The sequence below is a fragment of the Sanguibacter sp. Z6_81 genome, assembly GCF_057180625.1.
The window spans coordinates 1-57,671 of record NZ_JBXUFV010000005.1 but is presented as its reverse complement, the minus strand read 5'-3'; the positions used below and the strand labels follow the sequence as shown (position 1 = coordinate 57,671).

At 71.0% G+C, this 57,671-nt stretch carries 47 protein-coding genes (1 of these 47 running past the window's edge); 25 read left to right on the top strand and 22 right to left on the bottom strand.

The window, feature by feature from the left end; translation table 11 throughout:
- From AC2AXK_RS12935 to AC2AXK_RS12910, 6 genes are all read right to left on the bottom strand, one after another.
- Nucleotides 1-436, bottom strand: partial view of a LacI family DNA-binding transcriptional regulator gene (locus tag AC2AXK_RS12935; protein ID WP_484345801.1) — the 5' end (the start) only. 620 nt of this gene lie to the left of the window's left edge; 436 of the gene's 1,056 nt are visible here — the first part of the coding sequence; the start codon lies at nt 434-436; its stop codon lies off the left edge, out of view.
- A gap of 49 nt (nt 437-485) precedes the next feature.
- Nucleotides 486-1,955, bottom strand: coding sequence for a GH1 family beta-glucosidase (locus AC2AXK_RS12930; RefSeq protein ID WP_484345800.1), 1,470 nt, complete (start codon nt 1,953-1,955; stop codon nt 486-488).
- Entirely contained in the window at nt 1,952-2,863 is a 912-nt protein-coding gene (locus tag AC2AXK_RS12925; protein ID WP_484345799.1) for a carbohydrate ABC transporter permease, read from the bottom strand. Before AC2AXK_RS12925 ends, AC2AXK_RS12930 begins: the two co-directional genes overlap by 4 nt.
- Nucleotides 2,860-3,873: a carbohydrate ABC transporter permease gene (locus tag AC2AXK_RS12920; protein ID WP_484345798.1), complete on the bottom strand. Its 1,014-nt coding sequence runs from the start codon at nt 3,871-3,873 to the stop codon at nt 2,860-2,862. The genes AC2AXK_RS12925 and AC2AXK_RS12920 overlap by 4 nt, the downstream gene beginning before the upstream one ends.
- 132 nt (nt 3,874-4,005) lie before the next feature.
- On the bottom strand, nt 4,006-5,322 hold the full coding sequence (locus AC2AXK_RS12915) for an ABC transporter substrate-binding protein (protein ID WP_484345797.1): 1,317 nt from the start codon (nt 5,320-5,322) through the stop codon (nt 4,006-4,008).
- A 294-nt stretch (nt 5,323-5,616) separates the two neighbouring features.
- Nucleotides 5,617-6,132, bottom strand: a complete 516-nt coding sequence (locus tag AC2AXK_RS12910; protein ID WP_484345796.1) for a DUF2505 domain-containing protein — start codon at nt 6,130-6,132, stop codon at nt 5,617-5,619.
- An 86-nt stretch (nt 6,133-6,218) separates the two neighbouring features.
- Between AC2AXK_RS12910 and AC2AXK_RS12905 the strand changes: the two genes are divergently transcribed.
- Nucleotides 6,219-7,676 carry a sensor histidine kinase gene (locus AC2AXK_RS12905; protein ID WP_484345930.1) on the top strand — a complete coding sequence of 486 codons (1,458 nt, stop codon included), beginning with the start codon at nt 6,219-6,221 and terminating at the stop codon, nt 7,674-7,676.
- Between the two features lie 102 nt (nt 7,677-7,778).
- On the opposite strand, the gene AC2AXK_RS12900 is transcribed toward AC2AXK_RS12905, so the two are convergent.
- Nucleotides 7,779-8,027 carry a WhiB family transcriptional regulator gene (locus tag AC2AXK_RS12900; protein WP_484345795.1) on the bottom strand — a complete coding sequence of 83 codons (249 nt, stop codon included), beginning with the start codon at nt 8,025-8,027 and terminating at the stop codon, nt 7,779-7,781.
- A 354-nt stretch (nt 8,028-8,381) separates the two neighbouring features.
- Here AC2AXK_RS12900 and AC2AXK_RS12895 point away from each other — a divergent pair, with 354 nt between their 5' ends.
- The gene (locus AC2AXK_RS12895; protein WP_484345794.1) at nt 8,382-8,846 is read left to right on the top strand and encodes a hypothetical protein; all 465 of its coding nucleotides are present in this window, start codon (nt 8,382-8,384) and stop codon (nt 8,844-8,846) included.
- 21 nt (nt 8,847-8,867) lie between these two features.
- Here the strand turns inward: AC2AXK_RS12895 and AC2AXK_RS12890 are convergent, their stop codons facing one another.
- The 7 genes from AC2AXK_RS12890 to AC2AXK_RS12860 all read right to left on the bottom strand — a co-directional run bounded on the left by AC2AXK_RS12890 (nt 8,868) and on the right by AC2AXK_RS12860 (nt 22,263).
- The gene (locus AC2AXK_RS12890; RefSeq protein WP_484345793.1) at nt 8,868-12,983 is read right to left on the bottom strand and encodes an FtsK/SpoIIIE domain-containing protein; all 4,116 of its coding nucleotides are present in this window, start codon (nt 12,981-12,983) and stop codon (nt 8,868-8,870) included.
- A 101-nt stretch (nt 12,984-13,084) separates the two neighbouring features.
- Complete coding sequence (locus AC2AXK_RS12885; protein ID WP_484345792.1) at nt 13,085-15,649, bottom strand: ABC transporter permease; 2,565 nt, start codon at nt 15,647-15,649, stop codon at nt 13,085-13,087.
- Entirely contained in the window at nt 15,649-16,476 is an 828-nt protein-coding gene (locus AC2AXK_RS12880) for an ABC transporter ATP-binding protein (protein ID WP_484345791.1), read from the bottom strand. The genes AC2AXK_RS12885 and AC2AXK_RS12880 overlap by 1 nt, the downstream gene beginning before the upstream one ends.
- Before the next feature lie 193 nt (nt 16,477-16,669).
- Nucleotides 16,670-19,234, bottom strand: a complete 2,565-nt coding sequence (locus tag AC2AXK_RS12875; RefSeq protein ID WP_484345790.1) for an ABC transporter permease — start codon at nt 19,232-19,234, stop codon at nt 16,670-16,672.
- Nucleotides 19,231-20,049, bottom strand: coding sequence for an ABC transporter ATP-binding protein (locus tag AC2AXK_RS12870; RefSeq protein WP_484345789.1), 819 nt, complete (start codon nt 20,047-20,049; stop codon nt 19,231-19,233). The genes AC2AXK_RS12875 and AC2AXK_RS12870 overlap by 4 nt, the downstream gene beginning before the upstream one ends.
- A gap of 200 nt (nt 20,050-20,249) precedes the next feature.
- Nucleotides 20,250-20,984 (bottom strand): response regulator, encoded by a 735-nt coding sequence (locus AC2AXK_RS12865; RefSeq protein WP_484345788.1) that lies wholly within the window; start codon nt 20,982-20,984, stop codon nt 20,250-20,252.
- A 10-nt stretch (nt 20,985-20,994) separates the two neighbouring features.
- Nucleotides 20,995-22,263: a sensor histidine kinase gene (locus AC2AXK_RS12860; RefSeq protein WP_484345787.1), complete on the bottom strand. Its 1,269-nt coding sequence runs from the start codon at nt 22,261-22,263 to the stop codon at nt 20,995-20,997.
- A gap of 106 nt (nt 22,264-22,369) precedes the next feature.
- On the opposite strand from AC2AXK_RS12860, the gene AC2AXK_RS12855 reads away from it, so the two are divergent.
- Together AC2AXK_RS12855 and AC2AXK_RS12850 are read left to right on the top strand one after the other, a co-directional pair.
- On the top strand, nt 22,370-23,053 hold the full coding sequence (locus AC2AXK_RS12855) for a response regulator transcription factor (protein WP_484345786.1): 684 nt from the start codon (nt 22,370-22,372) through the stop codon (nt 23,051-23,053).
- A gap of 74 nt (nt 23,054-23,127) precedes the next feature.
- Nucleotides 23,128-24,444 (top strand): ATP-binding protein, encoded by a 1,317-nt coding sequence (locus AC2AXK_RS12850; RefSeq protein ID WP_484345785.1) that lies wholly within the window; start codon nt 23,128-23,130, stop codon nt 24,442-24,444.
- Between the two features lie 33 nt (nt 24,445-24,477).
- On the opposite strand, the gene AC2AXK_RS12845 is transcribed toward AC2AXK_RS12850, so the two are convergent.
- Entirely contained in the window at nt 24,478-24,978 is a 501-nt protein-coding gene (locus AC2AXK_RS12845; RefSeq protein ID WP_484345784.1) for a GtrA family protein, read from the bottom strand.
- Nucleotides 24,979-25,156: 178 nt separating this feature from the next.
- Between AC2AXK_RS12845 and AC2AXK_RS12840 the strand changes: the two genes are divergently transcribed.
- Together AC2AXK_RS12840 and purE are read left to right on the top strand one after the other, a co-directional pair.
- Nucleotides 25,157-26,284 carry a 5-(carboxyamino)imidazole ribonucleotide synthase gene (locus AC2AXK_RS12840; protein WP_484345929.1) on the top strand — a complete coding sequence of 376 codons (1,128 nt, stop codon included), beginning with the start codon at nt 25,157-25,159 and terminating at the stop codon, nt 26,282-26,284.
- A 1-nt stretch (nt 26,285) separates the two neighbouring features.
- Entirely contained in the window at nt 26,286-26,834 is a 549-nt protein-coding gene (gene purE / locus AC2AXK_RS12835) for a 5-(carboxyamino)imidazole ribonucleotide mutase (protein ID WP_484345783.1), read from the top strand.
- A 30-nt stretch (nt 26,835-26,864) separates the two neighbouring features.
- On the opposite strand, the gene AC2AXK_RS12830 is transcribed toward purE, so the two are convergent.
- The 4 genes from AC2AXK_RS12830 to AC2AXK_RS12815 all read right to left on the bottom strand — a co-directional run bounded on the left by AC2AXK_RS12830 (nt 26,865) and on the right by AC2AXK_RS12815 (nt 30,969).
- On the bottom strand, nt 26,865-28,328 hold the full coding sequence (locus AC2AXK_RS12830; RefSeq protein WP_484345782.1) for an LCP family protein: 1,464 nt from the start codon (nt 28,326-28,328) through the stop codon (nt 26,865-26,867).
- A gap of 112 nt (nt 28,329-28,440) precedes the next feature.
- Nucleotides 28,441-29,730 (bottom strand): LCP family protein, encoded by a 1,290-nt coding sequence (locus AC2AXK_RS12825; protein WP_484345781.1) that lies wholly within the window; start codon nt 29,728-29,730, stop codon nt 28,441-28,443.
- Between the two features lie 83 nt (nt 29,731-29,813).
- Nucleotides 29,814-30,209, bottom strand: coding sequence for a DUF2304 family protein (locus tag AC2AXK_RS12820; protein ID WP_484345780.1), 396 nt, complete (start codon nt 30,207-30,209; stop codon nt 29,814-29,816).
- Between the two features lie 37 nt (nt 30,210-30,246).
- On the bottom strand, nt 30,247-30,969 hold the full coding sequence (locus AC2AXK_RS12815) for a glycosyltransferase family 2 protein (protein WP_484345779.1): 723 nt from the start codon (nt 30,967-30,969) through the stop codon (nt 30,247-30,249).
- A 102-nt stretch (nt 30,970-31,071) separates the two neighbouring features.
- On the opposite strand from AC2AXK_RS12815, the gene AC2AXK_RS12810 reads away from it, so the two are divergent.
- From AC2AXK_RS12810 to AC2AXK_RS12775, 8 genes are all read left to right on the top strand, one after another.
- Nucleotides 31,072-31,665, top strand: coding sequence for an acyltransferase (locus tag AC2AXK_RS12810; protein WP_484345778.1), 594 nt, complete (start codon nt 31,072-31,074; stop codon nt 31,663-31,665).
- Nucleotides 31,662-32,777 carry a DegT/DnrJ/EryC1/StrS family aminotransferase gene (locus AC2AXK_RS12805; protein ID WP_484345777.1) on the top strand — a complete coding sequence of 372 codons (1,116 nt, stop codon included), beginning with the start codon at nt 31,662-31,664 and terminating at the stop codon, nt 32,775-32,777. Before AC2AXK_RS12810 ends, AC2AXK_RS12805 begins: the two co-directional genes overlap by 4 nt.
- Nucleotides 32,777-33,790, top strand: a complete 1,014-nt coding sequence (locus AC2AXK_RS12800) for a Gfo/Idh/MocA family protein (protein ID WP_484345776.1) — start codon at nt 32,777-32,779, stop codon at nt 33,788-33,790. Before AC2AXK_RS12805 ends, AC2AXK_RS12800 begins: the two co-directional genes overlap by 1 nt.
- Nucleotides 33,787-34,974: a glycosyltransferase family 4 protein gene (locus tag AC2AXK_RS12795; protein ID WP_484345775.1), complete on the top strand. Its 1,188-nt coding sequence runs from the start codon at nt 33,787-33,789 to the stop codon at nt 34,972-34,974. The genes AC2AXK_RS12800 and AC2AXK_RS12795 overlap by 4 nt, the downstream gene beginning before the upstream one ends.
- A 10-nt stretch (nt 34,975-34,984) precedes the next feature.
- Nucleotides 34,985-36,805, top strand: a complete 1,821-nt coding sequence (locus AC2AXK_RS12790; RefSeq protein ID WP_484345774.1) for an ABC transporter ATP-binding protein — start codon at nt 34,985-34,987, stop codon at nt 36,803-36,805.
- On the top strand, nt 36,802-38,028 hold the full coding sequence (locus tag AC2AXK_RS12785; RefSeq protein ID WP_484345773.1) for a glycosyltransferase family protein: 1,227 nt from the start codon (nt 36,802-36,804) through the stop codon (nt 38,026-38,028). Before AC2AXK_RS12790 ends, AC2AXK_RS12785 begins: the two co-directional genes overlap by 4 nt.
- Entirely contained in the window at nt 38,025-39,224 is a 1,200-nt protein-coding gene (locus tag AC2AXK_RS12780) for a glycosyltransferase (RefSeq protein ID WP_484345772.1), read from the top strand. The genes AC2AXK_RS12785 and AC2AXK_RS12780 overlap by 4 nt, the downstream gene beginning before the upstream one ends.
- Nucleotides 39,225-39,319: 95 nt before the next feature.
- Entirely contained in the window at nt 39,320-40,648 is a 1,329-nt protein-coding gene (locus AC2AXK_RS12775) for a nucleotide sugar dehydrogenase (RefSeq protein WP_484345771.1), read from the top strand.
- A 51-nt stretch (nt 40,649-40,699) separates the two neighbouring features.
- Here the strand turns inward: AC2AXK_RS12775 and rfbB are convergent, their stop codons facing one another.
- Nucleotides 40,700-41,695, bottom strand: a complete 996-nt coding sequence (gene rfbB, locus AC2AXK_RS12770) for a dTDP-glucose 4,6-dehydratase (protein ID WP_484345770.1) — start codon at nt 41,693-41,695, stop codon at nt 40,700-40,702.
- 235 nt (nt 41,696-41,930) lie between these two features.
- Between rfbB and AC2AXK_RS12765 the strand changes: the two genes are divergently transcribed.
- Entirely contained in the window at nt 41,931-42,896 is a 966-nt protein-coding gene (locus AC2AXK_RS12765) for a glycosyltransferase (protein WP_484345769.1), read from the top strand.
- A 2-nt stretch (nt 42,897-42,898) separates the two neighbouring features.
- Nucleotides 42,899-43,729 carry a glycosyltransferase gene (locus tag AC2AXK_RS12760; RefSeq protein WP_484345768.1) on the top strand — a complete coding sequence of 277 codons (831 nt, stop codon included), beginning with the start codon at nt 42,899-42,901 and terminating at the stop codon, nt 43,727-43,729.
- A gap of 18 nt (nt 43,730-43,747) precedes the next feature.
- Here AC2AXK_RS12760 and AC2AXK_RS12755 read toward each other — a convergent pair whose 3' ends face one another.
- Nucleotides 43,748-45,190, bottom strand: a complete 1,443-nt coding sequence (locus AC2AXK_RS12755) for a hypothetical protein (RefSeq protein WP_484345767.1) — start codon at nt 45,188-45,190, stop codon at nt 43,748-43,750.
- A gap of 166 nt (nt 45,191-45,356) precedes the next feature.
- Between AC2AXK_RS12755 and glf the strand changes: the two genes are divergently transcribed.
- The 8 genes from glf to AC2AXK_RS12715 all read left to right on the top strand — a co-directional run bounded on the left by glf (nt 45,357) and on the right by AC2AXK_RS12715 (nt 55,669).
- Nucleotides 45,357-46,544: a UDP-galactopyranose mutase gene (gene glf, locus AC2AXK_RS12750; RefSeq protein WP_484345766.1), complete on the top strand. Its 1,188-nt coding sequence runs from the start codon at nt 45,357-45,359 to the stop codon at nt 46,542-46,544.
- Nucleotides 46,541-47,404, top strand: coding sequence for an ABC transporter permease (locus tag AC2AXK_RS12745; protein ID WP_484345765.1), 864 nt, complete (start codon nt 46,541-46,543; stop codon nt 47,402-47,404). The genes glf and AC2AXK_RS12745 overlap by 4 nt, the downstream gene beginning before the upstream one ends.
- Nucleotides 47,405-47,407: 3 nt before the next feature.
- Nucleotides 47,408-48,184, top strand: a complete 777-nt coding sequence (locus tag AC2AXK_RS12740; RefSeq protein ID WP_484345764.1) for an ABC transporter ATP-binding protein — start codon at nt 47,408-47,410, stop codon at nt 48,182-48,184.
- Between the two features lie 37 nt (nt 48,185-48,221).
- Complete coding sequence (locus AC2AXK_RS12735) at nt 48,222-49,868, top strand: glycosyltransferase (protein WP_484345763.1); 1,647 nt, start codon at nt 48,222-48,224, stop codon at nt 49,866-49,868.
- Nucleotides 49,868-50,764, top strand: coding sequence for a glycosyltransferase family 2 protein (locus AC2AXK_RS12730; RefSeq protein WP_484345762.1), 897 nt, complete (start codon nt 49,868-49,870; stop codon nt 50,762-50,764). The genes AC2AXK_RS12735 and AC2AXK_RS12730 overlap by 1 nt, the downstream gene beginning before the upstream one ends.
- Before the next feature lie 41 nt (nt 50,765-50,805).
- Nucleotides 50,806-52,776: a DUF6541 family protein gene (locus tag AC2AXK_RS12725; protein ID WP_484345761.1), complete on the top strand. Its 1,971-nt coding sequence runs from the start codon at nt 50,806-50,808 to the stop codon at nt 52,774-52,776.
- 29 nt (nt 52,777-52,805) lie between these two features.
- Entirely contained in the window at nt 52,806-54,983 is a 2,178-nt protein-coding gene (locus AC2AXK_RS12720) for an acyltransferase family protein (RefSeq protein WP_484345760.1), read from the top strand.
- Nucleotides 54,984-55,051: 68 nt separating this feature from the next.
- A complete protein-coding gene (locus AC2AXK_RS12715) occupies nt 55,052-55,669 on the top strand; it encodes a dTDP-4-dehydrorhamnose 3,5-epimerase family protein (RefSeq protein ID WP_484345759.1) in 618 nt (205 codons plus the stop codon).
- 18 nt (nt 55,670-55,687) lie between these two features.
- On the opposite strand, the gene rfbD is transcribed toward AC2AXK_RS12715, so the two are convergent.
- On the bottom strand, nt 55,688-56,536 hold the full coding sequence (gene rfbD, locus AC2AXK_RS12710; protein ID WP_484345758.1) for a dTDP-4-dehydrorhamnose reductase: 849 nt from the start codon (nt 56,534-56,536) through the stop codon (nt 55,688-55,690).
- 123 nt (nt 56,537-56,659) lie between these two features.
- On the opposite strand from rfbD, the gene rfbA reads away from it, so the two are divergent.
- On the top strand, nt 56,660-57,520 hold the full coding sequence (gene rfbA / locus AC2AXK_RS12705) for a glucose-1-phosphate thymidylyltransferase RfbA (protein ID WP_484345757.1): 861 nt from the start codon (nt 56,660-56,662) through the stop codon (nt 57,518-57,520).
- Nucleotides 57,521-57,671 lie beyond the last annotated feature (151 nt).

The following is a 57,671-nucleotide window of genomic DNA, read 5'->3' as shown; positions in this document are numbered from 1 at the left end:
GGGACGCCTCGATCGCCGACTCCAGCTCGTCCTCGCGGTGGTGCGAGACGACGATCGCTCCGTCCACGTGACCGTTGCGCAGGTACTGCGCGATGCGGCCCGTACGTTCGCCGGGCTGGGCGAGGAGCAGCACGAGCTGCAGGTCCGTGGCCCGCAGGGCCGAGTTGATCCCACGGAGGGTCGCCGCGAAGAACGGATCGTTGAGGACGCGCTCGTCGGGTTCCGGGACCACGAGTGCGATCGAGTCGGTGCGGCGGGTGACGAGGGACCGCGCCGCCCGGTTCGGGACGTACCCGAGCCGGGCGATCGCGTCGTCCACCGCGGCCTGTGCCTCCGGGGAGACCCGTGAGCCGCCGTTGATGGCGCGTGAGGCGGTCGAGCGTGAGACGCCCGCCGCTTGCGCGACCTCCTCCAACGTCGGAGCGTGCATGCTCATGGTTCTCCTCCGGGCGACACCGGTGTCCCCCCTCGATGTGCGTTGCAGGTCAGCCGGACACGACGGAGCGAGCTGCGAGCGTGTTGCTCGCCGCCACCTGGGAGTACCAGGCGCCGCTCGCCTTGACGATCCGCTCCTGCGTCTCGTAGTCCACCCGCACGATACCGAAACGCTTGTGGTAACCCCACGCCCACTCGAAGTTGTCCAGGAGGGACCAGGCGAAGTACCCGCGGACGTCCGCTCCCTGGTCGATGGCGTCGTGCACCGCGCGCAGGTGCACGTCGTAGAACTCGAGCCGGTCCTGGTCGTCGACGAAGCCGTCCGCGTCCGCGACGTCATCGTAGGCGCATCCGTTCTCCGTCACGTACAGGCGGACACCACGGGGACCCGTGTAGTCAGCCTGCAGGCGCAGCAGCAGCCGGGTGAGGCCCTCCGGCTGCACCTCCCAGTCCATGTCCGTGACGGGCAGGCCGCGCGGGTGGGTGTAGACGCCGTCGGCGGCCGGGTAGGGCGAGGATGTCGCGCGGGGGACCGGCGCACTTCCGTGCAGCGACGACGACGGGGGTGTCGTGCTGACCGCCTCCCCGTGGTAGTAGTTCACGCCGAGCGCGTCGATCGGAGACGAGATGATCTCGAGGTCACCGTCCTGGACGAGCGCAAGGAAACCCTCGGCAAGACCCTGCGCGTCCAGGTCCTCGATGAGGTCCGCCGGGTAGGAGCCCGTGAGGATGGGGTCCGTGAACACCCGGTTGAACTGCGCGTCGATGCGGCGGGCCGCGTCCACGTCGTCCGGGTTCTGGGCGTCGACCGGGTCGGCGACCGTGAAGTTCAGCGTGATCCCGAGGTCGGCGCCCGCGTCGCGGGAGCGCAGCTCCTGGATCGCCAGACCGTGCCCGAGCATGAGGTGGTGCGCCGCAGCGAGGCCGTCCGGCCGCGACTGCCGCCCCGGCGCGTGAGCGCCCGCCGTGTAGCTGAGGAACGACGAGCACCACGGCTCGTTGAGCGTCGTCCACACGCCGACCCGGTCACCCAGGGCGTCGTGGACCGTCGCTGCGTACTCCTGGAAGAGGTAGGCGGTGTCCCGGTTGGTCCACCCGCCCTTGTCCTCGAGCGCCTGCGGGAGGTCCCAGTGGTACAGCGTGAGCCAGGGAAGGATGTCCTTCTCCAGCAGCGAGTCCACGAGCCGCGAGTAGAAGTCCAGACCTGTGTGGTTGATGCCGGCGGCCCCGCTGACGCCGTCCGGCCGGATCCTCGACCAGGAGGTCGAGAAGCGGTAGGCGCCGACGTTGAGGCTCTGCATGAGGGCGACGTCGTCCGCGTACCGGGTGTAGTGGTCGCAGGCGACCTCCCCGTCGTGACCGTCGAGGACCGCCCCGGGCACCTTGCAGAAGGTGTCCCAGATGGAGTCGCGCCGCCCGTCGACGTGACCGGCGCCCTCGATCTGGAACGCGGCCGTGGCCGCGCCCCAGAGGAAGCCGTCGGGGAAGACGAGGGATCCGTGTGCGTTGTCGGAACTCATCCCTTGACAGCTCCTTGCATGATTCCTGCGACGAGCTGCTTGCCGGCAAGCACGAAGAGCAGGATGAGCGGGAGGGTCGTCAGCAGGACGGCGGCCATGATGAGCGAGTAGTCCGACCGGAACCCGCCGCGCAGCAGCGAGACGACCATCGGGAGGGTCGGATTCTGCCCGTTGAGGATGATGAACGGCCAGAAGAAGGCCGTCCAGCTCCCGACGAACGTGAAGAGCGCGAGCATCGCTGCGGCGGGACGTGCCGCTGGCAGGGCGATGTGCCAGAAGGTGCGGATCATCGACGCGCCGTCGACCCGGGCCGCCTCGATGAGCTCGTAGGGGAGTGCTCCCTCGAGGTACTGCGTCATCCAGAACACGCCGAATGCGGTGACCATCCCGGGCACGATGACGGCGATGATCTTGCCGGACCAGCCGATCTCCGACATGACGATGAAGAGCGGGACGATGCCGAGCTGGGTGGGGATCGCCATCGTCGCGATGACGAAGACGAGCAGGGGCCGCCGACCGCGGAACCGGAGCTTGGCGAACGAGTAGCCCGCGAGCGTGGAGAACAGGACGACGGAGAGCGACTGCAGCGTCGAGATGATGAGCGAGTTGAAGAACCCCTTCCACAAGGGAAGGTTCGAGTCGAAGACCCGGCTGAAGTTCTCCAGCAGGTGCCCGCCCGGTATGACGTCCGGGATCGGGTGCACGGAGATCTCGGCCTGGGTCGAGGACCCCAGGAGGAACGTGTAGTAGATCGGGTACGCGGAGATGAGGACGACGACGGTGAGGATCACGTAGGTGACCCAGCCCGGGCGGCGGTTGGGTCCGGCGCCCGGGAGCTTGCGGCGTCTGGCGACGCTGCGGGCGGCACCCTTGCCAGCGGTCTGGGCGATGACGGGGATGGAGCTCATCGCGTCCTCCGGTTGCTCGAGAGGCCCTTGCGCTTCTTCGCCGGGGCGCTGCCTGATGAAGCGATCTTGCTGCTGATCGCGAAGTTGATGATGCCGATGACGATGATGATGACGAAGAGGATCCAGGCGACGGCGGCTGCCTTTCCGAAGCTCCTCTGGTTGCCCCAGCCGAGCTCGTAGAGGTACATCGTGATCGTCATGTACTGACGGTTCGCGCCGCCCTGTCCGCTCACGTCGAACAGACGGGCCTCGTCGAAGATCTGGAGCCCACCGATCGTGGCGGTGATGACGATGAAGATGATGGTCGGGCGCAGCTGCGGGACCGTCACGGACAAGAACTGCCGTACGCGGCCCGCGCCGTCGATGATCGCGGCCTCGTAGAGCTCTGAGGGGATCGCCTGCATGGCGGCGAGGAAGATGAGGGTGTTGTACCCGGTCCACCGGAAGTTGACCATCGACGCGATCGCGAGGTGGCTCGGGAACGCCTGCGCCTGCCACTTCACGGGCCCGATGCCGAAGATCTCGAGCAGCGCGTTGATGGCGCCGGAGTCCTCGGCGAACAGGCGGCCGAAGATGAGGCCGACGGCCACGGGAGCCACGACGTAGGGCAGCAGCACAGCCATACGCCAGAAGGTCCTGGCGCGGATGTTGGCGTTGAGGAGCGCGGCCAGCAGCAGTGCTGTGATGACCTGGGGTACTGAGGAGAGCAGGAAGATCGAGAAGGTGTTGCGCAGGCCCTTCCAGAAGTTCGGCTGGTCGAAGACCGCGAGGTAGTTGTCGAAGCCGACGAACTCCCCCTGTCCGCTCAGGAGCTTCCATTCGTGCACCGACACGTAGGCGGTGTAGATCAGCGGGAACAGCCCCGTGATGGCGAACAGGATGAAGAAGGGCGAGATGTAGAGGTACGGGGAGAGTTTGACATCCCATTTGCCGCGGTTCTGCGAGAACGCGATGCGCCGAGGCGTGCGGTCCGCATCACGAGAGGACTTCGGTGGGGACAGGACGGCCATGAGGTTCCTTCGGAGATGCGCGGGGGCGCTCGGTGGGCGATGGCGTGACGCAGCGGGCGCCGTCGGGAATCAGGTGATCCCGGCGGCGCCCGCTACATGGTCTTCAGGCGGACGAGCTCAGGAGGCCTGATCTCAGGAGCTGAAGCCCAGGTCCGCGTACCCGGCAACGGCCTGGTCCCAGGCAGTGGCAGGGTCCTGCTCGCCCAGGACGTCGACGCGGAGCAGGGCGTCGGTGACGAGCGAGTTGATGGCGAAGTACGCCTGGCCCTTGTAGGGGGTCTCGAGGTCGTTGACCGCCTTCGCGCGCTCGACGAAGATCGCGCCAGCGGGCGCGTCGTTGAAGAACGTGTTGACGAAGTCGGCGACCGCCGGGTCCTCCCACGCGTCGACCTGGCTCGGGAAGTTGCCGTGGGCCTGGAAGTGGCGTGTCTGCTGCTCGGGGGCCGTCAGCCACAGGGCCAGCTTGCGGGCCTCCTCGACGTTCTCGCCGCCGGACGGGACCGTGAGGAAGGACCCACCCCAGTTGCCACCGCCGCCGGGGAAGACGTCAGCGATGTCCCAGCCGTCGATGGTGGGAGCGAGCTCGGTCTGGATGGAGCCGGTGAACCACGGCGGGCAGAGCGTCGTCGCGAAGCCGTTGTTCGCGAAGCCGTTCTTCCAGTCGTCGCCCCACTGCTCGTAGCCCGCTGACAGCTCGGGCGCGACCTCGAGGATCGAGTCGTACATCGCCTTGATCTCGGTGTTGTTCTCGAGCGGCTTCGGCTCGCCCGTCTCCGGGTCTTCGTACGGTGCCCCGATCTGGCCGATCATGGCCTGGTGCACGGCGACCACGGAGTCGAACCACGCAGCGTCGCTGGCGGCTGTGAACGTCTTTCCGGCCGCGAAGTAGTCGTCCCAGGTGGCGTCCTCGCCGCCCAGCAGCTCTGCGACCGCCTCACGGTCGGTCGGCAGGCCGGCAGCCTCGAAGAGGTCGGCGCGGTAGCAGACCGCGAGCGGGCCGGTGTCGGTGCCCAGGCCGATGTGCTTGCCGTCCTCCGTCTTGCCCTGCGCGTCGGTGTGCTTCATGTAGCGTCCGTCGACCTCGCCCGAGAAGTCCTCGAAGCCGTCAGCGATCTCGCTCATCTCCGGCATCCAGTCGACCTCGATGGCTTCGATGTCAGCCAGGCCGGAACCGCCTCCGGCGATACGCGTCGTGAGGTTGGTGCGGGCATCATCGGTCGTCGCGGCCTTGTTGTGGACGACCTTGATGCCGGGGTTGGCTTCCTCGTACTCCTTGAGGATCTCGTCCGTGTAGCCGAACTCGTTGAACGTCGAGATCGTCAGGGTGATCTCGCCGTCGTCGCCGCCGCCGTTGTCGTCGTCGCTGGAGCACCCTGCGAGGGCCAGGGTGAAGAGGGAAGCGCCAGCGACGGCTGCTGTCAGCCGTCGCGTACGGGTGGTACGGATCATTTCGAGGACTCCTTTGTCAACGCTCGCGGCGACGCCGCTGGTGTTCTGGCCGGGAAGAACGCGAGCGGGCACGGAAGCGAGTCCGCTCGTTTCGCACGTGCAGCCTGCCCAAGACATTCTGGGAGCGCTCCCATGCGTTGCCATGATCCTGAGGGGGAGCGCTCCCACGTGTCAAGGGCGGCGTTCAGGAGGATTCCTGCAAGCGTTGCAGAAAACGCATCTCCGCAGGTAGAACGACTGGGCTGAGCCGGATGTTGCGCAATTGTTACCGCGGTGAGCGGTGACGGTGCTTCGTCAGTCGCGCGGGCCGCTGCGCCGCAGCCATTCGAGCGCAGCGTCCTGCTCGTCGGCGAGGGTCTGCCGGACGGCCTCGGCCGCCGCTGCCTCGACGGCAGCGCCGAACACGGGGACCGAGGACCGGACGTCACCGGAGTACGTCATGACGCAGCCCCCGTCCACGGCGGAGCACCGCACGGACCCGGTCATCCGGACCGGAGCCCCGGTGATCTCGAGGGAGACCGTGCCGAACCGGCTGCCATCGCGCCCTTCTCGCGGCTCCGCCCACGCGGACGTGTGGCGGAGCTCGAGCTCGCGGCCGACGAAGGGCCGCACCTGCGCGGGGATCTGGTCGCTCGGCAGGCTCCGTCGCACGGCCGACGTGTAGCTGCCGTCCGGCCCGGCGGTGACGTCCAGCTGCAGGAGGCGGGAACCGGCGCGCTCGGCCGTGAACCGGATGAACTCCGCGTCGTTGACGAGCCGGACCGCCTCGTCCGTACCGACCGGGAAGTGCACGTCGATGCTCATGTCCATCAGGTTCTCCTCCAAGGATCCGCTCGTGGAGCGTACCGAACGTCGGTGCCGGGTCGAGCGCGCGTAGGCTCACGCGTGTGTCGACGATGAGTGATCTGGTGATGAAGCACGGCAGCCTCGCGCCTGCCGACGTCGAGTGGCTCCACCTGCTGGTCGGGGACTGGCAGGTGATCTCCGACCTGGCGTTCGCGGACCTCGTCCTGTGGCTGCCTACCTCGGACGGTGGGTTCATCGCGGTGTCGCAGTGCCGCCCGAGCACGGGCGCGACGGTCCACTACGACGACATCGTCGGCACCTTCGCGCCGGAAGGACTGCGACCGCAGCTCGAGCGGGCCATGGTGGAGGAGCGCACGCAGAAGTCGCGCGAGCCCCGATGGTTCGGGACGTATGCGGTCCGCGAGGAAGCGGTCCCGGTCGCGCACGGCGGACGGACGATCGCGGTCGTCGCGCGTCAGACGAACCTCGGCAGCGGCCGGACGCCGAGCCGGCTCGAGCTCAACTACGTGGAGGCCGCGGACGACCTCATGGCGATGGTGGCGTGCGGCGACTTCCCGTACCCCGACTCCGCGACCGGCCCCCGGCGGGGAGCGCCGCGTGTCGGTGACGGGTTCATCCGCATGAACTCCGAGGGCGAGGTTCTCTACGCGAGCCCGAACGCCCTGAGCTGCTTCCACCGCCTCGGGGTGATCGGTGCCCTCGTCGGCGAGTCCCTCATCGAGGTGACGGCGGAACTCATCGAGCACAAGATGCCCGTCGACGAGTCCATGCCGCTCGTCGTCATGGGACGGGCGCCGTGGCGGACCGAGATCGAGTCGCGCGGGGTCTGCCTGTCCGCCCGCGCTGTCCCGCTCACCGACCGTGGTCAACGGATCGGTGCCGTGCTCCTGTGCCGCGACGTCTCCGAGCTCCGGCGGCGCGAGCGCGAGCTCATCACCAAGGACGCGACGATCCGCGAGATCCACCACCGTGTGAAGAACAACCTGCAGACCGTCGCGGCGCTCCTGCGCCTGCAAGCACGTCGGATGACGGTACCGGAGGCCAAGGAGGCGCTCGAAGAGGCGATGCGTCGGGTCGCGACGATCGCGCTCGTCCACGACAGCCTGTCGCAGACGCTCGACGAGGAGGTCGAGTTCGACGACATGGTGGGACGTGCGTTGCGGTTGGCAGCGGACGTGGCGGCGGCCGGGGTGAGCGTCCGGACGGTGGCGAGCGGGTCGTTCGGGATGGTCCCTGCTCAGGACGCGACGGCGCTCGCCCTCGTCCTCACCGAGCTCGTGACGAACGCTGTCGAGCACGGCCTGAGCGAGGCGGGTGGTGGCACCGTCGAGATCCGTGCCCAGCGCGACGGTACGGCGCTGCACGTGACGGTGACCGACGACGGGGTGGGCCTGCCCGACGGCCACGGGCCCGCGGGTGGCCTCGGGACCCAGATCGTCCGGACGCTCGTGACGAACGAGCTGCAGGGATCGATCGAGTGGGGACCGGGGGAGTCGGGCGGCACCGTGGTGTCTGTGTCGATGGTCCTGCGGGGGGTCGCGGGCTGAGGCCTCCGGCGACCGGAGCTGCATGCCACGACGACGCAAGGCCCGGTCCGTGGGACCGGGCCTTGCGTCGTCGTGCAGCCACCCCGCACGGGTGGCAGGAGCTCAGTTGGCCCGGCGGGCGCGTGCTGTGCGGCGCTTGAGCGCGCGGCGCTCGTCCTCGGACAGTCCGCCCCAGACGCCAGCGTCCTGGCCGGACTCGATCGCCCACTTGAGGCACGTGTCGACCACGGGGCAGCGTCGGCAGATCGCCTTGGCCTCGTCGATCTGCAGGATGGCAGGACCGGTGTTGCCGATGGGGAAGAACAGCTCGGGGTCTTCGTCGAGGCATGCTGCGCGGTGACGCCAGTCCATGTCATCTCCTAGGCAGGGGAGGGTCACCGAGAAAAAAGGTGGGTGACCCGAACGGGTGGGGCAGGTGTGACTGCTGGTAACCAGTTCACACCCCAACGACGGGGGGCACAAGGGTTACCAGGAGGTTTCCTCCGAGTGACCCGTGAGGTGTTCGTCACATTGTGACGTAGCCGTCAGGTGCATCGCCGTCGCCGTCGCGGCCGGGCACGTGCCGCGGGCCGCGGAATCTGGCGGAAATATCTTAGCGGTTGTCCTGCGCGTCCCGCAGGAGCATCGCTGTCGCTGACGATCACCTTCCCGCGCCGCGGTTATTGTCCTCCTCCGCGGCCGACGTCGGTTATGGTCGAGACCACTATGCCTAACGACGTGCCCTCCGACCCGTCGGCGTCGTCACGGGGTGCCGCTGTGCGCCGGTGGCTCGCCGCGCCCCGTCCTCCCGTCGTGTCGTTCACGAGCGTCGGCCTCGGCGCCGAGGCCCTCGCGCTGGTCGTGATCACCGCCCTCGGTCTGCTGAGCCTCCTGGACACGGAGGCGAGCGACGTGGCCGTCACGGCTGTCCTGGCGCTGTGCACCGGCGCGGCCGCGTGGTTCCTGCTCGTGTGCGCCGGGGCGCTCGGCTCGGGACGTGCGTGGGTGCGTGGTCCCGCCGTGACCGTCCAGCTTCTGGCGCTCCTCGTGGCGTACACCCTCTTCGGCGCTGAGCAGACGGTCGCGGCCGTCGCCATCGCTGTCCTCGCTGGTCTCACGCTCGTCGGGCTGCTCACCCCCGGGGTCGCCCGGTTCATCGGACGTGACGCGCGACCCTTCGACGAGGACTGACGGGGCCGCGTCGCAGCTCCGTCAGCCGTGCGCGGCCCGTGCCACCTGGATGAGCTCCGCGTCGCGTCCCACGACGAGCACGCCTCGTCCCGGGGCGCGCACGTCCGGTTCCACGAGCCATCCGAGCTCCGTGCCGAAGATCTCCGCGCTGCCGGGTGAGCCAGGCTGCAGCAGGATCCCGCAGCGCCCGGCCCGCAGGTCCGCGAGCGGACCGCGGAACGCTGACGAGGCCGCGGTCGTCGTCGCCGATGCGACGAGCCGCACGTCGAGGTCGGTCAGGCGTGCGCGCAACGTCTCGACAGCGACGGGGTGCAGCTGACCGAGCACGTCAAGGTCGTCGACGACGACCACGAGTCCCGAGCGGTGCCGCTGGCGACCCTGGGCTGCGCCGCACACCGCCTCGACGAAGGCGGGGACGGTGGTGGCGGAGAAGCGCGGGAGGAGGTGCACGCCCGCCCAGGCGTCAACCGTCGCAGCGAGCGCTGGGTCGCGCGTGGCGACGGCCACGAGGGTGCCACGCTGGTGGGCGTCCGTGGCGATGTGGCGGATCGCGGTGGTCCGACCCGAGCCGTGCGGACCGCAGACGAGCACGTCGCGGTCGCGGGGTGGCCCCGACGCCTGCGCACCGTCCCCGCCGAGTCCCACGACGATCTTCGCCGGGTGGGCGAGCACGGCGTCCGGTGGGACGTCGCGAGGCACGGGCAGGATCGTCGTCGGTGACCGAGGGGCGGCGCGGACCGGCCTGTCGTTGCGCATCAGGTTACGGGGGTCGCCACGGGCTGCGTCCGGGCCCGGCCGGGACGACGGGTCCTCCCGTGCCACCTGGCACGCGGCAGGAGGGAACGTTCCGGAGAGCAGCACCCCGCGCCCCGGGACCCCACCCCGGCCAGCGAGAGCGCTCGGGATCCCGAGGAAGAGGTCGTCGTGCTTGTCCCGCCCGGACAGGAGAACGCGGTGCGTGAGGAGAGCCGACACGCCCGAGGGGGGCGCCGCGCTCGCCGCGACGGCGAACGCCGTCCGCGCTGCGCCCTGACGGAGTGCGGACACGAGCACGTCGGCACCCGCACCGCGCAGCAGGGCGCCGAGGCTCCGCTGGACCTCCTCGAGCCCGTCCACGACGACGAGGTGCTGCCCCGCAGCGCCCGCCAGGACGGAGAGCAGCCGCGCGATCCTGCGGGGATCCCCGGGCCCGACGATCGTCCCCACGCCGTCCGTGCCCGCCGTCCGGCCCTCGTGCAGCGCGGACGTACCCACGAGGTGCACGGTCATCCCGGCTGCGACCCCGGCACGCGCGACCGTCCGCAGGGCTGTGCTCCGGCCCGTGCCGGCTCGGCCGAGCACGAGCAGGTGACCCGACGCGCAGTTCCACGTCAACGCCCGCTGGCGCTGCCGCTCAGGCTCGTCGACGAGCCCGAGCGTCAGCGTGGTCGCGGCTCCGGAGCCCGCTGGGGTTACCGGGACGTCGGACAGCCGCAGGTCGTCCGGGAGCGCGGGCGTCCACGGGACCCGGGGTCGTGGTGCGCCGGCCTCCCGCGCCGCGGCGCCGATCGCCGCGACGAGGGCGGCGACGGTGCCGAGCTTCTCCGCACCGGCTCCGCTCCCACCAGCGGTCGCGGCGCGCCACGCGGCCGTCGGCGGGGCGAGCCAGCCGGGCGCGGGCCAGGCACCGGGGAGAGTCCCGGACGGCGGACCTGCCGCGTAGGCGGTCTGCACCAGCTCAGGCGTGTCGAGCCCCCGCCGCAGGTATGCCCGCCCGGGCAGGCCAGCGGGTATGTGGGCCGCGCCCGGCATGCCGACGACGTCTGTGGAGTCGGACTCGTCCGCGACGCGCAGCGCGACCCGCAGGGAGATGTTCGCCCGCATGTCCGCCGTGATCGCGCCGCTCGGGCGCTGCGTCGCCAGGACGAGGTGGATGCCCAGGGACCGTCCCTGGGCAGCGATGCGGACCAGGCCGGGGATGAAGTCCGGCTGGTCGTCGGCCATGGCGCGGAACTCGTCGACGACGATGAGCAGCCGGGGGAGGTTCTCCGTCCGAGCGCTCGCGGACCGGCCTCGGTACTCCTCGAGGTCGGTCGCGCCGACGGCGCGAAAGAGGTGCTCGCGTCGGCGGAGCTCTGCCCGCAGGCCCGTGAGCGCGCGCCCGGCCGCACCGGGGTCGAGGTCGGTCACCTGGCCGACGACGTGGGGGAGTGCGGCGCACGCACCGAAGCTGGCGCCGCCCTTGTAGTCGACGAGCGCGATCGCCAGCTCGTCGGGCGGGTGGCCGAGCGCGAGGCCGAGGACGAGGGTCTGGAGGAGCTCCGACTTGCCGGCGCCCGTCGTTCCCGCGACGAGCGCGTGCGGTCCGTCGTCGACGAGGTCGATGGTCACCGGTCCGCTGGCCCCGGTCCCGATCGTCGTGCGCAGCCCGCCCTGTCGCGGGGCACGCCAGGCGGCGCCGGGTTCCGCTGCGGACGGAGTGTCCGCCAGGGCGACGGTGTCGGGCAGGGACGGGTGGCCGTCCTCGGTCACCGCGCCGGGAGTCGACGCTGAGCCCTCGCGCGTCGGTGCGACGTGCGTCCACCGGCCGCGGCGCACGACGTCGCCGACCCGGCGCGCGTACGTGTCGAGCCAGCGAGGGGACACTCCGTCGAAGGCCGAGCGTCTCGGTACTCCGTCGGGCCCGGTCAGGACCGTGCCGTGCTCGCCGACGACGGCGCGGGACGGGCACCAGGAGGGGACGGGGTCGCCAGGCTCGGCGACGACGAGGAGCGCGGCCCGTTCGCCGTGCGCCGCGTGCCAGGCGCCGAGGCGGGCGGCGAGGTCGGGCGACACCGGCGCGTCCACGACGAGCACCGTCCGGCGGGCCGGTGACCTGTCCGGCGCTGGCAGCGGTGCATGCGTGAGCCGGCCCCGGGAGCCCGGCAACCACCGTGCCCATGTCCAGTCGTCCGTCCGGTCGGCCGCGACGACGACGTGGATGTCGTGGGCGCGACCCGTGGCGTGCAGCGTCACGACCATCCGGCCTGCGAGCGCGAGGGTGCAGGCCCGTGTCCCACCGATCCAGACGCAGTCGTCCGCCAGGTCCCGGGCGGGAGCCGGTATGTCCAGCCCGTGCCGACCCGGGGGTGCGTGGGGGGAGCCCCGCAGCCCAGGGTGTCCGGTCGACCGGGCGCGAGCAGCGAGCGCGACGCCCGTGAGCAGGTCCGCGGGGTGGGGCGCTGTGCTCGCCCCCGGTGAGGGCGTGCCACCCGCCCGGGCGAGGGGGGCGGACGGCGAACGTCGCAGCATGCCCGGCACCTGGCGTCGGTGCGCGACGCGTCGGACGACCAGGGGCGCGAGGACCATGAGCGGGCCCATGACGGCCATGACGAGGAACAGGGGATTGCGCAGCACGACCGCGAGGACGATCCCGGTCACGCCCGGCAGGATCGCCGTCACGATGGTCGTCGTCCCGCCCACCGCGGTGTCGCGTGCCGTCGCACCCGTCGACGCCTCCGGTGCGGCGTGCTCCGCGAGCAGCGCGGCGAGCGAGACCCGCGCGGGGTCGGGGCGCGGGCGGAGCTCGAGCGCCGTGCGCACCCCGTGCGGACCGACGACCTGGACGCGGGCCCCCTCACGCCAGCGGTGCCAGCGCCGGACGCGGTGGGGCGTCCCGGCGGCCCGGCGTCGCGACCGTACGAGGCGGTACCCGGAGGCGGCGCGGACGCGTACCGACGTCCGGCCGTCCCGGTGGCGGCGTGCGCGGACCACGAGGCCGCCGACGGCCGCCTCCTGCTCACTGACGGCCCGGAGCTCCCCGGTACGAGAACCGGTGAGGACGGCGACGTGGGCATCGGCCGCGAGAGCAGCACCGACCCGGTCGGCCGGGCACGCGACGCCGCGCAGCGTCGCGCCCGCGACGAGCGGTGGTTGCCCGACGACGTGCTCCTCGTCGAGCCGCACGTCATCGACGTAGAGGGCAGCCGTCGCGAGCTCCGGTCTCCCGGTGCACCGGGCCAGCGCGGGACGCAGTGCTGCCAGGGGACGCCCCTGCAGCAGGTGGACGTCCTGGCCGGGGTGGATCGTCACCGGGACACCGGCCGCAGGGTCGGGCGCGCTGCGGGGACCGCCGGGCGCGCTGCGGGGACCGCCGGATCCGGTCGTGGGGTGGGGCACGCGCCCGATCCTCGGTCGCCGGTGGCTCCGGGGAGGGGGGACGGCACGGGGTCTGTGGACGAGCGGCGTCTGTCCACAGGCCCGGCGCCCTCAGCTCCGCGCTACTCGACGGCCAGCGCCTCCACCGGGGAGGTCCGTGCCGCCGCACGGGCCGGCAGGACCGATGCGAGCAACCCGGCCGCGAGAGCGATCCCGGCGACGAGGAGAAGGTCCGTCCACGGCACCTCGAGGCGCACGTCGCCGACCACCCCGAGGACCACCGTCGAGCCCACCCAGCCGTACACGAGACCGAGGAGGATCCCGAGCACTGCTCCGACGCCGGCGATGACCATGCCCTCGATCGCGAGGGTGCGACGCAGCTGGCGGCGGCTCAGCCCGATCGCCCGGAGCGTCGCGGACTCACGACGGCGCTCGAGGACGGAGAGCGAGAGCGTGTTCGCCACGCCGATGAGGGCGATGAGCACGGCGACCCCCAGCAGACCGAGGATCACCCCGAGGATCCCGTCGATGAGGTTGTCCATCTCGACCCGCTCGAGCGCGGGACCGGTGACGTAGACCTGGCGCTCGGCCATCGCGTCCCGGATGTCGCTGATGACGGCTGCTGCGTCGTCGGGGTCGCTCAGGCGGATCCACGCGTCGGTGACGGTGGCGTCCGGAGCGAGCGCGGCGAACACCTGCGGGGTGACGAGGATCGCCCACCCCGGCATGTCGCTCAGCACCGGATCGAGGTGCACCTCTCCGCCGGACAGCGTCGACAGGACGACCGGCTCGTCAGCGCCGATGCCGAAGTCGGCCGCGGCGCCCGCGGCGACGAGGACCGTGCTGGGCCCGAGACCGGCGACGTACGCGCTGTTGCGGGACGCCACGGACGCGTCGGCAGCGCTCACCGCCTGGACCTGCACGAACGTCCGCTCGGACGTGCCCTGCCCGAGCTCGACCTCGTGGGACTGCACCGGGATGACGGCGTCGAGCCCGTCGACCGCCTGGAGGTCCCGGACGATCTCTGGGGTGAGGCCGGGATCTCCACGCTCGTCCCCGAGGCTCGTGACAGTGATGTCGAACGGGTACTGGGCATCGAGCGCGTCGTCGAGGGAGCTGCGTGCCGTCGCTGCGCCGACGGACATCATCGCCACGAGCGTCACGCCGATGAGCAGCGCCGTGCTCGTCGCAGCTGTCCGCCGCGGGTTGCGGCTCGTGTTCGCGGCGGCGAGTCGAGCGGCCGGGCCAGCAGCGGCGACGAGCCGACCCACGGCGGAGACGACCTTCGGCACCCAGAGCACCGCGCTCAGCAGGATGCCCACGAACGACGCGGCGCCACCGAGCACGGCGGCGACGAGGCCGATCTCGACCTGGTTCTGCTGGGCGAGCACGAGGCCGAGTGCCATGAGGGCCACCCCGCCGACGACGAGGAGCGCGGCCAGGACGAGCCTGACCCGACCCGTGCTCGTGTCCACGCCGGGTGTGTCCGCCGGTCGCAGGGCTGCCAGGGGGGCGACACGCGTCGCGGCGCGTGCAGGGACGAGGCTCGCGGTGACCGTGACGACGGTCCCGACGACCAGCGGCCAGACGATCGCCGGGAGGGAGAGCGACGGGGCGTCGGGGAGCGGGACGCTGAGGTCGACGTCGCGCAGGGCGAGGAGCGCGCCCAGCACGATCATCGAGCCGAGCACGATGCCCACGACGGAGGACGCGAGCCCGAGGAGCGTCGCCTCGAGCACGACCGACCGGCGCAGCTGGCGCTTGCCCGCACCCACGCACCGCAGGAGGGCGAGCGCCCGGGTCCGCTGGGCCACGAGCACCTGGAAGGTGTTGGAGATGACGAGCGCGGCGACGAGCAGCGCGATCGCCGCGAACGCGAGGATCGAGTAGGTCAGGACGTCCTGACCACCGGTCCGGGCCGAGAGGCTGGCGCTCGCCGCGTCGTCCCTGGTCCGGACCTCGTACTCCGGTGGGAGCGCCGCGCCGATGTCAGCGATGGCCGTCTCGACGTCGGCGCCGTCCTGCGTGCGCACGAGCATGCCCTCGTAGCCGGGCGGCCCGCCCCCGCCGAGCACGAGCTGTGCCTCGAACGTCGCGTCGGTGACCACTGCGGAGCCTCCGGCGACGAGAAATGCGCCGTTCGGGTCGTCCACGTGGCCGACGAGCGTCATGGTCGTGTCGGTCGGGACCCAGGTCTCGTCGACCTCGGACCAGAAGCCGCTCTCGTGGGTGAGGGTGTCACCGATCTCGATGCGCAGGCGCTCGGCGGTGTCCCGCGGTAGCGCGATCTCGTCGTCGGCTGACGGGAAGCGTCCGTCACCGACGACCAACGGTTGCAGGCTCGGGTCGGAACGCACCGGGTTCACCGTCTGGTAGACGGTGCGTGGTCCTACGCGCAGGTCGACGCCGGCACGGGCGAGGCCGTCGGCGGCGACCACGGATCCCAGAGCCCGGACCTCCTCGATCATGTCTGTGTCGATCGGGGACCACTGCCAGGGGTCGCGCAGCTGGGCGACGACGGTCGCGTCCCCGAAGGACGCCGTCACGGAGTCGTACGTCGCGCGCTTGATGAGGTCGCCGGCCAGCAGCGTGGCCGCGACGAACGCGGTGCCGATCGCGATGGCGATGCCGGCGGCGGTGAGCCGCCCGATGCTGCGGCGCATCTGGGCGAGGGTGAGGCGCAGCATCAGTGCGTATCACGTGCCTCGGTCGTCACGGCGGCGGTGGTCTCGAAGGTGCGCAGGGCGTCGAGTCCGGCGAGGACGGACTCGGGGGTGGGGTTGGCGATGTCGCCGGCGATGCGTCCGTCGGCGATGAGGACGACGCGGTCGGCGTAGGCGGCGGCTGCGGGGTCGTGGGTGACCATGATGATGGTGCGGCCGAGCTCGCGGACGGAGCGTCGCAGGAAGCTGAGGACCTCGGCGCCGGAGCGGGAGTCGAGGTTGCCGGTGGGTTCGTCGGCGAAGACGACCTCGGGGCGGGCGATGAGGGCGCGGGCGATGGCGACGCGTTGTTGTTGGCCGCCGGAGAGCTCGGCGGGGCGGTGGTGGAGGCGTTCGGTGAGGCCGAGGGTGCTCACGAGGGTCTGGAGCCAGGTGCGGGCGGTGTCGTCGATCTTCGTGCCGGCGAGGGTCAGGGGCAGGAGGATGTTCTGCTCGGCGGTGAACATGGGCAGGAGGTTGAAGGACTGGAAGACGAATCCGACGCGGTCGCGGCGCAGGGTGGTCAGGGCGTCGTCGTCGAGGCCGGTGACGTCGGTGTCGCCGATGAAGGCGTGGCCGGAGGTGGCGGTGTCGAGGCCGGCGAGCAGGTGCATGAGGGTGGACTTGCCGGAGCCGGAGGGGCCCATGATCGCGGTGAACTGGCCGGCGGCGAAGTCGACGTCGACGCCGTCGAGAGCGCACACGGTGCCTTCGCCCGTGCCGTAGCTCTTCGTCAGGGCCCGGGCGCGCACGGCGGGGCTCGACGAGGCCAGGGGAGCGGGGGACGGGCTCTGGTAGACGGTGGTGTCCACGGTGTCTCCAACGGGGGATCGGGTCGGCCGCTGCGCCGGGGCAGGGCTCGGGGGTGGTGCGTCGGAGGGTGACGGATCGCCCTCCGACGCACCGGCAACGCTATCGAGGTGCCGCGGTCCTGGCGTCGGGCCGCAGGTGGGTCCTGGGTGTGGCGGGGTCATCCCCCGGGGGGAGCCCCGGGGGACGTACCGGCTACTCCACGGCGAGCGCCTCGACGGGCGAGGTCCGAGCGGCCTTGCGGGCGGGCAGGACCGATGCGGCGAGCCCGGCCACGAGCGCGACGCCCATGACGACGAGCAGCGTCATCCAGGGCACCGTGAGCTGCACGGCTGCGGTTCCGGAGAGGATCACCCAGGAGCCTGCCGCGCCGTACGCGAACCCGAGCAGCACCCCGGCGAGGGCACCGACGCCGGCGATGACCATGCCCTCGATCGCGAGGGTGGTGCGCAGCTGTCGCCGGCTCAGGCCGATCGCCCGCAGCGTGGCGGACTCCCGTCGCCGCTCGATGACGGAGAGCGACAGCGTGTTCGCGACCCCGACGAGGGCGATGAGGACGGCGACGGCCAGCAGGCCGAAGATGCCCGCGAGGATCCCGTCGATGAGCTGGCTCGTCGACATCCGCTCGAGCACGGGCCCGTACGCGGAGACGGGACGGTCGTCGAGCGCGTCACGGACCCCCGAGACCACGGCCTCGGGGTCCGCGGCGTCGTCGATGCGCAGCCACACGGCACCCGTCATGGCGGCGGGGTCGAGGTCGAGCATCACGTCGGGCGTGATGAGGACGGCGTTGACCGGCAGGTCGGCGACGACCACGTCGAGCGTGACCTCTCCGGCGGGCGTCGTGAGGACGAGCGGTCCGTCGACCGCGACGTCCCAGTACTCCACGAGGGCGTCCGAGACCACCGCGGTGTCCGGTGCGAGGCCCGCGGCGTACCCCGTGTCCCGCGAGACCGCGGCGGCGTCGTCGGGCGAGATCGCGTACACGGCGACCTCGACCGGCTCGGACGTCGTCGAGGGGGCCTGCGCGTCCGTCATCGGCAGAGCGACCGCCGTCTGGACGCCCTCGACCGGGCGGACCGTCCGGACGACGTCGGGGCTCAGTCCGCTGATCGAGCCCGAGCTGTCGACGCCGGTGCTCTCCAGGGTGATGTCGAACGGGTACGTGGAGTCGAGAGCACCGTTGAGGGATGTGCGAGCCGTCGCGCCGCCCACGGCCATCATCGCCACGAGCGTGACGCCGATGAGCAGGGCGCTCGTCGTCGCCGCGGTGCGGCGAGGGTTGCGTGTCGTGTTGGCTGCCGCAAGGCCGGCGCTCGCGCTGGCGGGAGCGATGACCCGTCCCACGACGGCGACGACCTTGGGAACCCAGAGGGACGCACCGACGAGGATGCCGACGAAGGAGACCGCGCCACCGAGGACGGCGGTGACCATCCCCGTCTCGACGTCGCCACCCAGTCCGAGCACGAGGCCGAGCGCGAGGAGCGCACCGCCACCGAGGACGAGGAGCGAGGTGAGTACCGCCCGGGCCCGTCCGGACCTGGTGCCCGCCGGGGCGTCCGTGGGACGCAGTGCCGCGAGGGGCGCGACGCGCGTCGCCGCGCGTGCCGGGACGAGACCCGCGAGGACGGTGACGCCCGTCCCGACCGCGAGGGGCCACAGGACTGCCGGGAGGGACACGGTCATCGAGTCGGGGAGCGGGATCGTGAGGTCCGCTCCGCGCAGGACGAGGAGCGCACCCTGGACGAGCGCTGCCCCGAGGACGATCCCCACGGCGGACGCGAGGACGCCGAGGAGCGTGGCCTCGAGGACGACCGACCGGCGCAGCTGTCGCTTCGACGCGCCGACGCACCGCAGGAGTGCCAGGGCGCGGGTGCGCTGGGCGACGAGGACCTGGAAGGTGTTGGAGATGACGAGCGCGGCGACGAGCAGCGCGACGGCGGCGAACGCGAGGATCGAGTACGTGATCGTGTCCTGACCACCGGTGAGCCGGGCGGCTGCCTCGCGTGCCACGTCCGCCTTCGTGTCGACCGTGTACGTCGTGGGCAGGACGTCGGTGAGGGCCGCGGTGACCGCCCGCTCGTCGGCACCCGGGTCGAGGGCCACGAGGATCTCCCCGTAGATCTGAGGGCTCCCGGCCTGCGCGAGGAGGCGGTCCTCGAGCAGCTGGTTCGTCACGACGCCCGCGCCACCCAGCTGGAGGAAGGCGTGCCCCGGATCCTCGACGAGGCCGACGAGCGTCAGCGGGGTGACCACGGGGGCGGGGACCTCTGCGCCCTCGGCCGCGGGCCACGTGCGCTCGTCGACCGTCTGGCCGATCGTCACACCGAGCCGCTCGGCCACCTCGGCGGGGAGGGCGATCTCGTCGTCCGTCGCCGGCAGCCGCCCCTCCGCCACCTCGAGGGGCTGCAGGCGGGGGTCGGAGCCCGTGCCGATGATGACGGGGTGGGCCATGCTCTCGCCGACCTGGAGCTCGAGGCCCAGGAGGGCGGAACCGTCGGCGCCGTCGACACCGTCGACGGCGCTCGCGCCCGCGACGTCCGACGGCGTGAGCGCCTCGGCGTCCCACGGGTCCGTGGGCTGGACGACGAGCGAGGCGTCGGCGTACTGCGCCGTCACGGAGTCGTACGTCGCCTGGGTGAGCAGGTTGCCGACGAGGAGGGTCGCGGTGACGAAGGCGGTGCTGATGACGATGGCGATGCCCGCGGCGGAGAGCCTTCCGGCGCTGCGTCGCATCTGCGCGAGGGTGAGGCGGATCATGAGTGGGCCTCGGTCGTCTCGGCGGTGGTCTCGAAGGTGCGCAGGGCGTCGAGTCCGGCGAGGACGGACTCGGGGGTGGGGTTGGCGATGTCGCCGGCGATGCGTCCGTCGGCGATGAGGACGACGCGGTCGGCGTAGGCGGCGGCTGCGGGGTCGTGGGTGACCATGATGATGGTGCGGCCGAGCTCGCGGACGGAGCGTCGCAGGAAGCTGAGGACCTCGGCGCCGGAGCGGGAGTCGAGGTTGCCGGTGGGTTCGTCGGCGAAGACGACCTCGGGGCGGGCGATGAGGGCGCGGGCGATGGCGACGCGTTGTTGTTGGCCGCCGGAGAGCTCGGCGGGGCGGTGGTGGAGGCGTTCGGTGAGGCCGAGGGTGCTCACGAGGGTCTGGAGCCAGGTGCGGGCGGTGTCGTCGATCTTCGTGCCGGCGAGGGTCAGGGGCAGGAGGATGTTCTGCTCGGCGGTGAACATGGGCAGGAGGTTGAAGGACTGGAAGACGAATCCGACGCGGTCGCGGCGCAGGGTGGTCAGGGCGTCGTCGTCGAGGCCGGTGACGTCGGTGTCGCCGATGAAGGCGTGGCCGGAGGTGGCGGTGTCGAGGCCGGCGAGCAGGTGCATGAGGGTGGACTTGCCGGAGCCGGAGGGGCCCATGATCGCGGTGAACTGGCCGGCGGCGAAGTCGACGTCGACGCCGTCGAGAGCGCACACGGTGCCTTCGCCCGTGCCGTAGCTCTTCGTCAGGGCCCGGGCGCGCACGGCGGGGCTCGACGAGGCCAGGGGAGCGGGGGACGGGCTCTGGTAGACGGTGGTGTCCATGCGGGATCTCCAAGCGGGTGCTCTGGTGGCCGGCCGTCGCGCGGTGCGCTCGGCTGACCCAGGTCGTGCGCCCGGACGGGGAAGGGTCGTCCTGGGGGCGCAGCATCCACGCTAGAGAGATCGTCGGTGCGTGACGTCGGGCGGGAGGGGGGTCCGGTTCGCGGGGTGTCATCCCCCGGGGGGAGCGCGCCCGCGAGGGGTCACTCCCCTGGGCGGACGAGGCCCGTCTCGTACGCGGTGACCACGGCCTGGACACGGTCGCGTGCCCCGAGCTTGGACAGGATGCGGCCGACGTGCGTCTTCACCGTGGCCTCGGCGACGAAGAGGTCGCTCGCGATCTCCTGGTTCGCGCGCCCGCGGGCCATGAGGACGAGCACCTCTCGTTCGCGCTCGGTGAGGCTGTCCACCGCGCTCGCCTGCCCGGAGTCCGCGAGCTGCTCGGCGGGCAGGGGTGTGACGAGACGGTCGAGCAGGCGGCGGGTCGTCGACGGTGCGATGACCGCGTCGCCGGAGTGCACGGTGCGGATCGCCCCGAGCATCTCCTCCGGTGGTGCGTCCTTGAGCAGGAATCCGCTCGCGCCCGCCCGGATGGCCTCGAGCGCGTACTCGTCGAGGTCGAACGTCGTGAGCACGATGACGTGCGGGACGACGTCCGACGAGCTGTCCGCCCAGGCGGCCGTGAGCTGTGCGGTGGCCGCCAGCCCGTCGAGGTGGGGCATCCGGATGTCCATGAGCACGACGTCGACGGGGTGGTCGGTGAGCAGCCGGACAGCCTGCGCGCCGTCGCCCGCCTCGAGGACGACCTCGAGGTCCGGCTGGGAGTCGATGACCATCCGGAACCCGGCCCGCAGCAGCTGCTGGTCGTCGACGATCGCCACCCGGATGTGCGGGGACGCACCGTCCTCGGTCGTGGCGAAGGACGTGGGACCGGGCATGGGACAGCTCCTAGGGACGGGGTTCGGGCAGCGGGAGGACAAGCATCACACGGAAGCCGCCACCGGGACGGGGCCCCGCGGTCACGGTCCCGGCGAACATCGCGGCGCGTTCCTGCATCCCCAGCAGACCCTGTCCGGCGCCGTCGCCGCCCGCCGCGGCGCCGCGGCCGTCGTCGTCGACCTGGAGCGTCACGCTCGTCCGCTCCCACGTGAGCAGGACCGTGACGTGGGGGTCAGGGCCTGCGTGCTTGAGGACGTTCGTCAGTGCTTCCTGGCAGATGCGGTAGAGCGTGAGGCCCGTACCGGGCGGGAGGGTGCGCGCGGTCCCCATGCGGACGAGGGAGACGTTGACGTTCGACGCGCGGACCTGCGCGACGAGGGTCTCGAGGTCGGCGGCGGCGGGCTGCGGGGTGAGGTCGGCCACGACAGGCACGGAGCCCGTCGCCGTGGGCTCCGACGAGCCGGCTTCCGGATCGGTCCGCAGCACGCCGAGGAGGCGCCGCATGTCGCCGAGGGCGGCGCGGCCGGTCTCGGCGATCGTTCCCAGGGTCCTCGCGGCCGCCTCCGGCTCGCTCGTCGCGATGTACCGCCCACCGTCGGCCTGGGCGATCATCACCGAGAGCGAGTGCGCGACGATGTCATGCATCTCGCGGGCGATGCGGGCGCGTTCCGCCGCGGTCGCGATCTTCGCCTGCTGGTCACGCTCGACCTCGAGCCGCTGCGCGCGGTCGCGCAGCGCATGGATCGTCTGCCGGCGTGCGCGGAGCACGAGCCCGAACGCCCAGGCCGCCAGCATGACCGGCCCCACGAGGAACAGCGTGAAGACCGACAGGGCGATCGTGTCGATCGCGCTGACGGGGTCGGTCATCGCGATGAAGGCTCCGAGCGTCGCGCACCCGAGGAGTCCGGTGACGACCGCGGTCCGGTGCGCCCAGGCGGGCCCGTGGACGGTGACCGAGAACAGGGCGACGACGACGAGGAGGTCTGCGGGAAGGATGATCGGCACGCCGAGGAGCTGGTGGAGCAGGACGGCGGAGTACACGAGTGCCACGGACAGCACCGGCCGGGACCGGCGGAGCGCGAGGGGGAGCGCGACGAGCAGCGAGGCGCCGAGGACCCACTCCGAGCTGACGCGGGGGAACGAGTAGGACTGAGAGAGGACGTCCTGCACGAACACGGAGATCGGGACGACGACGAGCACGAGGAGCGCGGTGCCCACGCGGTCGACGAGCGCCCGGTGGTCGTCGAACCACCGCGCCAGCCTGTCGTACCAGTTCATGGGCCCCAGCGTAGGGACCGCGCGGGCGCGCTCGCGTCAGCCCGGGGAGGGACTCGCGGGGTGGTTCGATGACCCCGTGGGGGGATCCATGACCTAGCATGAGGAAATGACCCACGTACTTCTGGCAGAAGACGACCCGGCGATTGCCGAACCTTTAGCGCGTGCGCTCTCCCGTGAGGGTTACCAGGTCGTCGTGCAAGGAACGGGTCAAGGTGCGATCGACAACGCTCCTGGCGCCGACCTTGTCGTGCTCGACCTCGGCCTCCCCGACATGGACGGGCTCGAGGTGGCGCGCGCCATCCGCGGCCTCGGCCTCACCGTGCCGGTCCTCGTCCTCACTGCGCGGGCCGACGAGGTCGACCTCGTCGTGGGGCTCGACGCCGGCGCGGACGACTACGTGACGAAGCCGTTCAGGCTCGCGGAGCTGCTCGCACGCGTCCGGGCGCTGCTGCGCCGGACGCACGGTGACCCCAACGACGTCGAGGAGCTCCACGCGCAGGACGTCACGGTCGACGTCGCGGCGCACCGCGCATTCCAGGGTGAGCGGGAGCTGCACCTGACGACCAAGGAGTTCGAGCTGCTGCGCGTGCTCGTCCAGGGTGCCGGCACGGTCGTCGTGCGTGACACGCTCATGCGCGAGGTGTGGGGCTCGGAGCCCATCGGCTCGACCAAGACGCTCGACATGCACGTGTCCTGGTTGCGTCGCAAGCTCGGTGACGACGCGAACGCCCCCCGCTACATCTCGACGGTGCGCGGGCTCGGCTTCCGGTTCGAGTCCGGGGAACACTGACGTCCCTGCCGTGCCGGCTGTGCCCCTCGTCGGGAGCACGGCAGGCCTCGGCGTGACCGCTGGGAGCTGAAACCATGCGCCGCAGAGTGCTGCTCGCGACGGTCTCGGCCGTCGCCGTCGCCGTCATCCTCCTGGGCCTCCCCCTCGGCATCCTCGGTGGCCGGTTCGTCCGCGACAACGAGGTCCGCGACCTCGAGGCGCGGACCGCCGAGCTCGGACGCACCGTCGAGTCGAGGATCGCGCGGGACGAGCCCGTCGACACCGAGGTCCTCGAGCGGTTCGTGGGCGGCGGTGGGACGCGGCTGCCCGCCTACGTCTCCGTCATCACGCCCGACGGCGAGCAGATCGTCGCGGGCAAGGAGATCGACGGACGAGCCGTGGAGCGACCGATCCGGACGCAGTCCAACGCGATCATCATCATCGCCATCTCCTACTGGGACCTCGTGATCCGCAGCGCCCAGGTCGTCGTGCTCGTCATCGCAGCAGCGATCGCCGCGTTCGGTGCGGGCATCGCGATGGCCGTGTGGCAGGCGAACCGCCTGTCAGCGCCCCTCGTCTACCTCGCGGCGTCCGCCGAGCAGCTCGGATCGGGCCAGGTGCGCCCCCGGGTCGAGCCGTCGGGCGTCGAGGAGATCGACCTCGTCGCCGCGGAGCTCGCCCGGAGCTCGGACCGCATGGCCGCGCGGCTCGCTTCCGAGCGACAGTTCGCCTCCGACGCTTCCCACCAGCTCCGCACGCCACTCACGGCCCTGTCCATGCGCCTCGAGGAGATCGGCCTCATGGCCGGGGACAACGAGGAGGTCCGGGAGGAAGCACGGATCTCGCTCGAGCAGGTCGAGCGGCTCGTGCACGTCGTCGACGACCTGCTGTCCCGGTCGCGGTCGTCCGGTGGGACGACCGAGGCCGTCCACCTCGTCGAGGTCGTCCTGCAGCAGGAGGAGGAGTGGGCACCCACCTTCGCCCAGGCGGAGCGCACGCTCATGATCGACGTCCCGGACGAGATCCACGTGTTCGCGACGCCCGGCGCGCTCGCGCAGGTGCTCGCGACGCTCATCGAGAACTCCCTCAAGCACGGCGACGGCACGACGACGGTGCGTGCTCGCGGGTCGGGGTCCAAGGGGGCGGTCGTCGTGCAGGTGTGCGACGAGGGGCCGGGGGTCCCCGACGAGATCGCGCCGCGGATCTTCGAGCGCGAGGTGACGTCCGGCCGGGGGACCGGCCTGGGGCTGGGTCTCGCCCGGGACCTCGCGGCTGCCGACGGTGGCCGGCTCGAGCTCTCGCAACGACACCCCCCGATCTTCTCCCTGTTCCTCGCGGGGGTGCCGGCGACGATGCTGCCCGGCGGCGCGGAGCAGGGCGGTGCGGCGCAGGGCAGGGGTCGGCGCGGTTGAGGGGTCGCAGCAGGGTCGTCGAGGCGATCTCGCTCAGGAGGGCTCCCGAGGGCCACGGAACACCCACGAGCGGTAGGCGACGTAGCGGAACGCCGTGCCGAGCGCGAGCCCCACGACGTTGGCGGAGATGTTGTCGGCGAGCGCCGAGCGCAGGTCGAGCACGTAGTGCGAGACGGCAAGGCAGCCGACGGCGATCGCCATGCCACCGACGTTGACGAGCGCGAACCCGAGGAGTTCACGGACGCGCGTGTCGCTGCGGCGCGCGGCGAACGTCCAGTAGCGGTTGCCCAGCCACGCGACGAGGGTCGCCACGGTCACGGAGACGACCTTCGCGGTGAGCGGCTTGTCGGCGAGCAGCTCGCCGGGGCCGATCCGCAAGAGGTTGAACACCCCGGCGTCGACGACGAACGCCACAGCGCCCACCGACCCGAAGCGCAGGAGCTCGCGGACCCGCGCCGCGAGGGCGCCGCGTCGGCCCGTCGCCGGTGCCGCGGGCGGGCGGTCCCCGTCGCGCTCGGCGCACGTGCTGTCCATGGCACGAGGCTAGCGTGCGCGCACCGGTCGACTAGGCTGACTGACCGTGCCAGGACCCGTACGTGAACCCACCCGAGACGCCGTGCCGCCATCGGCTCCCGAGCCCGCGGCACGCCCGACGGCTGCCCTTTCGACGCCGCCTGTCGTCGCCGTCGTCGGGGGCGGTCAGCTCGCCCGGATGATGGCACCGGCGGCCGGCGCGCTCGGCGTGCGCCTGCAGGTCCTCGTGGAGAGCGCGGACTCCCCGGCGGCGCAGGTGCTCACCGGTGCGCGGGAGGGAGCGGCGTCGGACCATGAGGCGCTGCGCGCGATCAGCGAGGGAGCGGACGTCCTCACCTTCGAGCACGAGCACGTGCCGGGTGACGTCCTCGCAGGTCTCGAGCGGGACGGGCAGTCGGTGCAGCCGGGACCGGACGCCCTGCTGCACGCCCAGGACAAGATCATCATGCGACGTCGGCTCACCGAGCTGGGCGTCCCCTGCCCTCGTTGGGTGGACCTCCCGCGCGACGGTGCATCCGCCCGGACGGTCCTCGCAGACTTCCTCGCGACGACCTCCGACGGCACTGCCGTCGTGAAGACGGCCCGGGGCGGGTACGACGGCAAGGGCGTCCGGGTCGTGCGCGAGGCCGACGACGTCGGCGACTGGATCACCGGGGCGGAGCAGGACGGCCCGGCGCTGCTCGTCGAGGAGAAGGTGCCGTTCACCCGCGAGCTCGCCGTGCTCGTCGCTCGGCGGCCGAGCGGTGAGACCCGGACGTGGCCCGTCGTCGAGTCGGTGCAGCGGGACGGTGTGTGCTCCGAGGTCGTCGCGCCGGCGCCCGGTCTGGCTCCCGAGGACGCTGCGCGCGCGACGGAGATCGCGACCCGCATCGCCGAAGGGCTTGGCGTCACCGGCGTGCTCGCGGTGGAGATGTTCGAGGTCCGTGTCCCCGGGCAGGGGAGCGTCCTGCTCGTCAACGAGCTCGCGATGCGTCCCCACAACTCAGGCCACTGGACGATCGACGGGGCCGTCACGAGCCAGTTCGAGCAGCACCTGCGTGCGGTGCTCGACCTGCCGCTCGGCGACACGGCCCCCACAGCGGCGTGGACGGTCATGGCGAACGTGCTCGGCAGCACGCTCGACGACCTCACGGACGCGCTCCCGTCGGTCCTCGCGGCCTTCCCGGACGCGCGGGTCAACCTGTACGGCAAGGCGGTGCGGCCCGGACGCAAGCTCGGGCACGTGAACATCAGCGGGACCGACCTCGACGAGGTGCGCCGCCGCGCCCTCGCCGCGGCGGCGATCCTGCGCGGCGAGAGGGCATGAGATGAGCGAGCACGGCAGCACCACGCAGGACGCGCCCGTCGTCGGGATCGTCATGGGGTCCGACTCGGACTGGCCCGTCATGCGCGCCGCGGCCGACGTCCTCGAGGAGCTCGGCGTGAGCATCGAGGTGGACGTCGTCTCGGCGCACCGCATGCCCGTCGAGATGATCGACTACGGTCGCGACGCCTCTGCTCGCGGCCTGCGGGTGATCATCGCGGGCGCGGGCGGTGCCGCTCACCTGCCCGGGATGCTCGCAGCCGTCACACCGTTGCCGGTGGTCGGGGTCCCCGTGCCGCTCGCGTACCTCGACGGGATGGACTCGCTGCTGTCGATCGTCCAGATGCCCGCGGGGGTCCCGGTCGCGACCGTGTCGATCGGCGGAGCCCGCAACGCGGGTCTGCTGGCGGCTCGGATCCTCGGCGCCGGGACGGACCCGGCCTCCCTCGCCCTCCGGGAGCGGATGGCTCGCTTCCAGGAGGGCCTCGCCGACCAGGCACGGGCGAAGGGCGCCGCGCTGCGGGCCGGCCGGGCGGTTCCACCGGTCGCGTGATGCGGGTGACCCGCCCCGGACGGCGGGTGACTACTGGGGCATTCCCCCGACCGGCCCGGCGGGCAGGGAGCCGTCGGCGATGTCGGCCCAGAACTGTGGCGCGAGGTCGGGGTCGAGACGCACCGCGGAACCGACGTTGCCCGGGCGGTAGTCGGTGTCGCTGATGGGCGGCGTCCCGGTGATGCCTTCCGGGCCGTTGGCCTTGCGGAAGGCGAGCGCGAGCCTGCCGAGGTCGGTGATCCCCGAACCCTCGTCCACCAGCACCGCGCCGAGACCCGAGTCCACGAGGGCTCGCTGGGTCCCGGGGCTCGTGAGGATCGACGTGTCCTGCAGCTCGGTCGTCAGTGCACCGATGAGCTGGCGCTGCCGGTCCGCTCGGCCGATGTCCCCGGTCGGGTCGGAGTACCGCATCCGCGAGAAGGCCAGGGCGGTCGCGCCGTCTGCCGTGTGGCACCCGGCGGTCCAGGCAAGTCCGCTGCGCTCGTCCTGCACGTCGTAGTCGAGGCACAGCTCGACGCCGCCCACCGCGTCGACGATCTTCTCGACGCCACCGAAGCCGATCTCGACGTAGTGGTCCACGGTGAGGCCGCTCAGCTGCTCCACGGTCTGCACGAGCAGGGGCGCCCCGCCGAGGGTGTACGACGCGTTGAGCTTGTTGGCGGAGCCCCCGGGGATCTCCGTATAGGTGTCACGCGGCAGGCTGATGAGCGCCGTCGGCCCGGACTCCGGTACGTGCAGGAGCATGATCGTGTCCGTGCGCGCGCCCTCGGTCCCGTCGTCGCCCACCGCCCCGTCCGCCCGTGAGTCGGACCCCGCGAGGAGGTAGGTGGTGCCAGGAGTGTCAGCTGCGCCGGAGAGCGCGTCGGTGTGCTGGAGCTTCCCGTTCGCCCACAGCAGGAGCCCGACGGGCCAGGCGATGAGCGCGACGAGGACCAGGCACACCCCGAGCGCCACGTAGCGGCGCCAGCGCGGGCGCGCACGTCGACCAGGTGGCGGTGGGACCGGACCGAGCGTGCCCGGACGTGCAGGAGCACCCGGACGGACCTGCGGCTGACGCGCCTGCTGGCCCGCCCGGCCTCCGGGCGGGATGGACGGGACGGCCCCGTGCTCACGCTCCGCGCGGGCGGCCGTGCCGCGGTCGGGGCGGGGGGTGCCGCGAGGTGGCTGAGCGGGAGGCATCCCGCTGGCGGAGCGCGGCGCCGCGGGTGCGATCCGCGTCGCGGACGGGTCGCGGGGTTCGTTCATGGGGACGCTGCCGTACACGCTGTCGGACGAGCGTCCAGGCGGGTCCTGGGGCGCGGGCCGGTAGGAGACGGGCTTGCCGGGGTGCACGGCCGGCGGGACCGAGGACGGCCGCACGGGAGGGTCGGACGCCTTCCGCTGCTCGCTCCCCGGGCGCCGGGGCGACTGCTCCGCCCCCCGGGGTGGGACCCGGCGTGCTCCCGGGGCACCGTACGCGTCGGCGGCGGCGCGCTGGGACTCTGTATCGCCCACCTCGACGGCAGGATCGTCGCGCCGCGGTCGCGCGGGACGACCGGACTGCGGCGTGAAGCTCGGCGGTGGGACGTCGGGACGTCGCGGCGGGGTCGGTGGCATGAGCGTCCGATCAGGTGGGGCAGACGGCTGTCGTGTCTGCGGACGTGAAGGCTTCCTGCCCGGCCTTCTTCGTCTCGGTCTCCGTCGGCTCGACCGGCAGGACCGGCTCCTCGGTCCCGCCCTCGGCCTCGAGCGGCGGCTGCTGCTGGTCCGGGACGGGGGGCGGCTCGACCGGGGTGACGAGGGGCCGGTCCGCGCGCATGTTCTCCCACACCTTGTCCGCCTCCGACGTCCACACCACACGGTTGGGGTCGGACGGGGCGTCCATGACCGGGACCGTCATGAAGGTGATGTTCTCACGGGGGATGTTGCGCAGCGAGAACCCGAGGCCGACGATGTTCGAGATGTCGGAGTACTCCGGGCTGGCGGTGAGCGACGAGGTCGCACCGTTGAGGAACTGGAACAGCGCCGGGCTGTCCATGAGGACGTTCTTGTCGAGGACGGTCCGTGCCGTCGCCGCGAGCAGCTCCTGCTGGCGACCGATGCGCGTGAGGTCGGACCCGTTCATGTTGGCGCCCTCGCCCTTGCGGGCCCGGGCGAGCCCCAGCGCCTGCTGGCCGTTGAGCTCCTGCATCCCGGCCTCGAGGTAGAGGTCCGCCTCCTTGGAGACCGTCCGCTCGGGGATGCACATCGGGATCGGTCCGATGGCGTCGATCATCGTCTGGAAACCGGCGAAGTCGATGACCATGAACCCCGAGATCGGCACGTCGGTGAGGGTCTCGACGGTGTGCATGGTGCACGCGGCCGCCGAGTCCACGTTCTGGCCCTTGTCCCACCCGTAGGCGAACGCGCTGTTGAACATCGCGTCGTTCCGGGCGCGGACCGTGCCGTTGGTCGTGTTGCACTCGGGGATGTCCACGAGCGAGTCGCGGGGGATGGAGACGACATCGATCCGTTGCCGGTCGGCCGAGATGTGCATGATGATCGTCGTGTCGGACCGCATGCCGCCGTCCTCGTCCTCGCCCCCGATGCTCGCGTTGGCCCCGCTGCGGTCGTCCGAGCCCATGAGGAGGAGGTTGATCGGCAGGCCGGCGTCGGGATCCTCGGGATCAGGGGTGGGCGGTGCAGGCCGGTCGACGTCCGACAGGAGCGACGCGGCATCCACGGAGTCGATGTTGTTCTGGAGCGTGTAGTACACGGCGCCGGCGCCGGTGGCGACGAAGGCCAGCGCGCCCGTGACGACGAGTGCGAGCGCCCGCAGGACGTGGTGCGAGCGGGAAGGCCGCAGGTGAGCCGGGTGGCGGCGCTCCCGACGGCTCTCTCGGAGCTCGCTGCGGGACTGGGCGTCGGAGGTCGTCACGATCGGCAATCCTAGGTCGCCGGCCCCCAGGAGCGGGGGAAGGCCGGGGGCAGCCCGGTGGAGACATTGTGGAGACGCGGGTTTCAGCCCCGGATGGTGCGTGCCGGCGGCGAGGCCTCGTCCGCGGGAGGCGGGGTCGCCATGCGTGCCTCGGCGAGCGTGAGCTCACGGGTGAGCCGGGTGATCTGGGCCGACATGCGGGTCATCCGCCGGTGGCTCGTCGAGATGTAGCTGAGGAACGCGATGACCAGGGCGTAGAGCAGGAGGTCCGTCCCGCGCCCGACGCCGACGGCGTTGGCGAGCCGCGAGAGGACCTGCGGCATGAGGATGGAGAGGGCAGCGGCGCCCACGAACCCGACGAGGAGCAGCCGTCGGATCGCCTGGTGGCGTGCACCTGCGGTCGAGCGCGTGAGCAGGACGGCGACGAGAGCCACCCCGAGGAGCAGGATGACCTGGATCAGCAGCGAGTTGCTGCCCATAGCGTTTCTCCCGGGAAGGACGGTGTGCGCGGCGGACTTACTTGAAGACGAGGTCGACGAGGATGTTCACGGAGTTCCACAACGACTGCCCCTTGCTGCGGGAGTAGTCCGTGTAGAGCACGTGGACGGGATGCTCCGTCCACGGGAGACCGGTCCGCCCCAATTGGAGCACGATCTCGCTCGCGTGGGCCATCCGGTCCTGCGTGAGGTTCACCTGCCGGGCGGCGTCGACGCGGATGGCTCGCAGCCCGTTGTGGGCGTCGGTGAGGCGCATCCCCGTCGACTGCTTCGTGAACCACACCGCGAAGCGCAGGACGACGCGTTTGAGCAGCCCGGGCTCGGTCCGACCATCGAGGAACCGTGAGCCGAACACGACGGCCGCCTCGCCGCGCACGATGATGTCTGCCATCTCCCTCGCGTCCGCGACCTGGTGCTGGCCGTCGGCGTCGAACGTCACGAGCACCCGCGCGCGCGGCTGCCGGGACGCCCAGGACAGACCCGTCTGCAGAGCGGCACCCTGGCCGAGGTTGACGGCGTGCACGAGGACCTGTGCCCCTGCTGCCCGCGCGACCTCTCCGGAGCCGTCGGTGCTCCCGTCGTCGACGCACACGATGCGGGGGAAGAAGGGGAGCGCGCCGCGGATGACGTCACCGATCACGGACGCCTCGTTGTAGAGGGGGACGACGAGCCAGTCCTCCCCGTCCACCATGGTCGTCCCCGCGCCGTGGCCCGGAGACGGCGCGGCCGCAGGAATACCCATGCTGACATTCTCGCACCGCGTTCAGCTACGCTCGGCGGCGTACGGACCGGGACGCCTGCACGGCAGAGATGGACGCCCCGGGCAGACGCTGAGGAGTGGTGGATGACGGTGAGGATCGCTGCGTCAGCGGACGTCGACGACGACGCCAGGATCGGGGACGGTACGTCCGTCTGGCACCTGGCGCAGGTGCGCGAGGGCGCCGAGATCGGGCGGCGCTGCGTCGTCGGGCGCGGTGCGTACGTGGGCTCCGGCGTCACTGTCGGCGACGACTGCAAGATTCAGAACTATGCCCTCGTCTACGAACCGGCTGTGCTCGCGGACGGCGTGTTCGTCGGGCCCGGTGCGGTCCTCACGAACGACACCTACCCGCGTGCGATCACTCCGGACGGGTCGGTCAAGAGCGCGGCCGACTGGCAGGCCGTGGGCGTCGAGGTCGGTCACGGCGCCTCGATCGGTGCCCGTGCGGTGTGCGTCGCCCCCGTCCGCATCGGGCGCTGGGCCACCGTCGCGGCGGGAGCCGTGGTGACCCGGGACGTCCCGGACTTCGCCCTCGTCACAGGCGTTCCCGCTCGCCGCGCCGGCTGGGTCGGGCGCGCGGGGCACCCGTTGGCCGAGAGCGACGACGGCCGGTGGCACTGCCCCGCCACGGGCGCGTCCTACGAACTTGACGGCGACGAGCTGCGGGAGGTCCGGTGACCACGGACCTGCCTCTCGTCCCCGCAGCCCGGCCCATCATCGGCGATGCCGAGCGGGCAGCCGTGGACCGGGTGATGCGCAGCGGCATGATCGCCCAGGGCCCGGAGGTCGCCGCGTTCGAGTCCGAGTTCGGCGCCCAGCTCGTCGCGGGGCGCACCTGCGTCGCGGTGAGCTCCGGGACGTCGGGGTTGCACCTCGGTCTCCTCGCGGCCGGGATCGGCCCGGGGGACGAGGTCATCGTCCCGTCGTTCACGTTCGCCGCGACGGCGAACTCCGTGGCACTCACCGGTGCGACGCCGGTGTTCGCCGACATCGACCCCGTGACCTTCTGTCTCGACCCGCAGTCCGTCCGGGCGGCGGTGACCCCGCGCACCCGCGCGGTCATGCCCGTCCACCTCTACGGTCACCCGGCGCCGATGGGCGACCTCCGCGCGCTCGCGGACGAGCTGGACCTCCGGCTCTTCGAGGACGCTGCTCAGGCGCACGGCGCCGAGCTCGACGGCACGCCGGTGGGCGCGTTCGGCGACTTCGCGATGTTCAGCCTCTACCCGACGAAGAACATGACCTCCGGTGAGGGCGGGATGGTCGCGTGCGCGACCGAGGACCTCGCGCGCTCGGTGCGTCTCCTGCGCAACCAGGGCATGGAGGTGCAGTACGCGAACGAGGTCGTCGGGTTCAACTCCCGGATGACCGACCTGCACGCCGCGATCGGTCGCGTCCAGCTCACTCGCCTCCCGGGGTGGACGGAGCAGCGCAGGGCCAACGCGGCGGTGCTCGACGCCGGTCTTGCGGGACTTGACGGGGTGACCACCCCGGTGGTGGGTGCGGGGGCCTCGCACGTCTACCACCAGTACACGATCCGGGTGAGCGAGGACCGGGACGCGATCGTGCGCGCCCTGCGGGAGGAGCACGCCGTGGGGTGCGGCGTGTACTACCCCATCCCGAACCACCGGCTGCCGTCGCTCGCGCGGTTCGCGCCCGGCCTCGACCTCCCGCACACCGAGCAGGCTGCGCGCGAGGTCCTCTCGCTGCCCGTGCACCCGTCCCTCACCGCGTCGGACCTCGACCGCGTCGTGACCGCGGTGCGGACCGTCGCGACGGCGGGCGCCTGATGGCCGCGCCGCTGCGGGCCGGGCTCATCGGTCTCGGCGCCATGGGCCGCCACCACGCACGCGTCCTGCGTGAGGTCGACGGGGTCGACCTCGTGGCCGTGGCCGATCCCGGTGGAGACCCCCACGGGGTCGGCGGTGGGCTCGACGTGCTCCGTGACGTCGAGTCGCTCATCGGCGTCGGGCTCGACTGTGCGGTCGTCGCCGTCCCGACGATCGCGCACGAGCCTGTCGCGCTCGCGCTCGCCGCCGCGGGCGTCCACACGCTCATCGAGAAGCCGGTCGCGAGCACGGGCGACGCCGGGGCGCGGATCGTCGACGCGTTCGCGTCGCGCGGACTTGTCGGTGCGGTCGGTCACATCGAGCGCTTCAACCCCGCGCTCCAGGAGCTGCGACGGCGTCTGGCGGCCGGGGAGCTGGGCGAGATCTACCAGATCGTCACCCGTCGCCAGGGGCCGTTCCCGGCCCGGATCGCCGACGTCGGCGTCGTCAAGGACCTCGGGACCCATGACATCGACCTCACCGCGTGGGTGGCTCAGAGCCCGTACGCGTCGGTCACCGCGCAGGTCGCGCACCGCAGCGGACGGCAGCACGAGGACATGCTCCTGGCCACCGGGCGGCTGATGAACGGGGTCATCGTCCACCACACCGTGAACTGGCTCTCGCCGATGAAGGAGAGGGTCACGGTCGTCACCGGCGAGCGCGGAGCGTTCGTCGCGGACACGGCGAGCGCGGACCTCACCTTCCACGCCAACGGCACGATCGCGACCGAGTGGGACTCGATCGCGGCGTTCCGGGGTGTGTCGGAGGGGGATGTCGTCCGGTACGCGTTGGCCAAGCGGGAGCCGCTCAAGGTCGAGCACGAGGCGTTCCGCGACGCGGTGCTGGGGCTGCGCGACGACATCGTGACGCTCGAGGAAGGACTGGCGACGCTCGGGGTCGCAGAAGCGATGCTCCGGTCGGCTCGCACCGGCACGGCCGTGGTCCTCGATGCCTTGTCCGGCGCCCCCGCGTGACCCGGGCCGTCATCGCCGCCCGGCTCTATGCGCCCGAGCCGGCGGCGGCCTCGTTCCGGTTGCGCGCGCTCGCCCGCGCGTTGCGTGACGCAGGGGCGCAGGTCACGGTCCTCACGTCGCGGCCCCCGGTGGCGCACCGGGACGGGCGGCCGGATGACGGCTCGGACGGGTCCGACGCCGGGGTCGTCGTGCGGCGCTGGCCGGTGCTGCGGGACGCCTCTGGGTATGTCCGGGGCTACGTCCCCTACCTGTCGTTCGACATCCCTGTCTTCTTCCGCATCCTTCTCGGTCGGCGCCCCGACGTCGTCGTGAGCGAGCCCCCACCGACGACCGGTGCGGCTGTGCGCGTGGCGTGCGCCCTGCGTCGTGTGCCGTACGTGTACTACGCCGCCGACGTCCTCCAGGACGCGGCTCGGACGACGGGTGCCCCACGGCTCGTGCTGTGCGTCCTGCGGCGGCTCGAGACGTGGGTGTGGCGGGGGGCGTCCCGGATCCTGTCCGTGTCTGCGGGGGTCACCCACCGCCTCGCGGAGCTCGGCGCCGGGGATCATGTCCGCGAGGTCGGCAACGGGATCGACACCGAGGTGTTCTCGCCGGACGGCAGCACCGCGGACCTCGAGGCGGACGGCCGTCCCACGTTCGTGTACGCGGGCACGGCGTCCGAGTGGCACGGAGCGACCGTGTTCGCGCGCGCGATGCGCCGGGTGTCCGCCGTCCGTCCGGACGCGCGCCTGGTGTTCGTGGGCCAGGGCGCCGAGCGACCGCTCGTCGAGCAGGAGTGCGCGGACCTCCCGCCGGGCACCGCGGTGTTCCTGCCCCAGGCGTCCGGCGAGGAGACCGCGCGCTGGCTGCGCGGCGCCCGGGCCTCGCTCGCCAGCGTGCGTCCCGGCCAGGGCTACGACTTCTCGTTCCCGACAAAGATCTACGCGTCGCTCGCCTGCGGCACACCCGCGGTCTACGCCGGACCAGGGCCGGCCCGCGCGCTGCTCGCGGACCCGGTGCTGGGCATCGCCACCGCGCACGACGCGGACGAGGTCGCGGGGGCCATGCTGGCCATGCTCGACGCACCGGTCGACGGTCGGGAGCAGCGGGTCGCGTGGGCGCGCACGCACGCGTCGCTCGCGGGCGTGGCCGCGCGCGGAGCGCGTGTGGTGCTCGGGACCGTCCGCGGGGGGCGCGGGTAGGCTCACCGCCATGTCTGCTCTGTGGCGCACCGTGCGGGCCCTCCTGCCCCTCCTGCCGGACGGCAGCGGCCGCTTCCTCGTGATGTTCGCGCTGCTCTCGGGAGCCTCGTCGATCCTCGACGTCATCGCCCTGGGCCTCCTCGCGGTGTGTCTCGCGCCGATGATCTCGGGGACCGAGGTCACGGTGCCCGTCCTCGGGACGCTCTCCGACGCGGGCGACTTCCTCGTCGTCGTCGTCCTCGTCGGGCTCCTCATCATCGCCAAGTCCGTCTTCCAGGTCGTGCTCCAGTGGGTGGCCACCCGGCGGTTCGCGACCTTCGAGCTGGCCATCAGCCGCGAGCTCCTGCGCGGGTTCTTCGCGTCGCCCTGGACGGACCGGCTGCGTCGCAACTCCACCGACCTCGTGCGCTCGACCGACGTCGGCGTGGCCACGACCGTCTCCGGCGTGCTCATCCCGTTCGCGATGCTCGCGGGGGAGCTGTGCACGTTCGTCGCGGTCCTCACGGTGCTCATCGTCGCGGCGCCGCTCGTGGCCCTCGCGACAGTCCTGTACTTCGGTCTTGTCGGCGCGGTGCTCCTGCGCTGGGTGCTGCGCCGTTCTGTGCAGGCCGGCAGGGTCAACAGGGTCTATGCGACACGCTCGGCGCGCCTGCAGTCCGAGATGGTGCAGTCCCTCAAGGAGATCACCCTGCGCGGTCGGTCGGAGGCGGTCGCCGAGCTCGTCCTCGGCGTGCGCCAGCGCAGCGCGCGCGCTCGGGCGAACATGTCGTTCCTCTCGGTCGTCCCCCGGTACGTGCTCGAGGCGGCGCTCATCGGCGGGTTCGCGCTCGCAGCGGGGATCGGGTACGCGACCGGCGGCCAGGAGGGCGCACTGAGCTCGGTCGCACTCTTCGGTGTCGCGGGCTTCCGCATCATCCCGTCGCTCACCCGCTTCCAGGCGATCATGGCCCAGACCTCCGCCGCGCTGCCGTTCGCGCACGCAGCGATCGACGACATCGCCCGCGGCCGCCGGTACATCTCGCAGCGGCGGGTCGCGCCGCCACAGGTGCCCGTCCCGGACGGCGCCGCGGAGCTCGAGCTCGACGGCGTGACGTTCACCTACCCCGGTGCCGTCGAACCCGCTGTCCGGGACGTCACGCTCACCATCCCCTTCGGTCGGTCCGTCGCGCTCGTCGGTGCGTCGGGGTCCGGCAAGTCGACGCTCGTCGACCTCGTCCTCGGCCTGCTCGAGCCCACGAGCGGGTCTGTGCGTGTCGGGGGCGTCGCGCTCGCTGACAGCCTCGACTCGTGGCGCTCGCGGGTCGGGTACGTCCCGCAGGAGGTCTCCCTGTTCGACGCGACCGTCGCGCAGAACGTCGCGCTCGAGTGGGACGACGCCCTCGTCGATCCTGACCGGGTCCGGGCGGCGCTGGACCGGGCGCAGGCCCTCGACGTCATCGAGGCGCGCGACGGGGGGATCGACGCACCCGTGGGGGAGCGCGGGCTGGCGCTCTCCGGAGGGCAGCGGCAGCGCATCGGCATCGCCCGGGCGCTGTACACGGACCCGACGGTGCTCATCCTCGACGAGGCCACGAGCGCCCTCGACACGAGCACGGAGGCGGCGGTCACGCAGGCCATCGCCGAGCTCCGGGGGCAGCTCACGCTCGTCGTCGTCGCGCACCGGCTCTCGACCATCCGGCACAGCGACATCGTGTGCTTCCTGCGCGACGGGCACCTCGTCGCGCACGGGACGTTCGACGAGGTCGTCGCAGCGGAGCCCGACTTCGCACGGCAGGCCGCCCTGGCAGGTCTCGCCCCGCAGCCCGTCCCCCCGGCCGAGGAGGCCCCATGACGTCGACCGAGCACGCTGTCCCGGAGGGTCCGACACCCTCGAGCGGTCGGGCTGCACGCCCGACCGTCGTCGTGCTGTCGTTCTCGCCGATCGCACGCGACCCCCGCGTGCTGCGCCAGGTGCAGCTCTTCGCGCGCGTCGCCGACGTCATCACGTGCGGGTACGGACCTGCTCCGGCAGGTGTCGCCCGGCACGTCGAGGTGCCGGCGCGCCTCGCTCCCTGGCGGACGACGCGGTTCACGGCTTCCGCGCTCCTCGGGCTGCGGAGGTACGAGCGCCTGTACTTCGGGTCCGAACGGGTGCGGTTCGTCCTCGACGCGCTCCCGCCGGGGTCGATGGACGTCGTCGTGGCGAACGACGCGCTCGCGGCACCGCTCGCGCTCGCGCTGGCACCGCGCGGCGGGGTGCACAGCGACCTCCACGAGTACGCCCCGCGGCAGGGGGAGAGCCGGCGCGCGTGGCGGGTGCTCGTCGGCCCCCTCATGCGCTGGGCGTGCCGTCACGTGCGTCGGGCCGCCTCCGTGTCCACGGTCGCCGAGGGCATCGCGCAGGAGTACGAGCGCGAGTTCGGGTTCCTGCCCACCGTCGTGCCGAACGCCGCGCCGTTCCGTCCCGCTCTCGCGCCCACACCGGTGAGCACCCCGCTGCGCCTCGTGCACATCGGCATCGCCGGGCGTGCCCGCAGACTCGAGACGATGATCGACGCCGTCCGCCTCGTGGAGGAGCACGCTCCCGGCTCCGTGGCGCTCGACGTCGTCCTCGCGCCGGGGGACCCGACGTACATCGCCGAGCTCACGAGCCGCGCGCAGGCGGTCCCCGGAGGAGCTGTCCGGGTCCTGCCGCCCGTTCCGTTCGACGAGATCGTGCCGCTGCTCGCGCGGTACGACGTCGGGGTGTTCGTCTGCCCGCCCACGACGTTCAACCTCCTGCACGCGTTGCCGAACAAGCTCTTCGAGTTCGTCCAGGCGCGGCTCGCGGTGCTCATCGGGCCGTCGCCGGAGATGGCGCGCATCGTGCGCCAGCACGGTGTCGGTGTCGTCGCGGACGGCTTCACCGCGGCGGACACGGCGCGCGCGATCCGGACGCTCGGACCCGGCAGGGTCGCCGACCTCAAGGCCGCGAGCGACGCGGCGGCCGACACGTTGAGCGCGGAACGCCTGTCACAGCCGTGGCTCGATGCCGTCGAGGCGCTCCTCGCCCGGGCGGGCACGGTGTCCCGGTGACGGACGCGGCTCCGGACGGTCCGGAGGCAGCGACCGACCCACGCCCGCGGATCTTGTCGATCTCCTTGTCCCCGGTGCGCTCCGATGCCCGCGTGCTGCGCCAGCTCAGCGTCCTCGCGCGGCACGGACGTGTCACCAGCCTCGGGTTCGGTCCGGCACCCGACGGTGTCGACGAGCACCTCAGGGTGCCCGACGGGGCCGCCACCCTGCCCCAGACCCCGTCGGGCGTCGTGCGGCTGGCCGCCCGCAGGTTCCGCTCCGCGGAGCTCGCTGCGCCTGCCGTCCGCCATGCCCTCGAGCTGCTCGAGGGGCGCGAGTTCGACCTCGTGGTCGCCAACGACGCCCGCGTCCTCGGGCTCGCGCACGCCGTCGCCGCACGGGGCGACGGCGCGCCCGTCTGGGCGGACATGCACGAGTGGGCCCCGGAGGAACGCACCCACGTCCTGTCGTGGCGCCTGCTGGTGGCGCCGTTCATGACGTACCTGTGCGCTCGGTACCTGCCGCACAGCGGTGCGGTGACGACGGTCTGCGGTTCGATCGCCGACCTCTACCGGGAGACGTTCGGCGTCGAGGCTGCAGTCATGCGCAACTCCTCCCCGTGGCAGGACCTCGAGCCGAGCGACGGGCCGCACGACGTCGTCCGCCTCGTCCACAGCGGCGCCGCCATCCACGGCCGCAACCTCGAGACGATGATCGACGTCGTCCGCCTCCTCGGCCCCGGTCACTCGCTCGACCTCTACCTGCTCCCGGGCGGCGACGGCGGCGCGTACCTCTCGCGGCTGGTCGAGCGTGCCGCGGGGTGCGACCACATCCGGTTCCGTGACCCCGTCGCGCCCGGCGACCTGCCGGCCACCCTCAACGGGTACGACGTGGGCGTGTTCTGGATCCCCCCGACGCACACGAACGCTCGGTTCACCCTCCCCAACAAGTTCTTCGACTACGTCCAGGCGCGTCTCGCCGTCGCGGTCGGCCCCAGCATCGAGATGGCGCGCCTCGTCGAGCGCCACGGCCTCGGTGTGGTGAGCGACGACTTCTCCGTGGAGGCGTGCGCGGCCTCGTTGCGGTCCCTGGACGCGGCGGGCATCCGGTCCGCGAAGGCGGCAGCCGACGCTGCCAGCCGCGAGCTGTCGTTCGAGACGGACGCCGCGGTCGCGGACGGGATCGTGTCGCGGTTGCTCCGCACACCGGCTGGCTGAGCGCCGTAGCGGCCCGCGATCGGCGCTCCGCGTCGGCACGTATGCTGCGTGTCGGACGGCCGCTCCTCCGGCGGCCCGGAGGATGTGGGGTTGACGTGCGGATTGCCGTCGTAGCGCTCGGGAAGATCGGTCTACCGCTGGCGGTGCAGTTCGCCGACCGCGGCCACGACGTCGTGGGCATCGACGTCAACGCGCACCTGGTCGACCTCGTCAACGCAGGTGTCGAGCCGTTCCCGGGGGAGGCGCACCTCGCCGAGAAGCTCGCCGAGCTCGTCCCCGCCGGCAGGCTGCGCGCGACGACGAACTACGCGGAGGCCGTCCCCGGCGCTGACGCGGTCGTCCTCGTCGTCCCGCTCTTCGTCGACGAGACCACGGCCGAGCCCGACTTCGGCTGGATGGACGCCGCGACGCGGTCCCTCGCCGCGCACCTGACCCCCGGCACCCTCGTCTCGTACGAGACGACCCTGCCGGTCGGCGTCACCCGGGGCCGCTGGAAGCCGATGCTCGAGGAAGGCTCCGGGCTCACGGAAGGCACCGACTTCCACCTCGTCTTCTCGCCCGAGCGAGTCCTCACGGGACGCGTCTTCGCGGACCTGCGTCGGTATCCCAAGCTCATCGGCGCCCTGAGCGACGAGGGTGCACGCAGGGCGCGGACGTTCTACGAGGCGGTGCTCACGTTCGACGACCGCCCCGACCTCGCCCGCCCGAACGGGGTCTGGGACCTCGGGTCGGCCGAGGCGGCCGAGATGGCGAAGCTCGCCGAGACGACGTACCGCGATGTGAACATCGGCCTCGCCAACCAGTTCGGCGCCTTCGCCGAGAAGGTCGGCATCGACGTGTACTCCGTCATCGACGCCTGCAACTCCCAGCCCTACAGCCACATCCACCGCCCCGGCATCGCGGTCGGCGGCCACTGCATCCCCGTCTACCCGCGCCTCTACCTCTCGGTCGACCCCGACGCGTCCATCGTGCGCGAGGCGCGCGCCGTGAACGCGGCGATGCCCGAGCACGTCGTCGCCCGGGCGGAGCAGCTGCTGGGGTCGCTCGAGGGCCTCACCGTGGCGGTGCTCGGCGCCGCCTACCGCGGGGGCGTCAAGGAGACTGCGTTCTCCGGTGTCTTCCCGACGGTCGAGGCGCTGCGGTCACGTGGTGCGCGTCCGCTCGTGCACGACCCCCTCTACAGCGACACCGAGCTCGCAGGGCTGGGGTTCGAGGCCTATCACTGGGGGCAGCCGGCCGACGTGGCGGTCGTTCAGACGGACCACGCCGAGTACCGGGGCACGCGACCGGACCAGCTCCCCGGGCTGCGCCTGCTCGTCGACGGTCGCCGCGTGACGGATCCGGCGCTGTGGGCCGGCGTGCCGCGCGTCGTCGTCGGCGAGGGGCGGACGGCGCCTGTCGCCGTCGACGTCGCCCAGGGGTGACGTCGACGGCCCCGAGCGGATGAGCGCTCGGGGCCGTCGTGGGTGTGGTGCTCAGTGGCCGGCGGCCGCGTACTTCGCCTCGGTCGCCTGCTTCGCGGGACGCCACCAGCTCTCGTTCGCCCGGTACCAGTCGACAGTCGCCTCGAGGCCGGAGCGGAAGTCCGTGTACCGGGGCTCCCAGCCGAGCTCGCTCCGGAGCTTCGTGGAGTCGATCGCGTAACGCAGGTCGTGACCCGGGCGGTCCTTCACGTGGTCGAAGTCGTCCTTGCCGAAGCCGAAGATCTCGAGCAGCGTCTCGACCACCTCGAGGTTGTTCTTCTCGCCGTCCGCACCGATGAGGTACGTCTCGCCGATGCGGCCGGAGTCGATGATCGACCACACCGCAGAGTTGTGGTCCTCGACGTGGATCCAGTCACGGACGTTCTCACCCTTTCCATACAGGCGGGGCTTCACCCCGTCGATGAGGTTGGTGATCTGCCGCGGGATGAACTTCTCGATGTGCTGGTAGGGACCGTAGTTGTTGGAGCAGTTCGAGATCGTGGCCTGGATGCCGAACGAGCGTGCCCACGCGCGGACGAGGAGGTCGCTGCCCGCCTTCGTCGAGGAGTAGGGGCTCGACGGGTTGTAGGGCGTGTCGGCGGTGAACTTCGCCGGGTCATCGAGCTCGAGGTCCCCGTAGACCTCGTCGGTGGAGATGTGGTGGAACCGCACCCCGTGCTTGCGCACGGCCTCGAGCAGCGTGTAGGTGCCGATGATGTTGGTCTGGACGAACGGCCACGGGTTCGTCAGGGAGTTGTCGTTGTGCGACTCGGCGGCGAAGTGGACGACGAGGTCCGAGCTGCCGACCAGGCGGTCGACGAGCTCCGCGTCAGCGATGTCGCCCTCGACGAGAGTCACCTTGTCGGCCACCGCGGCGAGCGAGGTCCTGTCACCCGCGTACGTCAGCGCGTCGATGACCGTCACGTGGACGTCCGGCCGTTCGCGGACGGTCTGGTGGACGAAGTTGGAGCCGATGAAGCCGGCCCCGCCGGTGACGAGCAGACGCATGGGGATCCTCCTGGATGGGTATGTCGCCTGCAAGGGTAGCGAACGGGCGCCTTCCCGCTGGGGCCGCGCGCCCCTGCCCGGGATCGGGACCGCACCGCACCGGCCAGTATGCTGACCAGTCGGAACAGGCCGGGTGCGTCCGGCCCTGAGGAGTCGAGGTCGTCGTGCGCATCGCTGTCGTCGCTGTCCAGGGGCTGGTCGCATCGCGCGGCCTGCCCCTCGCCGGGCTGTTCGCATGAGCGGCGCGTCGCAGACGCGGGTCTCCGTCGTACTCGTCGCGTACAACCGACGAGACCTCCTGCTCGAGGCTCTCGACGCCCTTGCGGCACAGACCAGGATGCCGGACGAGGTCGTGGTGCTGGACAACGCCTCGTCCGACGACTCCGCATCCGTGGCACGGGCCCACCCGGTCGGAGCGCGCGTCGTCCGGCTCACGGAGAACACCGGTGGGGCCGGAGGGTTCGCTGGGGGGATAGCCGTCGCCCTCGACGAGTCCACGCACCCCGGTCCGACCTGGGTGTGGCTCATGGACGATGACACGATCCCCACCCCGACCGCCCTCGAAGAGCTCCTGCGTGCTGCCGAGGCCTATGACGGGGACGTGGCCCTGCTGGGAAGCCGGGTCGTCTGGCACGACGGGCGAGACCACCCGATGAACACCCCGCGGCGACGACCGCGGGTGTCCGCGGCACAGGCCACGGACGCCGCGGCTGTGGGCGCTGTCCCCGTCCGTTCGTCGTCCTTCGTCTCGATGCTCGTCGACGCTCGGGCGGTGCGGTACTTCGGCCTGCCGATCGCTGACTACTTCATCTGGAATGACGACTTCGAGTACTCGTGCCGACTGCTCCGGCGTAGCGTCGGGCTGTACGTCCCGGCCAGCGTCGTCGAGCACCGGACGAAGACGTTTGGCGCGACGGACGCCGATCCCGGCGAGCGCTTCTACTACGAGGTGCGGAACAAGATCTGGATGCTCACGCGGTCTTCGGCGCTCTCGGTCGGTGAGCGCGTCCTCTACACCGGTGCAAGCCTCCGACGGTGGGCACGAACCTTCGCGCGGTCTCGTCGGCGCGGTGTGCTCGCCCGGGCCGGGGCGCGCGGTGCGCGTGACGGCCTGCTCACGGCGCCCCGTCCGACGGTCGCGGTCCTTGCCGGGCACGGAGCGGTGAGCAGGTCCGTTGCCCGGTACGACCGGGCGCTCTGACGATGCTCGAGTTCTCCGTGCTGCTGCCCGTCTACGTGGGTGACACCCTCGAGTTCCTCGCCCGTGCCTACCGGTCGGTCACCACAGACCAGACCCTCCCGCCGTCCGACGTCGTCATCGTCCGGGACGGGCCTGTGCGTCCGGAGGTGGAGGACTTCCTCCGCGGCCTCGAGCGGGACGCGGTCGTACCGACGTCCGTCGTACGGATCGAGCACAACGCAGGGCTCGCGCGTGCCTTGACCGTCGGCCTCGAACGATGCCGCCACGACGTCGTCGCCAGGATGGACGCGGACGACATCGCGCGGCCGAACCGGTTCGCCCGCCAGATCCCGCTCGTCGAGGCGGGCGTCGACATCGTCGGCTCCGCGATCCAGGAGTTCCGCGACGAGTCGGAACCTGGGCTCGTACGCCACGCGATCACGGGCGCGGAGGAGATCCGCCGACGATCGAGGTTCGTCTCCCCGTTCAACCACCCGAGCGTCGTCTACCGCCGCAGCGCCGTGGTCGCTGCAGGAGGTTACGACGACCTCCTCCTCATGGAGGACTACTGGTTGTTTGCCCGGATGATCCTTGCGGGCGCACGCGTCGAGAACGTCGACGAACCGCTGCTCCTCTACCGGGTGGGCGCGGGTGCCTATGCGCGCCGGGGTGGCCGACGGATCCTGCTCACCGAGCTGCGCCTGCAGCGCAGGTTCCGCTCCGTCGGGTTCGTCACACGTCGGGAGCTCGTGCGCAACGTCCTCGTCCGGGGCCTGTACAGGTTGGTGCCCGAGCGGCTGCGGAAGACGGGGTACCGGCTGTTCATCGGCCGGCGCGGCGCCCCTCCGCGCTGATCGCGGCCCGGGTTCGCGCTAGGACGTGGCGCTCGGCCGGTCGTCCTCGATCGCCGAGCGCAGCGCGGCTACGATCCGCGGTACCGCCGGAGCATCCCCGAACAGCGTGCGGATGTTCTCGACCTGACGTTCTGCCAGGGGATCAGAGGCGCCGTCCAAGAAGCGCTCGGCGAGCTCACGGGCGTCACGCAGCCCGGATACGCGGTGCGCTCCCCCCATGACGACCTCTCCGATCTCGTTGAAGGGTCGGTGCCCCGGCCGCTCGAGGAAGATCAACGGCTTCGTCATGAACTGGTACTCGACGAGCATGCTCAGGCCGTCGACGATCATGACGTCAGAGGCTGCGAGCACCGGCGCGTAGTCCCCGCTCGTGACGACCGCGGTGTTCGGCAGCTCCTCCCACTCCTTGACGAAGAGCTCGGCCTCCTGCGCCGTCACGGGTGAGGTGGGGTCGTTGGTGAACGGTCGCAGCGCGGGATGCGGCATGAAGACGAACTCGATGTCGGGACGTTCCTGCGCCCACGCGAGCATCTCCGGGGCCACCACGTGCGCGAGGCCGAAGTCGGTCCAGTCGTTGCCGATCGTGTGGTGGGCGGACCAGATGACGCGTCCCCGGCGTGCTCCTGCCTGATCGATCGGCCACGACGGTGCGGCGGTCCGGAGCCTGTCAGCCTTGGGGTGACCTGTGACGACGTACTGCGAGCCGTTGAGGGATCCGTCACGTTCGGCGATCGCACGTACGAGGGGACCGGCGCAGAAGACCCGCCAGGCGGCCCGGTGGAAGTAGTTGTCGACCGCGGAGTTCGCGACGCCCTCGATGGGAGAGTTCTGGACGATGTTCATCGTCTCGTACGGGACGAGGCACAGCCGCGCGAACGCGAGGTTGCGGGTGGAGAACGCGGCAGGGACGTCGTCGTCCCACTGCGACTGCCGGAAGATGATGTCGGGGGAGAGCGCACGCACGAGGGCGAGCCGTTCCTCGTCCGTCGCCATCGTCAGCCGCAGGTGCTCGACGCCTCTCTCTTCGAGGCCGCGGTGCACCGTGTCCTCGTCCTCGAGGTCCGCCGAGCCCCGGAACCGCCGCGGGCTCGAGGCGACCGTGACATGGAAGTCCGGTTGCGAGCGCAGCTCTCGGACGAGCTCGTCGTAGGCGTCCCATGCCTCGATGTGGTGGACGAGGAACAGCACCCGGGTCACCCGTGAGGACAACGGCTGGTGCCTGATGGCGTAGTTGACGGCGTCGAGGACCGTCTGGGAGGTGGCGGAGACGGAGGCCTCGATGCGGTCGAGCCGCGCCTCCATGCCGCCGACGATGGCCCGTGTGTCGTCGTTGACGCCGCCGACCTCGAACAGCCTGTGCTGCGTCCGGTCCGCGGTCGTCGCCAGCTCCGCAACAGCCTGCTCGATCAGCTGGAGGCGATGGCGGAGCCTTCGGAAGCCGCTCGTCAGTGAACGCATCATGGGCTGAAGGTTACAGCGACCCGTGACGATCTCGTGAGGCGCCCGTCGAGAGGATGGCGCAGGAGGGGCAGCGGTGCCGAGAAGGGATGCTCCGTGCCAAGCCGGTCACGGGCGAGGTGGTGGACCGCTAACCTAGTGTGCTGGAGTTACTACAGGAGGAGTGTGCGTGGACGCGGATCTTGTCATCGTTGGATCGGGGTTCTTCGGGCTCACCGTGGCGGAGCGCATCGCCGAGCAGCACGGTCGTAAGGTCCTCGTCGTCGACCGCAGGAACCACATCGGCGGTAACGCGTACTCCGAGCTCGAGCCGGAGACCGGCATCGAGGTGCACCGCTACGGAGCCCACCTCTTCCACACCTCGAACGAGCGGGTGTGGGAGTACGTCAACAGGTTCACCGCTTTCACGGACTACGTCCACCGCGTGTACACCACCCACAAGGGCGAGGTGTACCCGATGCCGATCAACCTCGGCACGGTCAACCAGTTCTTCCGGTCCGCGCACGGCCCGCAGGCCGCGCGCGACCTCCTCCGGACGCAGGCTGCCGAGCTCGGCGGCAAGACGCCGGAGAACCTCGACGAGCAGGGCATCTCGCTCATCGGGCGGCCGCTGTACGAGGCGTTCATCCGCGACTACACCGCGAAGCAGTGGCAGACGGATCCCAAAGACCTGCCAGCGAGCATCATCTCCCGGCTGCCCGTGCGTTACACCTATGACAACCGGTACTTCAACGACACGTACGAGGGCCTGCCTGTCGACGGGTACACGCGGTGGATCGAGCGCATGGCGGACCACAAGAACATCGAGGTGCGTCTGGGCGTCGACTTCTTCGACGACAGCCAGCCGGTGAACAAGGCGAACACGGTGGGCAACGTCCCCGTCGTGTACACCGGACCTGTCGACCGGTACTTCGACAACGCCGAGGGCGACCTCTCCTGGCGGACCCTCGACTTCGAGGAGGAGGTCCTGCCGGTCGGAGACTTCCAGGGCACCTCGGTCATGAACTACGCGGACGCGGACGTGCCGTACACGCGCATCCACGAGTTCCGGCACTTCCACCCCGAGCGGGACTACCCGCAGGACAAGACCGTGATCATGCGGGAGTTCTCGCGCTTCGCCGAGAAGACCGATGAGCCGTACTACCCGATCAACACGGCGGCAGACCGCGCACGCCTCCTCGCGTACCGGGATCTGGCGGCCCGCGAGAAGGACGTCCTGTTCGGTGGCCGGCTGGGAACGTACAAGTACCTCGACATGCACATGGCGATCGGCGCGGCGCTCTCGATGGTCGACAACAAGCTCGCCCCGCACTTCGCTGCGGGCCGGGACCTGGTCAGCGGCGGCGTCGACGCGTGAGCACGGTGGTGAAGGAGGGATACGCGCGACCGGGACGTGGGGGCGGCCTCCTCGAGGTCTATCGCAGGCGGTACCTCGTCAAGCTCCTCGTCCGCAAGGAGCTTCGCGTGCGCTACCGCGGATCGTTCCTCGGGCTCCTCTGGTCGTACGTCAAGCCCGCGGTGCAGTTCGTCGTCTTCTACTTCGCGGTCGGCGTCTTCCTGAAGATGAACGAGACGGTCGAGAACTTCTCGGTCTACCTCTTCTCCGGGATCGTCGTCGTCAACTTCTTCTCCGAGGCGTTCGGGAACGCCACCCGGTCGATTGTCGGCAACGCGGCGCTGGTCAAGAAGATCTACCTTCCACGTGAGCTCTTCCCGGTGTCCTCCTTATGGGTCGCGCTCGTCCACTTCTTCCCGCAGCTGGTCGTCCTGCTCGTCGGTGCGCTGGTGGTGGGGTGGCGGCCGACGGTCAACGAGCTCGCCGGAGCGGTACTGGCGATCCTCATCATCGGCGTGCTCGCACTCGGCCTCGGCCTCTTCTTCGGGGCTGTCAACGTACTGTTCCGGGATGCTGAGAACATCGTCGACCTCATCCTCATGGTCGTCACGTGGCTCTCCCCGGTCCTCTACCGGTGGACCAACGTCACCGACGCCGTCGGCGACGGCTTCCTGTGGAAGCTCTACCAGGTGAACCCGATCACGGCGGCGGTCGAGCTCTTCCACTGGTCCTTCTGGTACGGGACAACCGACCGGACGTCGCCCCTGCCGCCGAACCTGCTCTGGACGGGGCTCCTGGCGCTCGGTATCGCCGTCCTCGTCCTGGCCGTGGGCCAGCTCGTCTTCCGCCGCCTCGACGGCCGCTTCGCACAGGAGCTCTAGACCATGTCACTTCTTCCGAGTTCGACCGCGGGCACGCCCGCGACCGCTCCGGGGCCCCGCATCATCGTGTCGGGGCTCGGGAAGCACTTCGTGCTCAATCACACCCACACGCTCAAGGACCGCGTGGTCCGCATGTTCAAGCGTTCCTCGAGCCCTTCGAAGAACCAGTTCACCGCCCTGCGCGACGTGAGCTTCGAGGTCGAGGACGGTGAGGCGGTCGCACTCCTGGGGCTCAACGGCTCGGGCAAGAGCACGCTCCTCAAGCTCGTGTCCGGTGTCATGTCCCCGGACACGGGCGAGGTCCTCGTGCGAGGCAAGATCGCTGGTCTCATCGAGGTCGGAGCCGGGTTCCACCCTGATCTCACGGGACGCGAGAACGTCTTCCTCAACGCCGCGATCCTTGGCATGTCCGAGGCCCAGATCACCGAGAAGTTCGATGAGATCGTCGCCTTCAGCGAGATCGAGGAGTTCATCGACACCGAGGTGAAGTTCTACTCCTCGGGCATGTTCCTGCGCCTGGCTTTCGCCGTCGCCGTACACACAGACCCTGACGTGTTCCTCGTCGACGAGATCCTCGCGGTCGGTGACGAGCCGTTCCAGAAGAAGTGCCTTACCCGGATCCGTGAGCTCAAGGCGTCCGGCAAGGCTCTGGTCATCGTCAGCCACGACCTCGACATGGTCGGCAAGCTCTGCGACAGGGCTATCCTTCTTCGCCATGGCGTCGTGATCAGCGACGGACCGACCGAGCAAGCCATCGCGCAGCTGCGCGGTGAGAACTGATCACTCATGACTCACGCAAACAGGGGAGCACCGCTCAATGACTGACTTCGACACGCTGCCCGCTGACATCTCGCGCCTGTCCGGCATCACGGGGATCACCATGAGCCTTACGGACCACGGCGCGGACGTCGCGGACCAGCTCGGTGCGACGTGGTTTGCGACGGCGTTGAAGACCCTGCGGCTCGCCTACCCCGAGCGTGCTCTCGAGCTCGTCCTCGCGGTGGCAGAGAACGAGCCCCTTCCCCGCCCGCACGTCATCCAGCCCGCGACGGCCGGCGGGATGTACGGCGAGGGCCGGGCGGTCGGTCGTATCACCGTGCAGGGCACCTCGGACAGGGAGGCCGTCGGGCGCGTGCTCATGCTTCCCTCGTCCTCGGTCCTGCGTGACGAGGGCGGGTTCGAGTTCATCGCCGGGACGTCACCCCTGCGCAAGGTCGTCAGCACGGTGTACGGCACGGCCTACCGACGCACACCCCTCCTGCTCGACAGGTGGCGCCAGGGACGCAACTCCCGCGTGGTCGGCCGCCGCTCGGAGTTCCGGCCGATCTCTCCGGCTCTGCACACCCGGACCGCGGGGCGCTCGGAAGGTGGCGCGGGGACTCCCACGGTGTGGATGGCCCTCCACTGGCTCGAGTCGGGTGGCGCGGAGAGTTGGGCGTTCGACGCGGTCCGGCTCGCGAAGGAGGCCGGCTACGAGGTCGTCATCACCGCGGACGTCCCGGCGCCGCAGCGGCTTCTCGACAAGGCACTCGCCCTGACGGAGCACGTGTACGTGCCCGGCAACATCCTTGCGGAGGAGGACTGGGGCAGCTTCTTCCGAGGCCTCGTCGCAGAGCACACCTTGGACGTGCTCCACATCCACCACTCCGGCCGGGCGTACGGATTCCTTCCGGAGCTTCGGCACGCGGCCCCCGGAGTCCACGTGCTCGACTCGACGCACATCGTCGAGCACCGGACCGGCGGTTTCGTCCGGACGAGCATCGAGTACTCCCACCACATCGACGAGCACCACGTGATCTCGCCCGAGCTCCGCGACCTCTACCTGCTCGATGCCCGTGTACCCGCAAGCAAGGTGCACTACCACCCACTCACCGAGTTGGGGGGCCCCGTCGTCGAGCACCGGCCGGTGCACCGCGAAGGCCCGTTGCGGATCGGCTTCCTCGGACGACTCGCGGCACAGAAGCGACCGTTCCTGTTCGTCGAGCTCGTGCAGCGGCTCCACTCGGCGCACCCGGGTCGTTTCGAGTTCCTCATGCAGGGAAGCGGTGCGCTGGGCGGGCTCACGGCCGCGCAGATCGCTCGCGAGGGCTTGTCCGACGTCATCGTCCGCAGGGACTGGGGACCGGTCGACGCATTCTTCGCGGAGATCGACGTGCTCGTCATCTCCTCCGACAACGAGGGCCTGACCCTGACGACGCTGGAGGCCGAGCAGCACGGCGTCCTCGTCCTGTCCTCGGACGTCGGGAGCCAGCGCACCGTCGTCGCCCCCGACCTGCTCGTGCCACGCGAGCCCCGTGGCTTCCTCGACAAGGCGTCTGCGGCACTGGTCGCACTCGCCTCGCGCCCCGGGGCGTTCGAGGAGGCACAGGTCGCCCAGGCCGAGCTCGTGACGTCTCTGCGGGCCGAGGAGCCCGCCAGCGTGTTCCTCACCCGTACCCTGACCAGCCTCAAGGAGCTCTCCTGATGCGCACCGCCGCTGTCATCGTCACCTACAACCGTCGTGCGCTGCTCGAGCAGACCCTCGCGGGCATCGAGGCCCAGACCGTGCCTCCGGCTCACGTGGTCATCATCGACAATGCGTCGGACGACGGGACGGAGGCGTACCTCGCTGAGCGGACCTTCGCCCTGCCGACGACCGTCCGCCGGCTCGAGACGAACACTGGCGGCGCCGGGGGCTTCTCGGCCGGCACCGCTGCCGCGTACGAGTTGGGTCTCGACGCGATGTGGCTCATGGACGACGACACCGTGCCGCAACCCGAGGCGCTCGGAGAGCTCGAGGGGGGCCTCGAGCGCGCCAGCGACCTGCTCGGGTACACGCCGTCCTTCGCCTGCAGCCTCGTGCTGTGGAAGGACGGTTCGCTCTGCGAGATGAACACGCCCGAACCGACCTGGGACTTCGCGCGTCCGCTCGCCATGGGCGCGGACTTCACCCTCATGAAGTCGTGCTCGTTCGTCTCCGTGCTCGTCACCCGCGAGGCCGTGCACGCGGTCGGGCTTCCGAGCGCGAACTTCTTCATCTGGTACGACGACGCCGAGTACACCCAGCGGTTGTCCAAGTACCGCCCCGGGATCTTCCTCCCGTCGTCGAAGGTCAACCACCTTCTCCCGCAGAACCGCGGCGTGAACTTCGGTGACGTCAACGACGGCAACATCTGGAAGTTCGAGTATGGCGTCCGCAACCAGGTGGCCTCCGCTCGTGCGTTCCGAAGCCCCACGCTCGCGGCGTCGCTCGCGGAGAACATGATCAAGCAGCTCACCCACTCAAAGGTGCCGTGGCGGCTGCGCGTCCGGCTCGCCAAGGCCGCGCTCAAGGGCGTGACGTTCAAGCTCCAGATCGACCAGCCCAAGACGACCCGGTGACCCCCCAGCCGTCGACGAAGGATCGGAAGTAGTACCCGCACATGGACACCCAGGCCGTCGTCGTCGCGATCCTCGCGGCGACCCTTCTGACATGGTTGCCGGGGACAGCGATCCTCCTGCTGGCACGCAACTCGGTCTTCACCAGCGTCGCAGCGGCCCCCGCCGTGACGCTCGGGGTCGTGTACCTCGGGACGATGGCCGCGGACGTCGTGGGCCTGCGCTGGTCGGTGTGGGCGCTCGCGCTGACCACAGCGCTCGTCGGACTCCTCGTGTGGTGCCTGCTCCGTACCTGGCCCGCCACGGGCGCCGAGGAACCAGAGCGCCGGTGGTCCGGGCGGGGCGTCGTCTTCGTGGTGGTCAGCGGCGTCGTCGCCGTGCTCATCGGTGCCCTCGTCTACCTCAAGGTGTCCGACTGGTTCAACATCGTCCCGCAGGACTTCGATGCCGTGTTCCAGGCGAACGCGATCAGGTTCATCGCCGACACGGGTGACGGGACACCGGAAGGGCTCCGGGAGATCAACAGCTACGGGTCTGACCCGAGCCGCGCCTACTACTACCCGTCCGCCTTCCATGCTCTGGTCGCGCTCACGAGCACGGTGGGCGATGTCGGTGTGGTCGGTGCGCTGCACGCGCAGGTGCTCACGTGGTTCCTCGCGATCGTCCTCGGTCTGGCCTTCCTCATCAAGACCTTCAAGATCGGGGCCTTCGGCGCAGGCATCGCGCTGCTCGTGTCGACCTCGTTCACGAGCTACCCGTTCGAGCTGCTCTGGCGGGGGCTCTTCCCGTTCGCGCAGTCGCTCGTGCTCGTCGTACCGATCATCGCCCTGCTGGTGCGGAGCATGCGCCGCCGCGGGGTCGGTGACGCGTTCGTCCTTGCGCTTGCCGCGGCGGGGATTGTCGGTGTCCACACCTCGGGCGTGACGAGCACCGTCGTCCTCGGCGTACCGGTGCTCCTCGCGATGGTCGTCCGGCAGCGTGCACAGCTCAAGCAGACCCTTCTGTGGATGCTGCTCACCCTCGGATTCGCAGCGGTGCTGCTCATCCCCGTCGTCCTGGGCCTCGTGGGGATCTCGGGCGACCTGGCGTACGACTGGCCCGCGCTCAAGAGCATGCGTGACGGCCTCGAGAGCGCGCTGCTGTTCGGGACCGGATACCGCGACACCTTCCAGCTCTCCCTCGCCCTCATGGTGCTCCCCGGTGCCCTCCTCGTGTTCCGGCGGAAGTATGCACCGGGCTATGCGCTGGCACTGTCGATGTTCGCCGCGATGGGGTTGTACGTCTTCGCGGTCGCGGTCGACTCGCCGCTGTCCCTCCTGCTGACGGGCGCCTGGTGGAACGACCAGCTGCGTCTCGCCGCCCTCGCCGCCGTCCTGGCTCCGGTGTTCGTCGGCGTCCTGTTCGACTCGCTCGGGGGAGCCGTGGTCTGGCTGGTCCGACGCTACCCACGGCTCACCGCGGAGATCGGGCGGCTCCCCGCGTCACTGCTCTCCCACGGGTCTGCCGCGATGGCTGCACTGATGATCGCCGCCATCTTCCTCGTGACGATGGGCGCGGACTACTTCGACCGCAGCTACTGGGCGGTCCACTACCGCTACACCTACGGGCCGATGGTCTCGCCGCTCAAGGCTGAGGCGATGAAGGAGCTCGAGCGCCTGGTCGGGCCGGACGAGCGCGTGATGAACGACAACATCGACGGATCGGCGTGGATGCTCGCTCTCGGTGGTGTGCTCCCGGTCGCGGGGCACTACTCACGGGACGCCTCGTCGGACGTCCAGATCCTGCTCCTCAACCACTTCGACGAGCTGGCGGAACGATCGGACGTGCAGGAGGCGGTGGACGAGCTCGACATCCGCTACGTCGTCACGATGAACGGCTTCATCGAGGGTCAGAACGTCCGGTCGACAGGTCTGGACGAGCTCGACGAGCAGCCGGACGTGTTCCGTCTCATCTATGACAACGGGGAGGCGCGCATCTACGAGATCGCGCCGGAGCTGTCAGGCGTCGACTCGTAGATGTCCAGTCGGATCGTGGCCAGGGTCGCATGAGCACGCAGACCGAGGGCCCCACCCAGGGGACAGTACAGACATCGACCGTTACTCCACCGGCACGACGTCGCCGGGACATCCAGGGGCTCCGGGCTGTCGCTGTCCTCCTCGTCGTCGTCTACCACCTGCGTCCGACGATCCTTCCGGGTGGCTATGTCGGCGTTGACGTCTTTTTCGTCATCTCCGGGTACCTCATCATCGGATCGTTGGCCCGCGAGGCCGTCGAGACGGGCGGCGTGCGGCTGACCCGCTTCTACGCGCACCGGGCTCGTCGTCTGCTGCCGGCGTCCGCCGTGGTGATCGTCGCGACCGTCGCCCTGTCGGCTCTCCTCTTCCCGATGACCCGGTGGAGTGAGATCACCCAGTCGGCGCTGGCCTCCGCGGTCTCCGTGCAGAATCTCCTTCTCGCGTTCGGGTCGAGCGAGTACGAGGCCGCGTCGCAGGCGGTGTCCCCGTTCCAGCACTTCTGGTCGCTGTCCATCGAGGAACAGTTCTACCTCGTCGTACCGCTGCTCGTCGTCGCGACGTTCGCCCTGCAGCGCGCGCTGGGTGCGGCCAGGAGGAACGTGACGCCGCTCGTCCTCGCCCTCGTGGTGCTCGGCGCCGCGTCCTTCGGGTGGTCCGTGTACTACACCGAACGGGCATCGGGTGCAGCCGCGTACTACTCGACGCTGACCCGCGTGTGGGAGCTGGTGCTCGGCGGCCTGGTCGCACTGCTGCTGCCTCGACTCGCGGTCGGTCGCGCGGGAACGTCGGTCCGTCGTGTCGCCGGGTGGCTGGGCGTCGTGCTCATCCTCGGGTCCGCGGTGCTGCTCGACGGGGTCGAGGGTTTCCCGGGAGCGCTCGCCCTCATCCCGACGACGGGCGCTGTGCTCGTCCTGCTCGCGGGTACCGGCGACGAGGCCGGACGGGGCTCGGTCAGCGCCCTGCTGAGTCTTCGGCTCCCCGTGTACGTCGGGGACATCTCGTACAGCCTCTACCTGTGGCACTGGCCGGTCATCGTCTTCTTCACGGTCTGGGCGCAGAGCAGTCAGATCTCGGTACTGCAGGGCGTGGCGCTGCTCGCCGTCTCCCTCGTGCTCAGCGCCCTGTCGGCGCGCTGGATCGAAGAGAGGTTCCGTCGGCCCTGGTCCGTCCCCGTGCGGACGCCCGTTTCCCGCCAGGGGCCGCCCCCTCGTCATGCGGCCGGACGTCGCCTGGTGCGGGACACACCGTCGATCGCGCTGGCGATGTGTCTCACGCTCGTCGTCGTCACGGTCGGTGCGCTGCCGGGCCTGTACGTCGAGCGGGAGAAGCGCGAAGCGGCGGCCGCTCTTACCCGCATCGGCGAGGACCCACGGTATCCGGGTGCCCGGGCCCTGGGGTCGACAGCGTCCCCCGTCGAGGAGGCACCGGTCATGCCCGATCCGGTCCTCGCCGAGAAGGACCTGCCGATCGTCTACGAGGACGGGTGCAACCAGCTTGACGTGGCGGCGGTCGCCGCATCGTCCTCCGCCTGCCGGTACGGCGCGTCCGAACCGACGGCGCCGTCGATGGTGCTCCTGGGCGACTCCCACGCCGCGCAGTTCGTCGCCCCCCTGGCAGCCATCGCCGCTCGTGAGAACCGCGAGCTGCTCGTCCTGTTCAAGGACGGATGTCCCTTCAGCCTGGACCTGGGGACCTGGCCCGAGCAATCGTGCGTGGGCCACAACCGCGAGGTCCTCAGCTTCTTGGAGCGCGAGCCGCCCGGTGTGGTCGTCATGGCGAACCTCAGCGAGGAGGGGTACCGCCAGGCCCTGCAATGGGGGTGGCCCGACGAGGACATCGCCGTGGCGGGGTTCGAGGAGGCGTGGCGGCCGCTCGTCGACGCGGGCGCGAAGCTGTTCTACGTCCGTCCCGTCCCGTTCCCGGCATTCTCCGGGCCGGGATGTGTCTCGGAGCACGGCCGGGATGCGGTCGAGTGCGCGTCCGACCGTGCCGCGGCCGCGTCACAGACCTCTCGAGGGGTCACCGCGGCAGAGGCTGTCGACGGGGTGCAGGTGATCGACCTGCTGGACGACATCTGCGCACCAGAGGCGTGCCGCGCCGTGGAGGGTAATGTCTTGGTCTTCCGGGACAACCATCTCTCCGAGACGTATGCGCGAACCCTGGAAGACACTTTCGCACGGCAGATGGGTTCATCAGCCGTGCGCTGATCCGGCGTGCGCCTGCCATGGGCCGTCCGTGGCCCCCGAACGATCCACCACACCTGAAGGAGTACGACGTGCAGACCAGAGAACTCACCGTTCCCGGAGCCTGGGAGCTCACGCCGAAGATGCTCGGGGATGCCCGGGGGACGTTTCTCGAGTGGTTCCGGTCAGCAGACTTCCAGGAGATCGCCGGCCATGCATTCGACCTGCAGCAGGCGAACTGCTCGGTATCGGCCGCGGGCGTGCTCCGGGGCATCCACTTCGCGGACGTCCCCCCGGGGCAGGCGAAGTATGTGACCTGCGTGCGAGGTGCCGTGCTCGACGTCGTCGTCGACGTCCGGGTGGGATCACCGACCTTCGGCGCATGGGACAGCGTGGTGCTCGACGACGTCGACCGTCGTGCCATCTACCTCCCCGAGGGACTCGGGCACGCGTTCCTGTCGCTCGAGGACGACTCGACGGTCATGTACCTGTGCTCGACGGGCTATGCGCCCGGGCGCGAGCACGGGATCGACCCGCTCGACCCGCGCATCGGGATCGACTGGCCGACCGAAGGCCGCGACGGACGAGAGCTGTCGTACGTGCTGTCCGACAAGGATCGCGACGCCCCCTCCCTGGAGGCAGCAGCCGCCTCCGGGCTGCTCCCGGTGGAGGCCGACGTGCGCCGGTACGTGGAGTCGTTGCGCTCCTGACGCACGTCGGCTCGCGACCTAGAGGACGGACGAGGCAGCGACCGCCCAGCGTTCGCGCCAGGCGCCGATGGGCTGGACCCCTGCCTCGAGCAGCGCCGCGTGACCGAGGGCCGAGTATGCCGGGCGGGGAGCAGGTCGCACGAAGGCTGCGCTCGTCGTGGGCAGCACCTTGCGCGCGGTGAATCCTGCGCTCTCGACGACAGCCTGGGCGAACTCGTACCACGATGCCTCTCCGTGCGAGGTGGCGTGGTAGGTGCCGGCCGGGACGCCAGCCTGGACGAGTCGGACGATCAGGTCGGCGACGTCGACGGTCCAGGTTGGCTGTCCGACCTGGTCCTCGACGACGTCGAGCGTGTCGCGCTGGCCCGCTGCCCGGGCGATCGTCCGGGGGAAGCATGCCCCGGCTGCCCCGTAGAGCCACGCGGTGCGCACCACGAGATGGTCAGGGTTCGCCGCCCGCACAGCCCACTCGCCGGCCGCCTTCGTGCGACCGTACGCCGACCGCGGCGCGAGGGGGGAGTCCTCGGCGAAGGGGCCGTCGTCGGTCCGGTCGCCTGTGAAGACATAGTCGGTCGAGACCTGCACGATCCGCGCCCCCGCCGCGGTTGCGGCGGCCGCGAGGTAGGACGGACCGGTCGCATTGATCGCGAAGGCACGAGCCTCGTCGGACTCGGCGGCGTCGACCGCGGTGTACGCCGCGCAGTTGACGACGACGTCGACGTCCGTGATGGCGCGCTCCACAGCCTGCGAGCTCGTGATGTCGAGGTCCCCGCGGCCCAGACCCCGCACCGTCTCGCCTTCGTCCTCGAGGCGGCGGACAAGGTCCTGGCCGAGCATCCCGCTCGCACCGGTGACGATCCAACGCACAACGTTCTCCCATCGAGGTTCTGTCTGCGGCCTCCTGTGGTGCTGGCCGCGCGGTCGTGGCCTAGTCTCTCACCGCCGTGAGGCGCCACCTTTCGCGGCGAGGGTGAGGCACAATGGGTCCCCATGCGAGGAATCATTCTGGCCGGTGGGTCTGGTACCCGGCTGCACCCCATCACCGTCGGTGTGAGCAAGCAGCTCCTTCCTGTCTACGACAAGCCGATGATCTATTACCCGCTCTCCACCCTTCTGCTCGCGGGAATCCGCGACGTTCTCATCATCACGACGCCGCAGGACGCCGACCAGTTCAAGCGGCTGCTCGGGGACGGCACTCAGTTCGGGGTCTCGATCACCTATGCCGTCCAGCCAGAACCCAACGGGCTGGCGCAGGCGTTCGTGCTCGGGGCGGACTTCGTCGGCTCGGACAGCGCCGCCCTGGCGCTCGGCGACAACATCTTCTACGGGCCGGGCCTGGGACACCGGCTGTCCAGGTTCAAGGACATCGACGGGGGAGCGGTCTTCGCCTATCAGGTCAGCGAGCCCGAGGCATACGGAGTGGTCGAGTTCGACGAGAATTTCAAGGCGGTGTCGCTCGAGGAGAAGCCGAGCCACCCGAAGAGCAGCTATGCCGTGCCCGGCCTGTACTTCTATGACAACGATGTCGTGGAGATCGCGCGTGGGTTGGAGCCGTCAGCGCGTGGCGAGTACGAGATCACGGACGTCAACCGTGCGTACCTCGAGGCCGGGCGTCTCCACGTCGAGGTCCTGCCGCGTGGGACGGCCTGGTTGGACACGGGGACTTTCGACTCCCTCACGGATGCGTCGAACTTCGTGAGGACGGTCGAAGCGCGTCAGGGGCTCAAGGTGGGCGCCCCAGAGGAGATCGCCTGGCGCCAGGGCTTCCTCACGGACGACGAGCTGCGGGAGCGGGCGCAGAAGCTCGTGAAGTCGGGTTACGGCACGTATCTGCTGGGCCTGCTGGACTGACAGGTACGCAGATGACAGGAGCGGGGCAGGGGTTCCCTGCCCCGCTCCTGTCGTCTGGTCATCGCCGCGGAGTGGTGATGGTGCCTCGTTCGAAGGTCTGGCTGACGGTGGTGCTGGTGATCTTCGCGGGTGCGGTGGGGAGGCCGGGTCC

Coding starts and splice junctions, on each gene's coding strand:
- AC2AXK_RS12930 (WP_484345800.1), bottom strand. CDS start 1,955: ATGAGTTCCGACAACGCACACGGATCCCTCGTCTTCCCCGACGGCTTC.
- AC2AXK_RS12925 (WP_484345799.1), bottom strand. CDS start 2,863: ATGAGCTCCATCCCCGTCATCGCCCAGACCGCTGGCAAGGGTGCCGCC.
- AC2AXK_RS12920 (WP_484345798.1), bottom strand. CDS start 3,873: ATGGCCGTCCTGTCCCCACCGAAGTCCTCTCGTGATGCGGACCGCACG.
- AC2AXK_RS12915 (WP_484345797.1), bottom strand. CDS start 5,322: ATGATCCGTACCACCCGTACGCGACGGCTGACAGCAGCCGTCGCTGGC.
- AC2AXK_RS12910 (WP_484345796.1), bottom strand. CDS start 6,132: ATGGACATGAGCATCGACGTGCACTTCCCGGTCGGTACGGACGAGGCG.
- AC2AXK_RS12905 (WP_484345930.1), top strand. CDS start 6,219: ATGAGTGATCTGGTGATGAAGCACGGCAGCCTCGCGCCTGCCGACGTC.
- AC2AXK_RS12900 (WP_484345795.1), bottom strand. CDS start 8,027: ATGGACTGGCGTCACCGCGCAGCATGCCTCGACGAAGACCCCGAGCTG.
- AC2AXK_RS12895 (WP_484345794.1), top strand. CDS start 8,382: ATGCCTAACGACGTGCCCTCCGACCCGTCGGCGTCGTCACGGGGTGCC.
- AC2AXK_RS12885 (WP_484345792.1), bottom strand. CDS start 15,649: ATGCTGCGCCTCACCCTCGCCCAGATGCGCCGCAGCATCGGGCGGCTC.
- AC2AXK_RS12875 (WP_484345790.1), bottom strand. CDS start 19,234: ATGATCCGCCTCACCCTCGCGCAGATGCGACGCAGCGCCGGAAGGCTC.
- AC2AXK_RS12870 (WP_484345789.1), bottom strand. CDS start 20,049: ATGGACACCACCGTCTACCAGAGCCCGTCCCCCGCTCCCCTGGCCTCG.
- AC2AXK_RS12865 (WP_484345788.1), bottom strand. CDS start 20,984: ATGCCCGGTCCCACGTCCTTCGCCACGACCGAGGACGGTGCGTCCCCG.
- AC2AXK_RS12860 (WP_484345787.1), bottom strand. CDS start 22,263: ATGAACTGGTACGACAGGCTGGCGCGGTGGTTCGACGACCACCGGGCG.
- AC2AXK_RS12855 (WP_484345786.1), top strand. CDS start 22,370: ATGACCCACGTACTTCTGGCAGAAGACGACCCGGCGATTGCCGAACCT.
- AC2AXK_RS12850 (WP_484345785.1), top strand. CDS start 23,128: ATGCGCCGCAGAGTGCTGCTCGCGACGGTCTCGGCCGTCGCCGTCGCC.
- AC2AXK_RS12845 (WP_484345784.1), bottom strand. CDS start 24,978: ATGGACAGCACGTGCGCCGAGCGCGACGGGGACCGCCCGCCCGCGGCA.
- AC2AXK_RS12840 (WP_484345929.1), top strand. CDS start 25,157: ATGATGGCACCGGCGGCCGGCGCGCTCGGCGTGCGCCTGCAGGTCCTC.
- purE (WP_484345783.1), top strand. CDS start 26,286: ATGAGCGAGCACGGCAGCACCACGCAGGACGCGCCCGTCGTCGGGATC.
- AC2AXK_RS12820 (WP_484345780.1), bottom strand. CDS start 30,209: ATGGGCAGCAACTCGCTGCTGATCCAGGTCATCCTGCTCCTCGGGGTG.
- AC2AXK_RS12815 (WP_484345779.1), bottom strand. CDS start 30,969: ATGGGTATTCCTGCGGCCGCGCCGTCTCCGGGCCACGGCGCGGGGACG.
- AC2AXK_RS12810 (WP_484345778.1), top strand. CDS start 31,072: ATGACGGTGAGGATCGCTGCGTCAGCGGACGTCGACGACGACGCCAGG.
- AC2AXK_RS12800 (WP_484345776.1), top strand. CDS start 32,777: ATGGCCGCGCCGCTGCGGGCCGGGCTCATCGGTCTCGGCGCCATGGGC.
- AC2AXK_RS12790 (WP_484345774.1), top strand. CDS start 34,985: ATGTCTGCTCTGTGGCGCACCGTGCGGGCCCTCCTGCCCCTCCTGCCG.
- AC2AXK_RS12785 (WP_484345773.1), top strand. CDS start 36,802: ATGACGTCGACCGAGCACGCTGTCCCGGAGGGTCCGACACCCTCGAGC.
- rfbB (WP_484345770.1), bottom strand. CDS start 41,695: ATGCGTCTGCTCGTCACCGGCGGGGCCGGCTTCATCGGCTCCAACTTC.
- AC2AXK_RS12765 (WP_484345769.1), top strand. CDS start 41,931: ATGAGCGGCGCGTCGCAGACGCGGGTCTCCGTCGTACTCGTCGCGTAC.
- AC2AXK_RS12760 (WP_484345768.1), top strand. CDS start 42,899: ATGCTCGAGTTCTCCGTGCTGCTGCCCGTCTACGTGGGTGACACCCTC.
- AC2AXK_RS12755 (WP_484345767.1), bottom strand. CDS start 45,190: ATGATGCGTTCACTGACGAGCGGCTTCCGAAGGCTCCGCCATCGCCTC.
- AC2AXK_RS12740 (WP_484345764.1), top strand. CDS start 47,408: ATGTCACTTCTTCCGAGTTCGACCGCGGGCACGCCCGCGACCGCTCCG.
- AC2AXK_RS12735 (WP_484345763.1), top strand. CDS start 48,222: ATGACTGACTTCGACACGCTGCCCGCTGACATCTCGCGCCTGTCCGGC.
- AC2AXK_RS12730 (WP_484345762.1), top strand. CDS start 49,868: ATGCGCACCGCCGCTGTCATCGTCACCTACAACCGTCGTGCGCTGCTC.
- AC2AXK_RS12725 (WP_484345761.1), top strand. CDS start 50,806: ATGGACACCCAGGCCGTCGTCGTCGCGATCCTCGCGGCGACCCTTCTG.
- AC2AXK_RS12720 (WP_484345760.1), top strand. CDS start 52,806: ATGAGCACGCAGACCGAGGGCCCCACCCAGGGGACAGTACAGACATCG.
- rfbA (WP_484345757.1), top strand. CDS start 56,660: ATGCGAGGAATCATTCTGGCCGGTGGGTCTGGTACCCGGCTGCACCCC.